We start from the raw sequence: 57,671 nt of genomic DNA, 5'->3' as shown, positions 1-57,671 counted from the left end.
CTCAATCCCGGAACCCGTGTCCGATACTGATATCTCCAGGCAATTGGGCAAGGAATCGGCGTTGCCCAGTCTGGTCGAGATTTGCAGGATGCCATGGTCGGGCATGGCCTGCAAGGCGTTAAGCAGCAGATTCCAGATGACGTGCCTGATGTCGGTCCGATTGGCATAAATCAAGGCGCCTCTCCCAAGATTCTTTTTGATTTCAATGCCTTCATGCCAGTCGGGGACAAATTGCAAGGCCTCCAGGACATCTTCAATAATCTCTCTGACGTCAACCAGCGCAGGGGCGCCCGGTGTCGGCCGAGCCAACAGCAGAAAGTCTTTCATGAAGAATTCCAATTGCTCTTTTCCGCGCAAGATAATGCGCATCAGCTTTTCATCTGTGTCGGGGAGTTGCAAATCCCGGCTCAACATCTGGATAGACCCGCTGATAGAGGCCAGGGGGTTCCTTATTTCATGGGCCAGACGGAAGGCCATCTCACCGATGAGAGCCATGCGCCGGCTTTTTTCGTAGCTTTCCTCAATCTTCTTGATGGAAGTGAGATCCTGAAAAATCATGATGTCGCCGATCTTCTCGCCGGCGTTATTTTTCAACGAGGAGAGTGAACAACCCAGGACTACCGTGCGATTCTTGCTGGTTTGCAAGGTCACCTCGAAACGATTCTCGGCCGGTGCGGGATAGGTATCCCGCTTGGCCAGCATATTGGCGCTGAAGGGAAATATCGCGGTAACATCCTTACCTTCAACCTCGCTGAAGTCATAATCGGTTATATCCTGCGCTGCCCGATTGAATGATTTTATTCTGCCGGCCGGATTAATTGTCAGGATGCCCAGGCTAACCGATTCCACGATGCTTCGGTGCAACATGTCTAACTGCTCAAAGGCGTCTTCTTTTTCTGCCAGTAGGACACGCGCCCTCTTTTCCCGTTCCACGACGAAACTGGCCAGAAAAGCAATCAGGTAAAAGGACAGGATATGCGTAAAAATACGGGAAAAAACATAGCTCGCGAGAAATGGGTATTCCCCCAGGGATGAATAGAGGGGGTCAAGCAACCCGTAATATTCCAGATCCAGGAGGGTCCCGTAAAAAATACTGCATGCCGAAGCGACGATCAGGCTGCCGCTCCTGCCCAGGAACAAGGCGGAATAGATTATGACTAAGGTATAGAAAACGGAATAGATACTGCTCGTCCCGCCCGTGACATAAACCATGTAGGTAATCAACGCTACGTCGCAGGCCGTCTGGATATAGATGTTCACCTTGATGCTTTTGACAAAGGAAAGGAACAAGAGATAGAAAAAGGAAAGCCCGTAGGCCGCAACGATTATGATGTAATAGAAAGTAAGCGAACGTTGCGGGAGAAGTTCCAACTCCCGGAATACGCTCAATGCAGCAATACCCAGCAAAAAGGTGACAATGGCCACCCGCCCCAGCATCAGCCAGTGGATTCTGGCGGTCAGATTTTCCGGTTCCAAACGACGATTATCCATAATGCTTTCCTCTACAAAAAACTGCTTGCATACTATACTACTTACGAAATATTATCTAATGCAAATTATGCCAAGACCTCTCATCTATCCAACCATCGCCCTTAGCGTCGGCATTGCGACAGGATATTTCCTCCCCCTGCCCGACCTGCCCCTGCTGGCCTGCCTGATCGCCACTTTACTGGGTCTGCTCCTGGCAATGCTCAAAAAAGCGTCCGGCGCCATTCTGGCTGTATCCTCGGCTGCTTTCTTAATCCTGGGCATCCTGGACGTCAATTTCTATCTCTATGCCCCCCCCGGCCCCCGTCACATTGTCCATTACATAAGCAACGAGAAGCTGACGGTAGAAGGCGTCATCGCCGCAACGCCTGTAGAAACGCCCGATGGCCAGGTGCTCAGCGTCGCTGTCCGTCAAATTATTGGAACAAATAAAGATCTTCCGGTGGAAGGAATGGTCATGCTGACCGTCCGGGGCGATCAGGCCCGGCAATATGGTGATTTAATCCGCTTTCGGAGCCGCCTGAGGAAACCTCACAACTTCCATAATCCCGGGAGCTTCGACTATGAAAAACAGTTGCGGGTGCAGGGCATTATAGTGCGGGGAGTGATCAATGAGCCCTCCGACATGGTGCTGATGAGAGCAGATTTGGGAAACCTTTTCAAAATGGGCTTGGAAAGGCTCAGAAGCCGATTACGCCAAGTCATCGTGGACAATTCGGCAACTCCGGAAAGAGAGATTATCCAGGCTCTGCTTTTAGGGGAGACGAAGCCGATCCCGCCTCCGATCAGGGAAAACTTCAACAGGACCGGGACCTCGCATATCCTGGCGATTTCCGGTCTCAATGTGGCCCTGGTGGCCTCATTTACCATTTTCCTGACCCTGGTTATCATGAAAAGTTCGCCTTATCTGCTTTTGAGATTCAACGCCCTTCGTGTTGCCACCTGCACAGCCCTGTTGCCTGTAATTATCTATTCGCTTATCGCCGGGCTGGGCATCTCCGTCATTCGGGCGACGATCATGCTGCTTGTTTGCCTCCTGGCTATTCTCCTGCGCAAGGATCGAGACCTCTTCAATACCCTGGCACTGGCGGCCTTGATCATCCTGTTTGTCAGTCCCTATGCCCTTTTTGACGTGTCATTTCAGCTTTCTTTCGTCGCCGTTGCATCCCTTATCTTTGTCTCGCCCATTTTGTCCAAGCTTTTCAGGTCGGGTCAAACAGAAGACGAAGCATTAACCGTCACGATTCCCAGGAAAGTTTTTCATATACTGCTAATGTTCATATGTGTCACCCTAAGCGCCACCCTGGGGACACTGCCCATCATCGCCTCCTCTTTTAACGGCCTTTCCACCATCACCCTCCTGGCCAATTTGATTATCGTACCGCTTTTGGGCATGGTAGCGCTCACCACGGGACTGGCCGTTATTATTAGTCTTCCCCTGTCATCCACGCTCGCCGGCCTGCTGGTCCAGCTTACGTCCCTGCCCGCCGGACTGTCGGTGACAGTGATAAATTATCTCGCCTCGCTGCCCGGGTCCTACGTCAGCATCTCGACACCTAACATGCTGGAAATAATCTGTTATTATATGCTGCTGATCATCATTGTTATTATGATCAGCAATAAAATGGGCGAAAATTATCCCGCGGGTGGGAAAACGGCTAAACAGCCCATTTTTCTCAAATTGGCCCTGCTGGCCCTGATAATTTTCTTTACCGGTGATGCCCTTTACCTGGCGGGCCGTGAGCATTTCCGGCAACATCTTGAAATTACGGCCATTGATGTTGGACAGGGTAGCGCCACGCTAAACCACTTAACTTAATAAATATATCAATCCCTGTAAAAACCAAGTTATATGTCATTGAAAAATTAAGTCTCGCAAGTGGATGGTAATGAGCTACTGATAACGATAACCTACAGCCGGGGCCGCCTGCGCAGGCGGTATAGACAGGGGAGCTGCTTCTTCCCTGTCTTCCCGGCACTTACCGAAGCAGAGGTGAAAAATGGACAGACAAGATGCAGACCCGGACGATGATCAAATAGAGGATGACACAGACGGAGTAATTAGCCGCTTCGCTGCGGCGTTTCCAGAGCAGGACAAAGCTCTTCGGGAGGACTTGGCCCGAAGGGAAGCCCTCGATAACCCGCCGCCACGACAAAAGCCCACCAGAGAAGATACAAAAAGACAACTCATGGAGCGGCTGGAAATAGACGCCAATAAAGAGAAAATGGTTTATGACCAACTCAAAGAAGTATATGAGACAGCGATAGAAGGAGCAGGGAACGAAAAGGATGTTAAGAAAATCAAGAAAGCATTCCATCAGTTTGCAGCCGATCACCCGAACAAATCTAAACCATATTGGACGACACTCACCCCCGCTTGGAAAGAGCGATATGACATTGTTACCCGCCATCTGAAAAGGTATCCTCGACAATGGGACTTCCTGAATGCTATTAAAAATTACGACCAGATTTCTCAGAGTGATCTAAAGGACATTGTGAAAACAGGAGATAAAAGCTACTTGGCCTTCGTTGCAGATGCAAAGTTTTACTCGGAAATGTCAGCAAAGATGAAACTGTCAGAATCTGGTATCCGCAAGTATCTTGCCGGTTCACGAAAGTTAGGAGCATTGAGGAAAATAGGAGCAACAGGGATGTATCATAATCAACCAGTTTACGCATTTGGATATTATACCGGTGCTGTAATAGATAATCACTTGATGTTTGCTTGGTTCCTAACTGAAGAATCCATAAAGAAACTTACCCGTTGAACATCCCAATACCACCAGTAATGATTACTGGTGGTATTTGTATTTGATTACTGGTGGTGGGTTAATATTATTGGGTTTTTTAACATACCACCAGTAATCAAAACAGAGATAATGCGTTAATATTATAAGGAATGTTTGAAGACCTATAATAGTTTTTCTCTTTTAAAGACTACATACAAACAAAGCAACTACCAATCTTACATCTGTAATTTCAGAACTGACCTATCAGGGCTATCGCCCTTCATTGATGTCAGTATCAGAAATTAAGATGGTATCGCTTCGCGATACCCCCTCCACTTTTGATCTCCTTTGATAATCACTTTTCCCTTACAGATGATTACCATTACCCCGCCCCCCGCTGGTAATATCTTATGCCGCCGCCAGTCACCTGCCGCGAAGGGGTGATTATTTGAAACGAGTGTCAACAAGTCGCCCCTACCAAAATAAACGCTGTCATGGCTGGTTGATTATAGATAAAAATCACCAGCTTATCGAAACATGAAAAAATATTGCAGAAATGTGGTCAAGATTTTGAAACATACAGTATAATGGTATTGACAAACATGACTTACAGGGCGGGGGAAAGATGATGAGCAGCACAAATGAATTCAGAAAGAAATTGCGTAATGGTAAAGATGGTTATTATTTTGAGCAAGAAGATATAGACCCGAAGACATTGCTACCATATCAACCCCTTTACGATGTAGCAGTTTCTTTTGAACGGCAGCGGATGTTTGGTATATCAACATTAAGTCCCGAAACACAGCTTGAGATACTCCTAAAAGAGATAAAGATTCGGGTTAAGATTACCAAGAGCGAAATATTCAAAATTGGCGAACTGTTAATCCACGCAAAGAAAATCTGCCAGCAAGAAGGAAAGGGATTTCAGGACTGGATTACCAATAATCTTGATTTCAGTTATGAAACTGCAAACAATTTTATGAATGTTTACAAACATTGTTTGGGAGTACGCGAAATCGCTATGAATGTCAAACCTTCTATCCTCTATCAAATATCAGCCCCCAGCTTTCCTGATGAGTTGAGAGAGTATTTATTTGACGCCGAACAATTGAATGAAATGACCAACGGAAAACTCACTGAAATCACTCGGAAATATAAAGAAGGGGGATTTGAGGCCATAGAAGATGACATAGAGGCGTTGAACAGTGGACGCTTAGCTATAAAACAGTCAACCTACACGCTTGATATGGTCGAAAACGCCTTGAGGACTTTGGAGGCTTTAAAAGATAAGATAGAAGGACATAGTACAGGCCGGGATATTGTACCTTTTGAAAAGCAGATTAAATCTCATGAACCGGAAGCGTTTGATGTAAATTCTAAACTGTTCACGGCATTACAATCCGCAATTGATGTACTGGACGCGGCACAAAAGGAATCTCAGCAAATACTGTCTGATGTCCATACCAGATTATTGAAAAAATGTGGAGTGGTTGAATCGGATGGTCGAATTCAAAAAAGGAAACAGGCCGAGTTTAATGCCGAATTAGAGAAGAAGAAGAAGAAGAAATGTAAAATTTCCAGAAGTGTAAAATTTACAGGAGTGATACACCCACCAGAAAGTAGAGATTAGATGAAAACCTCTTTTTCATAGATATATCTGATAAATTCCTCCCGACGAAAGACAGGGGTGTTCATCTTGACGATTGACTGCGAAAAAGTTCGTTAATACTATCCCGCACCCTGTCTAATCTGACCACCTAAAAAATATTTCGCTTTCCCCCTAAGATTTATCTTTTAATTTGAAAAATCCCTGTTATAACTTCCTAAAGGGAGATTATAAATAATTTTGCATAGTTGGAGGTCATTATGGGAGGACGGCCAAGACATTTTGGAGAAATAAGTCCAGTGGAAAAAGACATTATCGAGGAAATCGTTTTCTATCGTACCACAAAGAAAAAAACCTTTAAGCGCATAGCGGAGGACTTGAATGCACAAGGAAGGTGGCCGCGACGCGCTCTAAAGTGGACGATCATGCTCGTTTACCACGTCTGGAAAGCCGCTAAGGAAAGAACAGAGGTGACAAATGTCAATACCTAAGAAGCTAATGAATTCAGCGGTCAAGTCACAGACAGCCCTTGACCAATATTCCCACCATCTAAACATCAAGGTTCAAGGTTTGTTGAAGGCAGCAGAGGACGAGATAGCCGGGAAGCTCGCACAAATTGACCCGTCAGGCCCGACAATGACCGCTTGGAAGAAAAACAGACTGGTACAGTTAAATGAGGAAATCAAGAAAATCTTGGATAGAATTTTTCAGAAGATAACCAACGACATTAATAATAGATTGACGGAAACGGCCACGACACAGGCCGACTCTATCGTCAAGTCATTCAATAAGGCCGTTGGAGTTGATTTATTCAAAGTGACCCTAACCCCCGATGTTGTCAAAGGGATTGCCGAGAATACAATGATTGACGGGAAAATTATCGGCGATTGGTGGCTTAAACAGTCAACAGACTTACAGAACCGGCTATCCGCATCAATGGCGGAAGGAACAATGAAAATCCAGATCGGGATGTTGCAAGGTGAAACAGTCGGTCAATTGATCGGACGGATAAGAGGAACAGCAACCAGCCCGGGCGTAATGAGTTTGACAAAGCGGCAAGCAACAGCATTGGTAAGAACCAGCGTTATGTCGGTGGCCAATGCAACCAGAATGGAAACCTTCAAGGCCAATGCCGATGTTCTTGATGGATTTGAATGGATAGCTACTTTAGACAAGCGAACCACGCTTGAATGTGCTGCTCTGGATGGAAAACGGTTTGACATGGACATGAAGCCAGTAGGTCATAATAAAGCATACCCGGCAATACCGGCACATTGGGGATGCAGGTGTTGTCTTGTCCCCGTAACAAAATCATGGGCGGAATTAGCTGGCCCAAAATCCCCCCTTACATCAAAACAAATCAAATCTTTGGACAACATCCCAGCAGGAGAGAGGGCAAGCATGAACGGCCCTGTTCCAGCACAGGCTTATGATGCGTGGCTAAAAGATCAACCCGCCACGACACAGGAGGAAATCCTCGGGACGGGTAGATTTGACTTATGGAAACGAGAGAAACTTGACATGGCAGATTTGATCAACAACAAAGGCCGCCCGATACCGCTGGAAGTATTGAAAAGAAGGCTGAACGATTGAGGGAAAACCACCGGGAAATAAAGGAAATGGTGGCATGAATAGAGCGATTAAAATAGTTCGTGGAACGCTGAAAGCCACGACAGACAAGAGGGACGAGGAAAGGCCCCCCGACAAGAAGCGGTATAAGATCACGCTTAAAACAGCAGAGGACGTCCGGCGACTGTTAAGCATTACCCTGAACCAGATAAGGCGGCAGGAGATTGACGTACAGATAGGCAGGGCGATGATTTACGGCAGTCAAATAATGTTGAACTGTTTTGAACAGTGCAGCATTGAGGACAGACTAAAGAAACTGGAAAATCTTACCTATTATGGAGGCAGATAAAATGAGACCAATTGAGCGAATAGCATTATTGGAAAAGTTTACATTGCAACTTTATGAACGGATTAAAGAGCTACAGGAGGTAAATGATGCCAGGAATCAGGGAACGGGTTGCTGCACTGGAAAGTCTGTTACTAAGGCCAGTTGTGTCAATCGAAAAGATTAACGAGGCTATCCGGCAGATTGACATTGCTACCGGAGCTTACCCCGCCGATGAACAGGAGCAAGCCGCCCCATGTATTGATAACGAACCAGCAGAAACAGAAATGAAGGAGGGAATATTACCATGCCATACCAAAGACCAACAGGGCGAAAGCAAGAGAAAGCTCACCCGATACAAGACGAGTTTGGAATCCACGGATTGTTGAACATCCAAGATGATCAACCGTGGATAAGTCCGCACCTTGCCGATCTCCATGATGAGGCAAGGTTTGGCCTGCACCATTTTTCAACAGCCGTTACGCGAGCGCAAGAACTGAATGCAGCTACGAGCGACTATAAAGCGGAAGTGGTCGAGGCCAAAAGGAAGGAGCTTATTTTGGACGCCAAAAGGTCGCTCATGTCCTTCCTGCGGAAACATATCGAGCGATACAAATCAGAGGTTGCCGCTGTTCAAAATGAAATTTTGCGTGTCTCTCAACCAGAGACATTTTCTGACCCGACAAAGGCCATGCTGGCAGAGTTACGCAATCAGGAAATACGGCAAATCATCCGTAATACCGAACCAAAGAAACGCGGTGATATGGTCAAAGGTAATCTGGACTTTATCAAAGCATTGGTAAGCAGTCCCGATGCTCTCCTTAACAGCGAACACCTGACAGAGCTACGGCGGGAATATGCTTTTACTCAAGACCCCTCGCTGATCGCGAAAGAAGCTGACCAGAAGCTGATTTATAAAGCGGTACGGGCGAGAGCGGCAGAGATATCGGCCACAAGCGCAAAAATGTTGATCAACGGCAAGATTGAAGACCCTTTGAGCCCAACAGAATTTTATCAGGTTTTCCCGCCGCAAAGCGAGCATGAGCAAGTGTTAGCGGATAATCGCATTCGCTCATGGAACAAGGAACAAACCAAAATATCACAGGATCAGGAGTGGAAGGAAAAAAATGCAGGTATCAACCTTCAATCCAATGAAAGAGCGACAAGGATTTCACGTGGTATCCAACATTGACACTGAGTCACCACGGTTTACCAACGTTTCCCGTGGTCGGCTTCGAGAGGTGCCGGCAGAGTTAAAAGTGCCATTTGCTCACCGGCACTTCTCTTTTCACAAGGAAGGGGAATAATTTATGAAAACACCAACCGAGGCAATCCAAGAGTTCTGTAAACAATGCGATACAAAACCCTGCAATCCAAGCTGTCATTTACTGGAAAATCACCGGCCAAAAAGAAATATCGCCAAGTATTGTTTAGCTTGCATGTCCAGCAAAGCGATGATGACAGGATATTGCCAACATTATTCCTGTCACCTCCGAGGATACGCACCACAAAAAAGCAAGGGAAGATTACAAAAGGAGTTTGCTATCACATGAGGCACGGCATAATTACCGTCAGACACGGCGGAGAACAGGCTTTCGTTATGGGGGGCGATACTTTCCCCTCTTTATATTTCAATAACGTAGCAGGCTGGTAAAAGGAGAATGAACAATGCTTGAGAACTTTATCGGGAAAAGTCAGATGGCAGCGATATTATCTTACTGTAAGGGCGAAGAAGGCGAGTTTTACAGGGCCATGCTGGAGAAATTGGAAAACCAGATCGCCACCATGCCGAAAACCTATGAGACAGATGGACAGGGCGAGGCTGCCTTTGCAACGCTTCATTATTTCTATGGCGGCTCTGATTGGTGGATTGTTGAAAAGGACGAAGGGAGTCCTGATGACACACTACAAGGCCAACAGTTACAGGCTTTCGGGTTCGCTTGTCTAAACGGGGACAAGGAGAACGCGGAGCTTGGTTATATCAACATCGAGGAACTTATCAGTAATGGCGTCGAGCTCGATCTTTATTACACCCCTCAAACCATCGGGGCAATTATGGAAAGACTTGGAAAACTGTAAGACATGGCCACTGAACGATATAATATTAACGATCATTTAAACTTTAAGTCAACTACCTGAAATAATTAAAGAAAAGGCTTTACTTCTCCTTTTTGGAACCGTAATATAGAAATTAAGAAAAAACGTATTTCATTAAAAGGAGGCACAAAATGGCGAAGAAGGCAAAGGCAGCAGAAGCGGCAACGGTAACAGTCACAGAATTGACAACCAACAAAAAGGAGGATGTGAAAATGGCTACGAAGGCGAAGAAAGAAGCAGCGGCGGTAACAGTAGAAGAAACAAAGGCAGTTCCAGAAGTGACGGCAGAGGTAAAAGCGACACCCAAAAAGACAGCGGCCAAAAAGACTGTCCCCGTTCCAGTTCCAGAAGTGGAGGCCAAGAAGGAAAAGGCCAAGTCCGCGCTTAACGTTATGAAAGAACTTCTGGAAAACAAGGCCACGGACAAGAACATCGAATCGGTGTTTACCAAAATTTACACAGCGAAGGGAAAGGATGCCGACTTTACGGCCAAACGGATTGCGATTTACAAGAAGATTGCCGAGAAGGAGGCCAAAAAATGATAATCACTACCCTTCAATATGAATTCAGTCACGGCACGAAACCAAAGGGCTTCGGGAGCTGGGCGTTTCAGATTAACGGCGAAACGAAGTGGTTTAGTCAAGCGAATTACAGCGAGGCGTTGAAAAAGGCCAAAGCATACGCACGCAGGGAACTGCAAGACCCTTACGCGACAATCGCAGTGCAACCATAAAGGAGGCAGCACATGGCAAAGATTATAAAAGAAGTGGTCAAGACAATTCCCCGGAATGTCGCTTATCTCCGGGTAAGCACGACAGAGCAGGACTGCGAAAAAAACAAGGCCGATATACTCAAGTTCGCTAACGACAGGGCTTTCGGCCATGTTGAGTTTATCGAGGAAAAGGCCAGCGGAAAGATAGGATGGAAGGACAGGAAAATCGCAGCGATCATTGACCAGCTTGGTAAAGACGACAAAATTATTGTCCCCGAGTTATCCCGTATAGGCCGGAGTATGGTTGACATTATGTCTTGCATTGCTGCCGCGAAGGAAAAGGGAATTTCCATTTATGACGTGAAGAATGGATTTGAATTGAATGGCCGATTCGCAGGGGAAGTGCTCGCGATGGTTTTCTCTATCGCGGCCCAGATCGAACGAGACTTGATCTCTGCCCGTACCATCGAAGGACTGAAAGCGGCACGGGCGAAAGGAAAGCTGTTAGGCCGTCCACGTGGGCCGGGGAAAAGCAAGTTAGATGCCTACAGGCCCGAGATCATTGCGTTGCTCAATAATCACGTCCCGAAGAACTTTATCGCAGAGCGGTATCACTGTACCCCGGCAAACCTTCACAACTGGTTAGGTAAGAACGCCATTAAGCGGGCTGAACCAGCGCTTAGGGTATGAGACGCCCCCCATAACGAAGTCCTATTCTGGGCGGGTACAGGCAGGCAAAAGGTAACAAATAGAGAGAGACACGGGACAAGATACGGTATATGATTATAATCAATAGGTGGCCGAGGGGGGAAATATGAAACGTGTCGCTGGTTACGCAAGGGTTTCGACTGTTGGACAAGCCAAGGACGGGACGAGCTTGGAAGATCAGAGGGACATTATCGAGGAAAAATGCAAACAAGAGGGCCTGAAGTTAGAGAAATTCTTTAGCGATGGGGGAGCTTCTGGCGGCTCATTAGAACGCCCAGAACTGCAAGCATTGATAAGTGATGCCGAAAAGGGATTGTTTGATACAATCATGTTTACGAAGCTGGACAGATTAGGCCGAAACATCAGAGATACCCTTAACCTATGGCACAAGCTGCACGAAGAACTCCACCTTGAAATCATCTGCGTCAAAGACCCAATAGTCAATACTGATGGTATTATGGGCAAAGCGATGTTTAGTCTTATCGCTATCTTTGCCGAGCTTGAGCGGGGAATGATTCGCGAGCGGACACAGGCAGGGCGAAAGATAAAATGGGAAAAAGGTGATGCTTATTTCGGGGAGCTACCGTTAGGATACATAAGGAGCGAATCGGGAAAGGTTATCATTGAAGAAGAACACGCTCAAATTTATCACAAAGTAGTTGATCTTTACCTCAATCAACGGCTATCAACAAAAAAAATTGCACTCGAATTAACACGAGCTGGTATCCCGACACCCTCTGCAATAAAGAAGAAGAAAATACAATCATCACGATGGAACGGCATTTCAGTCGTAGATATGCTCAAAAATCCTGCTTATAAAGGTGAGAAGGTTTGCAACAAGGAAATTTATCGGCACAAATTGAATGCCCTTGGTAAGAAGAATTTTGATGATGGAAAAACTACAAAACCTGAAAGCGAGTGGATTACATTCGCTTTCGATCCATTGATAACCCCCGAAAAGTGGCAGCAAATACAGGACAGGATGCAAGCGCAAAAGTTGAAACCCAAGCGGGTTTACAAAGGATATGAAGATCATTTCCTATTTGATGGCTTTCTGTATTGTGGAGAATGCGGGAGCCGGATGCGTAAAAGAGTGAAGGTTGAAAAGGATAATGACGGGAAACAGGGAAAAGTTCGACTGTATTATACCTGTTGTTGGCATGGTGTCAGCGCCGATATTAAGGAGATAGCTGGACGCAAAAGCTGTTATCTGGAGGCTGTTAATGCCGATCAGACTGACGACAAATTGTTTAACCAAATTATTGATTTACTGACACGTCCTACCTACTTTGTCAGCGCGTGGCTTAAGGACTTGAACACGGAGGAATTGGAAAAGAAGGTGGCCCTTTTAGAGCAAAAATCAAAGCAACTTAATAAGAGGCTGCTTGAAGGTTACAACCTGATTGCGTCCACGGAGAACAGCGGTATCAAGAAAATTTACGAAGAGGGACGGCAAAAAGATCAAAAAGAATGGGGAACTGTTCAGGCGGACTTGACGGATGCAAAACGTGAGCTTGACCACAGCACAAACAAAAAAGACCGCTACAAGGCATTCTGTGAAGCAATGAAAAAATCCGACCCCAAAGGGAAATGGAAGCTCCAATTTTCAACAAAGGGAGGTTTCAGCGATTTTATGCACTCCCTCCCCTTCGCAGAAAAGAAGCGGATTGTGGAAACAATCGTCTCACCCGAGCAAGGTGGTAAATGCTTTGTCCAATATGTTCGCCCGATTGATTTTCTGGATAGTGATGAGCTGAAAGAAATTCCAAAAGAAAAATGGAACGCTCCCCTTACTGATAGGGAACCATACCCGCATGGGGACTTTATGTTCGACCTTGACAGGGTGGAGAGTGTTATAAATAGTTTAAAGGACAAATCTTTATTAAGTAAAGTATACGCTGATCCGCCTGCCGGCAGGGGGAAATATGCTCATTGACGGGGGAGGAAGCGCCATGGGGACTTTCGATATTGGTAAATTTGTGCTCGCCCCTTATCTATGGCGGCAAAGAATCAGCAAGTTAGACGTGCTGGTCTTGACGCACGCCCATCCCGACCATTTGCTGGGGCTGCTGCATATTCTGAAGAATTTCCCGGTCCGGGAGGTCTGGACGAACGGCCAAATCCCGGCCACGGAAGATTATGAAAATTTCCTGAAGATTATCAAAGAGAAAGGCGTCATGCACCGGATCGTAAAGGAAAAATTGACGCGTATAGTGATCAACGGCGTCGGCGTCACCGTATTTAATGCCGGCGCATCGCCCCAGTCGTTGAAAAGCCAGGCGGCTCTGTTTCGGGAAACGAACGATTCTTCGCTGGTCATCAGAATGGTTTTCGGGCAAACCGGCTTCCTCTTTCCCGGTGATATCTCCGACGTCATGGAGAACAAAATCATGGCGATTGGGGCTGACATTATAAGCGATGTCCTTTTTGTTCCCCATCATGGCAGCCTTAGTTCCAGCAGCGTGCCTTTCCTCAAGGCGGTTCGGCCCCGCATCGCGATCATCAGTTGCGGCCAGGAGAACGCCTTCAACCTCCCCCACCCCGACGTCCTGAAGCGTTATGCGGCGCTGCCGGCCAGGATATACCGGACCGACCTCCACGGCGCCATTACCTTGACCACGGACGGGCGGGAGATAACGGTAAAAACCGGGCTTGCTCAGAAATAAGTAGAAATATTAAATTGATAACGGCATCCTTAAATTTTATCTGGAGTTTCGTCATGTTTCACCTCCTGCGCCTGGTGAAAAAATTGATTAACGAAGAAAGCCAGCTTTCTTCGAGGATGTTCGCTACAACTGCGGTAATATTATCCCGCCCCCCTGCCTCGTTGGCCATCTCAACAAGCCTTTGACTGGCAACAGCTGGATCTTGCCCGGCAAGCACCACGGAGAGGATCTCTTCATCACGAACCATATTGGTCAAGCCATCGGTACAGAGGACCAGCATGTCATCACCCAGCAAGTTCAGCTCGTTGAGATCCACCGCTACTTCGGCTTCTGTACCGACGGCCCGGGTCAGTATGTTCCTGATTTCAGATTTCTCCGCCTCTTCTCGACTGATGAGTTCACGCTTCACCTGCTCGGCCACGACGGAGTGATCATCCGTGAGCTGTTCTATGTCGCCGGCACGAATCAAGTAAAGCCGGCTGTCGCCCACATGGGCGATGCACAGCTTACGGTTATGCAGCAGGGCGCATACAATGGTCGTTCCCATGCCATGCCATTGAGCGTTACTCCGGGACGCTTCGTAAATGGCCATGTTTGCCAGGCGGATCGCAGAGCCCAAGCGGTTGGTGATATCGGTAAAATCGTCATTATATTTCCCGATAAGGGGAGTCCTGGTGCTTGCCGCCGACTCGTTAAAGTAACTTCTGATCACGTCCACGGCCATACGGCTTGCTATTTCGCCGGAAGCAGCGCCACCCATGCCGTCGGCTACAATCAGCAAGCCTTTATCCAGCGAAAGGGTAAAGGCATCCTCGTTGTTTTTCCGGACTCTGCCCACGTTTGTTTGTCCGACTGCCATTAACTGAAATCTTTTTATCATAACGCCTTCACAAGTTCGCGGAGATCGTCTGCCAGTTCTTTGCCATGCTGATAACGCATTTATGTTCGCAAACGGCGGCGACCTTGTTGAAGTGGCGCACAACCCTCCTGATTTGTCAAGTTTTTAACGCGTTTATCATGACCAGGTCAGCTATGTGGCCGCCGGTAAATCACCCCTGGCCCACTCATTTGCCAATGGAATATAACGCCCGGCCTTTCTTGACCAGTTTACCTTGACTTTACTCGCTTCTCTGATATGATTTGCAAAATTTTTACCGAGGTCAAGGGGCTGAAAGATGAATAACGCACTAAAAAAACTGATTTCCGTTTCACCTTTGAAAATTACCGTTCTGATTATCCTGCTGGCGGTCACGCTATTCTTCTTTGACGCTCCTTTCCTGCGCTTCATGGAACTGAAGGCCCTGGACTTGCGAATCCTTTCCCGGGGGGCGCTTCCCTCTGGTGGAGAAACGGTTATTGCCACGATAGACGAAAAGAGCCTGACGGAGCTGGGCCGCTGGCCATGGCCCAGGACAACGCTCGCGAGGCTGGTCGAGACGCTCCAGAAAAACGGCGTGAAAGCAGTTGGGTTTGATGTTGTTTTTGCCGAACCGGATGAGAACTCCAGTTTGAAAACGATTAACGAATTGGCGCAGGAAGCCCGAAAAATGGGTCTGGCTGACAACCGGCTGCTGGCCCTGATGGGCAAAAAAATGGAATTGGCCGATACGGACGGCGCCTTCGCCAAGGCCATTGAAACGGCCAAGAATGTTACCCTGGGCTATTTTTTCCATACCTCCGCCAAGGAGGTTGGTCATCTTACGGCCAAGGATATTGAAGCTTCCGAGGAGGATATCGTAAGCTCCAAATATGCCATGGTCAAAGCCGCTAAAAATGTTAATGAAGCTGCCATAATCCATGCCTATGCGGCGGTGCCGAATCTGAAACAAATATCCGCCGCGGGAGAAAACAGCGGTTATTTCAATGCCTTTCCCGATAGCGACGGAGCCATCCGCTGGTCGCCGCTCGTCATCAAGTTTCGCGACAGCTATTACTCATCCCTGGCTCTGTCGCTCTTGACCCAGTACATGGACTTCCCCACGGTCCTCCTGCGCCTGGGGGGATTTGGCGTCGAGGGAGTAACCATTGACAAGGTGGAGATCCCTACTGACGACACGGGCCGGGTGCTCGTCAATTACTTAGGCCCTGCCCGGACATTCCCGCACTACTCCATTGCCGACATCATCGCCAACCGCATCCCGCCGGAAAAACTCCGCGGCAAAATCGTAATTGTCGGCGCTACGGCTACGGGCATCTATGACCTGCGGGTAACCCCTTTCAGCGCCGTCTATCCCGGTGTGGAGATCCATGCGACCGTTATTGACAATATTCTGCACAATAATTTCCTGAGACAATCCTGGTGGATAAAGTTTCTCGATATCGTCTCCATCATCGTCTTCGGACTCATCATGGGTACTATCATCCCGAGGGTAAAGGCCATTCAGGGGATGCTCATCGCCATCCTCTTTACGGGCGCTTTTTTCATAGTAAATGTCTTTCTGTTTTCCCGCTACAATATATGGCTCAATCTGGTTTATCCGGTATTGACGATGCTTACCGTCTATCTGGGTATCACCGTTTACCGCTACATGACCGAGGAGAGGGAGAAGAAGAAGGTCCGGAACGCCTTCCAGTATTACCTGACGGCTTCGGTAATCACGGAGATGCTGAAGGATCCGACCAAGCTCAAACTGGGCGGCGACAAGAAGCAACTGACGGCCCTGTTCTCCGATATCCGGGGATTTACGACCATATCGGAACAACTGACGCCGGAAGAGCTCGTGCATCTCTTGAACGAATACCTTACCGCCATGACGGATATCGTATTCAAGTACGACGGCCTGCTGGATAAATACATGGGCGATGCGATCATGGCAGTCTATGGCGCACCCCTTGACCAGCCGGATCACGCTTTGCGCGCCTGCAAGACTGCCCTGGAAATGATGGCGGCGTTGAAGAAGCTCCAGGTCAAATGGAGCGCCGAGGGCAAGCCGCCCATGAATATCGGCGTGGGCATCAATACGGGCGATATGGTGGTGGGTAATATGGGTTCCCAGATGCGTTTTGACTATACCGTCATGGGCGACAGCGTGAACCTGGCCTCGCGGCTGGAGGGCATCAACAAGGAATATGGCACCAATATCGTCACCAGCGAATTCACCTACGCCATTGTGAAAGACGATCTGTGCTGCCGGGAATTGGACGCCGTGCGGGTCAAAGGGAAAAAGCTGCCCGTGAAAATCTATGAGATCCTCTGTGAAAAGAAGGATGCCGCCACGGTGCAGCCCCTCGTGCAGCATTTTGAAGCAGGGATTTCGCTGTACAAGCAAGCCCGCTGGGATGACGCGATTGCCACTTTCCAAAAGGTTATGGAAATCAGACCTGACGACCCGCCCGCCAAGCTCTACCTGACGCGCTGCCAGGAATTGAAGGAAAATCCGCCTCCTCAACCATGGGATGGCGTTTTCACCATGACGAGGAAATGATGGCGGAACCGCAATACCGGAGCTGGGTGGAAGTCGAGCTTGATAATTTTACCAGTAATCTTACTGAAGTCAGAAGATTAGTGGGCCCGCTGGTCAAGATTCTCCAGGTGGTCAAGGCAGATGCCTATGGTCATGGAGCCATCGAAATCTCTCATGTCGCGCTGCAGAGTGGCGCCTCAGCACTGGGCGTCGCCAACGCCGATGAAGGGGTGCAACTGCGAGTCGGAGGCATCTCGGCCCCCATAATCATCCTCAGTCCCTCAACAAACCAGGATATTCAGGAGATTATCAAGTATAATCTCATCCCTTCCGTCTCGGACCTCCATTTTGCCCGGAATCTACAAGAAAAATATCATCAGGCAGGCAGGCAGGCCCGTATTCATATCGAGGTTGATACCGGGATGGGCCGGGGAGGAACGATGTATCAGAACTCCCTCGCGATGATTCAGGAAATCATGGGGTTTTCCAATGTTCATATCGAGGGTATTTTCACCCACCTGGCCCAGAGCGAGACAACGACGGCTTATAACGATGACCAGTGGCGCTTGTTCCAGGAATTGCTCCGGGAGCTGCAAGAACATAATATTACCATCCCCCTACGGCATATAGCCAATAGCGGGGCCATCCTTAATTATCCCGATTTTCATCTGGATATGGTGCGTCCCGGCCTGATGACCTATGGGGTTCATCCCTCCCCGGAAACCACGACCAAGGCCAGTCTGACGCCGGTTATGAGCTTTAAAACCAGAGTCCTGCTGATAAAAGATTTCCCCTCTAATTCCAGAATCGGTTACGGCAGTACTTTTATTACCTCCGGACCAACGAAAATTGCCACTATCCCGGTAGGATACGGCGACGGATACGGGCTGCTCCTTTCCAATCGGGGGGCAGTCCTGATCAGAGGAAGACGGGCGCCCGTGGTGGGACGCGTTTCCATGGACATGTGTACGCTGGATGTCAGTCATATACCGGACGTGCTGATCGGCGACGAAGTTGTCCTGCTGGGATGCCAAGGCGGAGAGGAGATTACTGCCGACGAACTTGCCGCCAAGGCCCGGACGATCAGTTACGAAATCCTTTGCGCCCTGGGAAAACGCGCCCCCCGGGTTTTTCTGCAGAAGGGCAAGGCTGATTCTGTAGAACCGCGCCTGAAGAGGATATTTATCCCTGATGAGGAAAAATCCGTTTCCCGTCTGGACAATGTCATCCGTCGCTGCCTGCACACGAGGGTAAACGATGCGGAATTCGGCGACGCTATCTATTTCGCCATGCTGGAAACTTTTTTCGGCAAGGAAGACAGGCAATTAGAGCTGCGCAGCAATTTTCGCTATGACATTCGCCTGGAAGAATTTTCGGCAGCCGAGGTTGCCGCTGATCCGACGTGCCGGAAATATTTTAAAGTCATCACGAAAGTGGCATATCGCAAGACATTGACCGCCGATATATTCATGATCGGTTGCGCTGAAAATAACGAACAGTTGGCGGCCCTTTTAGAGGACCCCCGCTGCGAGTACCGCTGGCTTTTAAACAGCGAGGACGAACTGCAGGCCGCCCGCGACTTCCGGATCCAGCGGGTGCGCATTGATGATGCCGACATCCCCCTGTTCAAAACGGAAATGACGGTTCGGGGCTACGAGACTTGGTGCGGCGGAGAAGACCTTGCAGAAAAAACAGGCCGCGAAGTTAAAGTAGAAATTGAGATTATGACCAAAAAATCCAGGAAGAACCGCGATTTTTCTGTCTACCTCATCTACCCCATCCGGGGTCTGGACATTACCTTTAACTGGCAGGGAACTAATCTTGCTAATGTCAGAGAGATACCATTCTTCGCCGGCAAACACCCCTATCCGACCCTGATCAGGGGGAGAGAAAGTATCAATTTGCGCGTCCATAAAAACGATTGGGTGTTTCCGACGAGCGGGGTGACGTTTTGTTGGGATTATTAGTAAGTTAAAATTTGCTTTCGGGTAGAAGGCAAATTCGTAAACTTACTTATCCCGTTTAGCGGGGTTAGTAAGTTAGCGCACATAAAGTAAAGAAAGAATAGGAAACGGGGGAGGATAGGCACCATCATGAAAAAATTACATTTATTGCTCATCATTTTGTTATTTGCTCATCCTGTGTGGGCGGTCGAACCGATTAAAATTGGTTTTATCGGGCCACTGACAGGAGACTACATGGCAGAGGGTATGGAAGCGAGGCAAGTTGTGGAGCTGCTGGCCCAAAATACCAATGACCACGGCGGTATCTTAGGGAAAAAAATTGAGATGATCTATGAAGACGATCAGGGAAATCCTCAGACAGCCGGAGCAGCAGCCAAACGGCTTGTCCAGCAGCGCGTCATAGCTGTCATCGGCTCCTACACCTCTGCGGTCACCGAAGCCACGCAACAGGTTTTCCATCAAAACAGGATCATGCAGATAACCTATGGCGCCACCGCAGTTCCCCTGACAGAAAGAGGCTTGGGGCGTTTCTTCAGAATCTGTCCGCGTGATGATAATCAGGCCAAAGCCGCCGTCCGGGTCATGCAGAAGATGAAAATGAAAAGGATAGCGATTGTGCATGACGGCAGCCTTTATGGAAAAGGATTAGCCGAAACTATCAAAGAGTTTCTGGATGACAGCAAGGCCGCCCCTGTTTTTTACGATGCCTTGATTCCCGGCAAAGGGGATTATTCCGACATTCTTGCCAAAGCCAAAGATACGCGTCCGGATTTCGTCTTTTTTGCCGGTTTTTATCCCGAGGCCGCTCAACTCCTCAAAGGTCGTCAGCAAATGGACTGGCATGAGGTTATCTTTATGGGAGGGGATGCGGTAGACAGCAGCAGGCTGACTGAAATTTCAGGCGTAAAGGCGGCAGAGGGATTCTATTTTTTGAGCATGCCACGGGTAAAAGACATAGATGCTCCGCGGACCAGGCAATTCATCAATAGTTATGAGAAAGCATACAAGTCCAGACCTGCTTCCGCTTACGCCCTGCTTGCGGGTGATGCCTTCGCCGCTATCACGGAAAGCGTGAAAAGACTGAAGACAACCGACTCAAAATTGCTATCTGAATACTTGCACACCAAATATAACAAGAAGGATGGGTTGACCGGTAACATCCGCTTCGATCTAAAAGGCGACGTGGTCAATGACCTGCATGCCGTTTACCGTGTAGATAATCAGGGCCGGTATATCCTGCAGCGCAAATTGCAATACGGGATTTTCACGAAATAAACAACATTGTTTATCTTGCTATTTTGCGAATATTTTGTCATCAGTAGCGCCAACAACAACACGGGGAAATTAATTAACTACGGAGGTATTTATGAAAAGGTTTTTTGAGATATTGCTTTCACTCACGGCAGGCGTTGTCATGGTCATCGCTTTTTCCAACACGGCATCGGCCTTTGAGATCGGCGCAAGGGGCTATTACTGGTTCCCGACATTGAAAACAGATATGAAAGTAGACGCCAGCGGCACGCCGGGAACGGAGTTCAATGTAAAAGACGATCTTGGCATGGGCACCAAAGCCTACCCGGCAATTGAGGTCTTTGGCGGATTGGGAAAGCAGCATGTGAGCCTGTTGTATACTCAGGCTGATTATTCCGGTTCCTCTACACTTTCCAGTCCAATCAATTTCGACGGCACTTCTTTTGCCACAGGGGTTGCGGTAGAATCCAGCTTGAAAATAAGGATGCTCGATGTGGCCTATAAATACGATGTCATTGACACGGGCAACATCCTGGCCGGTTTTTCCATCAGTGCCATCGGCAAGGTAAAATATATTGAGGCCGATGCAAGCTTATCTGGTGGCGGAAAACAGGCAGAAAACACATTGAAGGCCCCCATCCCTATGATCGGCGCTGCCGCTCATATCGGCATTCTCGCTAATATCCTGGAAGCCAGGGCGGAGGTCACGGGCATCGCCTACTCGGGAAATCATCTGTACGAGGCTTTAGCCGATCTTTCGCTTACGCCATTCCCTTTCCTCGACATTCACGCCGGATATAAAATCATCGCTTTACGCATAGATCAGAGCGACACGTATTTTAACGGGAACATTGCCGGGCCCTACCTTGCCTTGACGGTCAGCTTCTAAGCAAAGGAAGCCCGGTAGAATAGTTGGAAAACTTGGTTCAACAAATTCAAGGGGTACGCCCGGATTGACTCCCTCCACCTTCCTTTTCCACCAGGCGGCCGCGGTGGGCATAACGCAAGCCGACCTGACAGAACGGATCATTGACTATGCGCTTTTGGCCCATGCCGATAAAAGGGGTCCGCTGTAAATGAAGATAATATCCGCACTGATAGATCATCTGGGCAAGTCAACCCTGGCATCTGTAGAAGAGCTTGGAAAAATCATCGTCCTGTTACTGTCCGTTTTGACGTGGATGGTGCGCCCCCCCTTGAAAGCCAAAAACATCTTCAAACAAATGGAATTTGTCGGAGTGAAATCCATCTTTGTCGTCGTCTTGACGGGAACTTTTACGGGGATGGTTCTGGCCCTGCAATCATATCACGGCTTCCGGCTCTTCAGTGCCGAGAGCATGGTGGGTACGGCTGTGGCGCTCAGTATGACGCGGGAGCTTGGTCCCGTGCTGACCGCCCTGATGGTCACCGCCCGCGCCGGCTCGGCTATGGCGGCCGAACTCGGGACCATGCGGGTCACGGAGCAGATAGACGCACTTTACGTAATGGCCGCCAACCCCGTCAAGCACCTGATTGTACCCAGAGTTATAGCGGGCGTGATTATGCTTCCCTTTCTGACCGTCGTTTCCGATTTCGTCGGCATTGCAGGAGGTTATCTGGTGGGTGTGGAGCTGCTGGAAATCAATTCCGGCAGCTTCGTAAGAAATATTATCCGACATTTGGATATGGAGGACATTTACAACGGCCTCATCAAGGCCGCCGTTTTTGGCCTTATTCTCTCCCTGATCGGCTGCTACAAAGGATTTAACACCCGGGGCGGCGCGGAAGGCGTCGGCCGGGCGACTACGGAAGCTGTCGTGCTGGCTTCCGTCTCGATTCTCGTGAGCGACTATTTTCTGACGGCCATTATGTTTTAATATACGGAAATCATGATCAAACTAATAGATGTCCATAAATCATTCGGCAAACAACATGTCCTGAGAGGCGTCCATCTGGACATCGAGGATGGCAAAACCACTGTTATCATCGGCAAAAGCGGCGGCGGCAAAAGTGTCCTCCTGAAGCATATCATCGGACTATTGCAGCCGGACAGCGGTGAAGTGCTGATTGATGGCGTTGATATCACCAAGCTGAACGACAAAGGATTAAACGAAATCAGAAAGAAATTCGGGATGCTCTTTCAGGAGGCCGCCCTGTTCGACTCAATGACGGTCGGCGAAAATGTGGCTTTCCCCCTGCGTGAACATACGAAATTGAAAGAGGGAGAAATCAGGGAGATTGTAGCCGACCGACTCAAGGCCGTGGGACTGAAGGGTATTGAGCAAAAGTTGCCTTCGGAACTAAGCGGCGGCATGAGAAAACGGGTCGGCCTGGCGAGAGCCATCGCCCTGCATCCGCAGATTGTGCTCTTTGACGAACCCACGACAGGTCTGGACCCCGTCATGACGGAGGCGATCAATCAACTGATTATGGAGACCCAGAACAAGCTCCACTTAACTTGCGTTGTCATCAGTCACGACCTGGGTTCGATATTTAAAATCAGCGACAAAATAGCGATGCTCTACGAAGGGGAAATAATCGCCTACGGCGGCCCGGACGAGATAAAATCGTCCCCAAACCCGGTGATCGTGCAATTTCTTTCCGGCAGCACGGTCGGACCGATAAAGATAATTTAGGAAGTAAACGGAGGCAAGCATGTTTTCCATCAGCTCAGAGGCCAAAGTAGGCTTATTTGTTTTAGTCGGTTTTATTATCCTGGGCTACATGTCCGTCCAGGTTGGCAAAGGCGGCTTAGGTCTGAAGAAGGGATACACGGTAGACGTTTTTTTTGACAACGTGGCCGGCCTGGGCCGGGACGCCTCCGTCCAGATCGCCGGGGTGGAAGTAGGACGGGTCGAATCCATCAGGCTCAAAGATGGCAGAGCCCTCGTAACCCTGCGCATCGCTCCGGAAGTCCAGTTAGAAAAAGACGTTACCGCCGCCATTAAGACACATGGTGTTTTGGGAGATAAATATGTAGATATTATTCCTGGTTCCAAAGGCCAGGCTTTTCTGGAGCCGGGAAGTATGATCAGCCTGACGGAGCGGAGCGCGGATATAGACAAGCTCCTTACACAGGCAGCCTTGATCGCCGAGGATATCAAGTTGCTGACGGGATCTCTGAGCAAGGTTTTGGCCGGTGAACAGGGACAGCAGTCGCTCAGCGCAATTATCGAAAACACGCGCCTGTTAACGCAGAATCTTAATGCCCTCGTCATGAATAATGAGGCGGCGCTCCGCGCCACGCTGGATAACAGCCGCGAGTTAACGGGCAACCTGAATCAGGTGGTCGCAAATAACAGCGATAAAATTACGCAGGTTCTGGATGGATTGAAGGGCGCTTCCCAGCAGATGCAGAACACCTTCGCCTCCCTCAACGATATTTCTGAAGGCATGAAGAAGGGGGAGGGCACGGTGGGTCAACTGCTGAAAGAAAGCACCACGGTGGACCGTCTGAATAAGACCCTCGCCTCTCTCCAGGAGGTAACCGACAAGATTAATCAGGGCAAGGGTACGATAGGCAAATTAGTCAACGAAGAAGATACGGTCAACAATATTAACCAGGGGCTGGCCGGTATCAACCGTTATGTGAATAAGGCCGAGCAATTCCGTACTTTTTTAAGCTACCGGGGGGAATATCTTACCAGCAAGAGTAACATGAAGAGTTATCTGGATATAAGGCTGCAACCCACTCTGGACAAATTTTACATTCTGGGCATTACTGCCGATCCGCGAGGAAAAAGGACCATCCAAGACGTAACCACCGCCGGCGTAACCACGCGCCAGGAAACATGGGACAAAAATAGTTTCCTTTTTAATGCCCAAATCGGCAAGCGCTTCAGGGATGTGGTGCTGCGAGGCGGTCTTTTTGAATCTACCGGCGGTTTCGGCATGGACTACATGGCCTTGAATGACAACCTGAAGTTATCTTTTGAAGCCTTTGATTTTGCTGAAGATCGCCGTGCCCACCTGAAAGCCGCGGCCGAGTATCGTTTTTTCAAACACCTCTATTTCACGGCCGGATGGGATGATTTCATCAGCAATCAGGAGAACGGCTCCCCTTATGTCGGGCTTTCCATCCGCTTTGAGGATGACGATCTCAAATACCTGCTGACCACCACGCCGATACCGAAATGAAACGCCCCAACAAAGTCGTCACACCGGTGAAAACTGGTGTCCAACGTTCTTGTAACCTATATTTCGCACTTTTTGAAACATTTTTTGACCATTTTCTCAGTTCCTTGTCACTGGTATCCTGACCGGATGATTCTCCTGCGTGGCAGGGAAGATTGCCTTCCACGCATAGCAAAGATAAAATGAACTGCTTGAGATCCGGCCGCTTGTCCTTGCTGAACCCATGCGTGACCAAGACGGGATCGCAGGGCGCCGCCTTGTCCTCTCCCAGAAGCAACGCCACGTCACGGGTGCGAAAAAACTCCTCCACCCGACGCATAAGCCAGCCTAAAGTGATCATTGCCAGTTCTCTATTCTACCCAGATCACCCCGGAAAAGAACACCGTGCTTGACCGTGCGTAATGTATTGAGTAATTTGTAAATCGCGGTTTTCATTGCACCCAACCTGGCCGGAAAATTAGCTTGTCTTTTTGTGACTTATCGCTATAATCCACGGCAGATGCAGAGCAAATGTTAGTAGAATAAGTAGGACTCATTATCATGGAAGCTATCTACGCACCCTGGCGCAGCGCCTATATCAGAGGTAAAAAGCCCGACGGCTGTATTTTTTGCAAGAACTCATTGCGGGAAGATGATTTTGTGTTGTGGGAAGGAAAGGCCGCCTATGTGTTGATGAACCGTTATCCTTACAGCAGTGGACATTTAATGGTCATCCCGTTCCGTCATCTGGGGCAAATCCATGACCTTACTGCCGAGGAAAAGGTGGAGATTTTTGATCTTGTTGATCTTTGTCTGGCGGTGCTTACAGAAACCATGAAACCCGATGGGTTCAACCTGGGTATGAACCTGGGAAAGGTTGCCGGCGCCGGCGTGGATGATCACCTCCATACCCATATAGTGCCGCGCTGGAGCGGCGACCATAATTTTATAACCGTTACAGGCGCAACGCGCGTTGTTTCGGAAGATCTTATGGAAACGCGCAATAAACTTTTAACATGTTTTGGGAGAATATCTCTTCAGGAGGGCTGAAATGAAGGTTTTTTTTACCGTTGTCGTTGTTTGCGTCGTTATGTTTATTATTTCTTTTTCTCTCCAGAATGCCTCCCCAGTGCCACTCAAATACTATGACATTCTCGATGTGAACTTGCCGACCTATATGCTGATGTTTATTGCTTTTCTGGCGGGAGTTATTTTTACCGGCCTGATGGGACTCGTGGAGAGGCTAAAACTGACGAAAACGAACCGGCAGTTGAGTAAAACAGTGCGCGACCTGAGAAGAGAAATGCGCACCCAGGAGACAGGCACCGAAGACGTTGAAAAAGCGGAGCAATTGATGCCTTAAAGCCTTTGCTACCCTGATCCGCAATCGCTGTCATCACCTTTGATTTTTTCCACGGCATGCCGCAACGCGGGCAGGACAACGGCCAGGTTTTCCCGCACTCCTCGGGGACTGCCGGGGAGATTGATGATGAGCGAACGCCCCCTTATTCCCGCTACAGCCCTTGATATCATGGCATGCGGCGTGAGCGCCGCACTTTCCCGCCGCATTGCTTCCGCCATCCCCGGCACTTCTTTATCAATCACCTGCAGGGTCGCATCGGGCGTCACATCACGCGGGCTTACCCCCGTGCCGCCTGTAGTCAGGATCAAGTCTAATTGTTTAGTGTCGGCGTATTCAATTAGCGCCAGACGAATCAAATCTTCTTCGTCAGGGATGATCCTGGTATGACTCACCTGAATACCCTGGCTTTCCAGGATCTTGACTATTTCCACGCCGCTTTTGTCTTCCCGTTCACCGCGGGAACCCTTGTCGCTAACAGTTATAACGCCGGCCCTGATCGTCATTTACTCCTCGCTCTTTTTGGCTTCGGCGATAATTTTTTCGGCAATGTACGGCGGCACTTCATCATAGTGGGAATGTTCGTAGGTGAAGGTTCCCCGGCCGCTGGTCATGGATCGCAAATCAGGAGCATATTTAAGGATTTCTGCCAAAGGAACCAGCCCCTTGACAATCTGGTGCGACCCCTTGCTGTCCATGCCCAGCACGCGGCCCCGCCTGCCGTTCAGGTCGCCCATGACATCGCCCATGTATTCTTCGGGAATTTCAATGTTGATATTAACCATCGGCTCCAATAATGTCGGCTGACAGGACAAAACACCCTTTTTGAATCCCATGGAACCGGCGATCTTAAATGCCATTTCCGATGAATCAACGGTATGATAAGATCCATCTATCAAGGAAACCTTTAAGTCTACCATCGGGTAGCCCGCCAGAATTCCTTCCAGCATGGCCTCGACGATGCCCTTTTCTACAGCCGGGCGATATTGCCCCGGAATAACGCCGCCCACGATTTTATCGGCAAATTCAAAGCCCGCACCACGCGGAAGCGGTTCAATCTCCAGCCAGGCATCGCCAAATTGACCGCGCCCGCCTGATTGTTTTTTGTATTTTCCCTGAATGGTTGTCTTGCCTTTTATCGTTTCCTTATAAGGCACCCGGGGTGTGTTAAGGACAACTTCCACGCCGAACTTCCGTTTCATTTTTTCAATCGTGACTTCGATATGAACCTGCCCCATACCGGAGAGGATCATCTCTTTCGTTTGCCTGTCTATAGTGAAGGTCAGCGTGGGATCCTCTTCAATCAGCCGGTGGATTGACGAAACAATCTTTTCTTCGTCGCCTCTCGATTTAGCCTCAATAGCAAAGGACATGATGGCCGGGGTGGGGGTAATTTTATCAAAAATGACCGGCGCTTTTTCGTTGCAAAGGGTATCGCCCGTGACGGTTTCCTTCAATTTGGCCACTGCGGCAATATCGCCCGCGACGAGCGCTTCAGCCGGTTTTTGCACCTTGCCATCCAGGTAGAAGATATTGCCGATACGCTCGTTAACCTTGCGGGTGCTGTTCAAGACACTCGTATCGTGAGTTAAGGTGCCCGAATAGATCCGGAAAAGCGTCAGCCGACCGGCATAGGGATCGGCGATAGTCTTGAAAACTCGCGCCGAAAATGGCGCTGCAGCATCGGGCGGTCTTTCCGCCAAAGTGTCAGTGCCGGGCAGTTTGCCCGATAGCGGCCCTCGATCAACGGGGGAAGGGAGGTGATTGATGATCATGTTTATCAACGAGACGACTCCGATATGTTTGGTAGCCGACCCGCAGATGACCGGTATAAAAGACCCGGAGGAAATGCCCATTTTGAGGCCGATTTTTAAATCCTCGAGGCTCAGTTCACCGTCGCTGAGATACTTATCCATCAGTTGCTCGTCACACTCGGCAATGTCTTCCGTCATGTTGTTGCGGTATTCTTCAACAATGTCCTTCATATCGGGCGGGATATCTCCCGCCTTGGCGGCGCCCTTCGGGTCATCAAAGAAAAGGGCTTTATTTTCGAGCAGGTCCACTATGCCCTGGAAGGTATCGGCTACACCGATGGGCAGAAATATCGGTGTCACCTTGTCTCCAAGACGCGCCTTGATACTTTCTAAAACCTTGAAAAAATCCGCTCTTTCTCTGTCCATCCGGTTTATGAAGACAACTTTGGGCAGTTTGAATTCTTTCGCGTACTCCCAGACCATTTCTGTCTGAAATTCCACGCCGCCGACGGCATCTATAACAACGAGCGCATTGTCAACATTCTGGAGGCAATTTTTGGTGTCATAGGCAAAGTTGGAATCGCCGGGGGTGTCAACGATGGTAATCTTTTGTTTGTCACATTCCAGAAAGCTTGTTGCCGCGCTGATGGAAATGCGTCGCCTCTGTTCCTCCGGTTCATAATCCAGGGAAGACGTTCCGTCATCAACGCGACCCAGGCGATCCGATTTGCCGACAACATAAATCAGCGATTCACACAGTGAGGTTTTACCCGTACCGCCATGTCCGATAACGGCTATACTTTTAAGCGATTTTGATTCATATTTTGCCATGAAAGCCCCTTTCAAATCCACAACATTAATGGTTCAAGATGCAGGCGCTTTTTAGCCTACAAGCAATTTTAATGTCAAGATAATTTTCATCAGCATTCACGCTTATTAGTCACTACGCTCCGCCAGAGTGAACGTTTGTGGCCATGCCCAAAAGGATTCTTCACCTTGACTTATAACATTATTATGTTACTATTCCCCGGCTTTACTATTGGTAAACTGGTGACATTACCGGTTATTTTAAGAGGAGGAGATGTGTTCAGCAGGATCTTGACAAAAATCGTAGGCAGCAAAAATGATCGGGAGTTAAAACGCTTCGGATTGCTCCTGAAAGAAGTTAATGACCTGGAACCTCAGATGCTGGCTTGTAGTGATGCCGAATTGAAGGCCAAAACGCCTTACTTCCGGGAGAAACTTGATAGCGGTGGTGAACTGGACGACATTTTTGCGGAGGCTTTTGCCGTCGCCCGGGAGGTATCCCGCCGGACGTTGTTGATGCGGCCGTTTGATGTTCAAGTCATCGGTGGTTTGGCCCTGCATGAAGGTATGATCGCGGAGATGAAAACAGGGGAAGGCAAGACCCTGGCGGCGACCATGCCCATCTATTTGAATGCCTTGAAGGGCAAAGGCGTCCACGTAGTTACAGTCAACGATTACCTGGCCAAAAGGGACTCCGAATGGATGGGACCGATTTATCGTTTCCTCGGTCTTAGCGTCGGTGTGATCGTGCACGGGATGGATGATGATGAGCGGCGGCAGGCCTATAGCGCCGATATTACCTACGGCACCAATAATGAGTTCGGGTTTGATTATCTGCGCGACAATATGAAGTTCAATCTCGATGACTACGTCCAGCGCGAGTTTTATTATGCCATCGTGGATGAGGTGGACAGCATTCTCATAGATGAAGCCCGGACACCGCTGATTATTTCTGGTCCTTCCGAGGAATCAACGGACAAGTATTACCGGATCAATAATATCATCCCGAGACTAAAGATTGAAAGGGATTATACTATTGATGAAAAGAGCCGCGTCGTCGTGCTTACGGAAGACGGCGTACTCCATGTTGAAGATCTACTTAAGGTCAGCAATCTCTACGAACCCAAGAATATCGAGGTATTGCATCATGTGAACCAGGCCCTCAAGGCCCATACGCTCTTCAAGCGTGATGTAGATTATCTCGTCAAGGATGGTCAGGTAATCATCGTGGATGAGTTTACTGGCAGAGTTATGCCCGGCAGGCGTTACAGCGATGGTCTGCATCAGGCTCTCGAGGCCAAGGAAAAGGTCAAGATCGAGAATGAAAATCAAACGATGGCGTCCATCACCTTCCAGAATTATTTCCGCATGTACAAAAAACTGGCCGGCATGACCGGTACGGCCGATACGGAGGCCCCGGAATTCAAAAAGATCTATAATCTCGACGTCATCGTCATGCCCACGAACATGCCCATGATCAGAACCGACCACACCGATGTTATCTACAAATCAGAGGTGGAAAAATTCAATGCCGTCATTGAGGAAATCAAGGAACTGCACAAAAAGAAGCGGCCGGTCCTGGTGGGTACGATATCCATCGAAAAGTCCGAATTATTGAGTAAATATCTGAGCCGTACCGGTATCAAGCATCACGTCCTGAATGCCAAGAACCATGAGCGGGAGGCCGAGATTGTCGCCCAGGCCGGGCAGGAGGGCATGGTCACCATATCTACCAACATGGCGGGCCGCGGCACTGACATCAAACTGGGCGAGGGGGTGGCGGAACTCGGCGGTCTGCATATTCTGGGGACAGAAAGGCATGAAAGCCGGCGCATTGACAACCAGTTGCGCGGCCGCTCCGGGCGGCAGGGGGACATGGGGTCTTCACGATTTTACCTTTCTCTGGAAGACGATCTTTTGCGCATCTTCGGTGCGGAAAGGATTTCCTCCATAATGGACCGGATCGGCATTGAAGAGAATCAGCCCATTGAGCACAATCTGATCTCCAGGGCGATCGAAAACGCCCAGAAACGCGTCGAGGGTCAGAACTTTGAGATACGCAAGCACCTGCTGGAATATGACGATGTCATGAACAGACAAAGACAGGTAATCTATGAACAGCGCAAAAAAGTCCTGAAGGGTGAAGAGCTGGCATCGGATAATGAAGAAATGATCGCGGAAATTACCGGTAATCTCGTGGACGAATATGTGGACGAAAGCGCTAATCCTGATGACTGGAATCTTAAAGCCTTGGAAGATGCCGTTTTTAAACAGTTTTCCTTGAAGGTTGACCTGGCTGCCCATCCTGATGATCTGAAACCGAACGCCGCCGTGATTGAAGAGACGATAGTGACGGCCGCGAAATCTCTGCTTGTTCATAAGGAAAATGCCTTCGGCCAACCCATCATGGATTATTTGCGCAAGGTTATCATGCTCCAGTCCATTGACAGCCAGTGGAAGGATCATCTTTTGGCGATGGACCACTTGAAGGAGGGCATCGGGCTCAGGGGCTATGGTCAGAAGGACCCCATCCGTGAATACCAGAAAGAGGGTTACGAAATGTTTATGGAGATGGTGCAGCGGGTCAAGGATGACACCATTAACAAGCTCTGCATGGTGCAGATTCAGAAGGAAGAAGAAATCGAAGAAATGCGGGAGAAATCCCAGCGCGATTATATTATGAGCCGGGGTGAAGATATCAAAGCGCCCGAGACAATCAAGCGGGAAGGGGAAAAGGTCGGCAGAAATGACCCCTGCCCCTGTGGCAGCGGGAAAAAATATAAAAAATGTTGCGGGAAATAATCATATGAGCATGATCACTGAACCAATCACGGTGCCGGGATTTTTAGCCAACGGCATACATGTGGGCCTTAAGGCGGATGGGCGCAGGGATCTGTCGCTGCTCTTTTCCACTGTGCCGGCGAAGGCCGCGGGAATGTTTACCACCAACAGCTTTAAGGCGGCGCCGGTGCTGTTGGACCGGGAAAGAATAAAATCCGGCCGGGCGCAGGCAATTATAACCAACAGCGGCAATGCCAATGCCGCCACCGGTGAGCAAGGCTACCGGGACGCACTGAACATGTCCAAGTCGGCTGCCGAAAGCTTGTCCATCCCGGATAAGCTTGTCCTGGTAGCGTCAACCGGTGTTATTGGTCAGCGCCTGCCAGTAGAAAAGATTACCCTGGGCATGCCCGGATTGACGGCCGGACTTTGTCCGGAAGGTATCGCTGCCGCAGAAGAGGCGATTATGACGACGGACAAATTTCCGAAGGTATCACTGCGTAAAGCCCTGATCGGAAATAAAGAGGTCACCCTTTGCGGACTCGCCAAAGGGGCCGGGATGATTTCACCCACCATGGCGACCATGCTGGCGTTTTTCATCACCGATGCCGAAATCGAAGCTACGGCGTTACAGAGTATTTTCCGGCAGGTAGTCAACAGGACATTTAACGCCATTACCGTTGACGGCTGCATGAGCACCAACGATACCGCGATCATCATGGCCAACGGTGTGGCCCGCAACAGCCCGATCAAGCTGCGGACGAGAGATTCATCCATATTCAGGGAGATGCTGTTCTCGGCGATGGATGAATTATCGCAGGCTATTGTCCGTGACGGAGAAGGCGCCACCAAGGTAATTGAGGTCAATATTGAAGGTGCTTTATCCACCGCCGAAGCAAAGAAAGCCGCCTATGCCATTGCCAATTCCAACCTGGTGAAAACGGCCTTTTTTGGCTGCGATCCTAATTGGGGACGGATTATTTCCGCCGTCGGTTCTATCGGGATCAATGTGGACGTCGAAGCAATGGAGGTAAAATTTGAAGACATTGCCGTCTTTGCAGACGGCGCCGGCGTGACCGGCTCCGAGGATAGACTGGTTGAGATCATGGCCCAGCCCCACATAAATCTCCGCGTAAACCTGGCCGCAGGCAACAAAAAATTCCGCATCCTCACCTCTGATCTTGGTTTTGATTACGTTAAATTAAACGCCCATTATCACACGTAAATATAATTGGGGACAGCCGCCAATTGTTTTCCAAATATTTAAGTGTATGCAAGACCTTGAATTTCTACCGAATATGTCATTCCGGTGGAAACCGGAATCCAGGAAGTTATTGATAATACTGGATCCCGGCTTCCACCGGAATGACGACGGGGGCCGTGATATGGTAAAATTCAAAGTCTCTATGCAAGTTAATTCACATCTATTGAGTTTACCTGATGGTCAGCCCGACGGCCTCCATGCCGCATTCCCGCTCAAATGATATCCTTGCCCGTGGTTGTCAGGCTGAGGCGACCGTGTTTTACCCCCCGGGCGCTGGTCATTTGGTCGCTGATTTTTTTTATGTCCTGGCCTCGGCCCCGGACAATCAGCACCTCCAGACAATTTTCTTCATCGAGATGGATATGGGTAGTAGAAATGATGGCCTGGTAATGCCCATGCTGCAGGCGCGTGAGAAGATCGGAAAGCTCATGGGTGTGACTATTATAGACGAGGGTGATCGTGCCGATGGTTTCCTGGGTCGCCGATTCCCATTCCGTCTGTACCAGGCTGTCGCGTATCAGGTCGCGGATGGCTTCGGAACGGTTTGTATAGCCCTTGTTGGTGATGAGCTGGTCAAATTGGCTTAAAAGTCCATCATCAATGGATACGCCAAAACGGGTAAGCTCCATTTTCCCTCCTGTTCAATAAAAAGACTATTAGACAATGCTTGTCCCCGCGAAGGCGGGTATCGCTGTTGTAACGACTAAATAATTGTCATAGACGATTAAAAAAATAAAGCTTATTTTTTGTTTGGTTTCTCCCGCCCCGGAATAATAGTTTTCTTGACAGAAAATCAATCTCGTGTTACGAATCCTTAAAAGGTGGCACAGAGGAACAACTATGCACATGGCAGATGCCTTACTTTCCCCCGCCGTGGGGTCAACATTTTGGGCCGGTACAGTTGCGGTTAGCGGCTATGCAGCGCAGAAACTGAAAAAACAGATTGATGACAAGATGATCCCCTTGATGGGTGTTCTCGGTGCCTTTATTTTTGCGGCCCAGATGATCAATTTCACGATCCCCGGCACAGGATCGTGCGGGCACCTGGGGGGAGGGATGATACTGGCTATTATTCTGGGGCCTTATGCGGCCTTTCTCGTCATGGCCTCGGTGCTTACGGTCCAGGCGCTCTTCTTTGCCGATGGCGGTCTGCTTGCCCTGGGATGCAATATCTGGAACTTGGGCTTCTATCCCTGTTTTCTGGTCTATCCGCTCATCTACAAGCCGTGGATTGGGGAAAGTAAAAGTCCGGGGCGTATTGTGGCTGTATCCATCGTGAGCGCCATCATGGCCCTGCAGCTCGGCGCTTTTTCCGTCGTTATGGAGACGCTTATGTCCGGTAAAAGTGAACTGCCGTTCGGCGCCTTTGTGCTGATGATGCAACCTATCCACCTGGCCATCGGTATTGTGGAAGGTTTTGTGACCGCTGGTGTAATCAATTATGTGCTAAGTGCCAGACCCGAGCTCCTCGACAGCATCGCCTTATCCCGCCCTCTGGGGGCTGAAGTTTCGTTGCAGAAGGTCATGGTAACGTTTGCAGTATTGGTAGTCATAACGGGTGGGGCGCTTTCATGGTTTGCTTCCACCCATCCCGACGGCCTGGAATGGTCCATTGAGAAGGTTACGGGCAAGGGCGAGTTGGCGGAACAGGGGCACGGAATTATCGCGGCCCTCAAGGGCTTCCAGGAAAAGACGGCCTTCCTGCCCGATTACGGTTTCAAGCCGGCCGGAAAGGAATCGAAAAAGCCGGAAGCGCCTCCTTCCTGGCCGGGAATCGAGGCCGGGACCTCTGTAGCTGGTATCCTCGGCGCGGCCATTGTCCTCGGCACGATCATGCTCATCGGTCTGGGAATCAGGGTTGTCCGGCGCAGGCAGGGCTAACGGCGAGGCAGGAGCTTTGGAACAGACCCATGACCTTTGACGAGAAATACTTCAATATCGGCCGCCTGGACCGGCTCTCCTATCAGAACACCTGCGTTCACCGCCTTGATCCGCGGGCCAAGGTAATCGCTACGATGCTCTTTCTGTTTACCGTCGTTTCCTTTCCCAAATACGAGGTCGTGGCGCTGTTCCCTTTCTTTCTGTTTCCCGTGCTGCTTATGACTATCGGTGAAATCCCGATTCTGTTCATTTTCAAGAAGATACTCCTCGTATCGCCCTTTGCCATCTTCATCGGTATATTCAACCCCCTGCTGGACACCAGGACGGCCGCCGTCATCGCCGGAATCCCCATATCGGCCGGGTGGATCTCTTTTACCGCGATTATGCTGAAATTTTCACTCACGGTCAGCGCGGCAATCCTGCTTATCGCGACAACCTCCTTCCCTGGTGTCTGCCATGCCCTCCGACAACTTGGTTTCCCATCGCTCTTTACTGCGCAGCTTCTCTTTCTGTACCGCTACATCTTTGTACTCATGGAGGAGGCAATGCGGATCACCCGCGCCCGGGACATGCGGTCTTTCGGCAAGCGCGGAACGAAGATGAAGGTTTTCGTGCGCCTCATCGGCATCCTCTTTCTCAGAACAGTAGATCGTGCCGAAAGAATCTATTACGCCATGCTCTCCCGGGGGTTTCACGGCGACATTCTGAGTCTCAATCAATCCCACATCAAGGCGGGCGATTTGGCGTTTCTGACGGCGACGATCGCCTTGCTGGCAGTCTTCCGTTTTTTCCGCGTCACCGAGCAAATCGGCCGCTTTGCCCAGGAGCTTTTGCGATGAGCCATCATATTGTGGAGTTCAAAAACGTTTGTTTTCGCTATCCAGATGGGACGGAAGCGCTCAAAGGAATCAGTTTCCGGATCACCCACGGTGAATCGGTCGGCATCGTCGGCGCCAACGGAGCCGGTAAATCCACCCTTCTTCTGCACATGAACGGCTACCTGCTGCCGACGTCGGGCACGGTGAACATCGGCGATCTTTCTGTTACCAAAAAGTCTCGGCAGGACATCCGGCGGAAGGTGGGGATAGTTTTTCAGAATCCCGATGACCAGTTGTTCATGCCCACGGTTTTTGACGATGTCGCTTTCGGTCCCCTGAACTTGGGAATGGACGAAACATCGGTACGGGAACGGGTCAACGAAGCCCTGCGCTTGGTGAATAGTCTTGATCTGTGCGATAAACCGCCGCATCACCTTTCGTGTGGACAGAAGAGCGCGGTTGCCATTGCCGCGGTCATGTCCATGGAACCGGACATCCTCGTAATGGATGAGCCGGCGGCAAACCTTGACCCCAAGTCGCGACGCTCGCTCATCACCTTGCTCAAGACCTTCGCGCATTCCAAGATCATAGCCTCGCACGACCTGGACCTTATCCTCGATGTCTGCAAGCGCTGTATCGTGATCAAAGACGGCGCCGTAGTTGCGGACGGCCCGTCAACAGAGATCCTTGCCAACCAGACGTTGCTGGAAGAAAACAACCTGGAGCTGCCCCTGTCACGACAAAATAGACGTGCCTGATAACCCTTACATCATTTCCCCGTATCTGACAGCGGTGTTTCTTTTTTTCTTTTTTTTCTTTTTTTTCACTTTTCTTACTTTTTCTTATTTTTTTCTTAATTTTTTTACTTGACAGAGAAATCGCTTTCGATTATGGTCCTCATGGGGGGATATATCTCCTGTCAAAAACTTACAGATTCTTACAAAAACTTACAGATTTTTAAGGAGGGGGGAGAATGAAAAAGAGAATCGGGAAAAGTGTTGGGATCATTGTTGCCGTCATTTTTTTTCTGGTCAGCTTTACGAGCATCGCACCTGCGGCTGAAAAACCGATCGTCATTGGCGCGCCGCTGTCCACGGCGTTCCTCTATGGATGGGATGCGGAACGGGGCATCAGGCTGGCGGTCGAGGAAATTAATGCCGCCGGCGGTGTAAATGTGGGTGGTAAGAAACGTCCTTTCAGCGCCGAGGTGATTGATACCCGTGACCTGGAACCCAGCGTGCCCGTCAGCGATGCCCTGCTCGGTCTGGAGAAGCTCATCCTCGACAAGAACGCCGATTTTATCATCGGCGGCCCAGTCCGGTCGGAAGCTGCCCTGGCGGCCATGGACCTGCTGAATAAATATAAGAAAATCAGCATCCTGACTACCGGTTCCCTGACCCCTGCCTACCATAAGAAGGTTGCGGAAAATTACGAGAAGTACAGGTATTGCTTTCGGATATCGAGCCATGTCGGCGTAATGGCAACGGAGTTTATCACGCTGCTTTCGGACATCAAAAAAAATTACGGCTTCAACAAAGCCTATATCATGGTTCAGGATGTTGCCCATGCGCGGGGCGGCGGCGAGGCCATGAAAAAGATGATGACCGATACGGGCTGGGATGTGGTTGACATGAAGATCTTTCCCACGGGTACAACTGATTATTCCATGGCCTTAAACGATGTGGCGAAGTCGCAGGCGGACATCATCTTCTTGTGGATGGACATGCCGGAAAGCGCCATTCTGCTGAAGCAGTGGAGCGGCATGAAACTCAAAGCCCTGCCCGTAGGATTCGTCAATGCCGCTGAACAGCCCGGATTCTGGAAGGCCACCGAAGGTAAAGGAGAATTCCTCATCGTAAACCTGGTCAACGGTGGCAATGCGCCGGCAAAAATTACCCCCTGGACCATGAAATTTGTGAATGCCTACAAAAAGAGATGGGGATTGGAGCCCGAGGGGTACGGGACGTCGTCGAGCTACATGGCGGTCTACACTCTGAAGGAAGCCATTGAGAAGGCCGGCACAACTGACACCGATGCGGTCATCAAGGCGTTGGAAAACGTCAACCTCATGGGTGTCTACGGCAAGATCAGTTTTGACAAGGCGAACCACCAGGTTATCCCTTCCGACGATCCGAACCTGGGAGCGGTAACGGGAATTATCCAGTGGCAGAAGGGCAAGCGCGTGCAGATATTCCCTCCCAAAGTAGCAGAGGGGAAAGTGTTGCTGCCGCCCTGGATGAGGAAAGAAGTTGAAACAACAAAACAAAAAAGTAAGACAAAAAAATAAGACAAAAAGACAGGCGACCTTACGATGGATATAATTGTCTACGGTATCATCAACAGCGTTACCCTTTCCCTCATGTCTCTCGGGTTTACGCTGGTGTACAGTATCAGCAGGCTGCCTAATTTTGCTCACGGCGCCCTGTACATCACGGCGGGTTATGTCATCTGGCTGTTGCTGAACGGCTTGGGGTTAGGCTATGTGCCGTCCATTATTCTTGGCATAGGGTTTGCCAGCCTCATCGGCGTCCTGATGTATCGTCTGATCCTCATCCGCATCAGAGGGATGGAGATATCAGAAATCATTGCCACCTATGCCATCGGTCTGGCTATCATTGAAGGATTGCGGTGGGGCGGATTGCGAGGCACCACGTTCACGCTGCCGTCCTTCGCTTCCGGTTCTCGCGATATTCTGGGAGTGAGTGTGGATGATCAGCGAATCCTCGTGGTGGTGGTCGGTTTTGCCGTCTTTGCCTTTTTGTATCTCTTTGTCCATTTCACGAGAAATGGTTTGGCGCTGCGCGGCATAGCCCAGGATGAACGGGCCGCCATGATGCTGGGGATAGATTCGGACCGGATGGCGATCATGTCTTTTGCCATTGGCTCGGCATTAGCGGGTCTATCGGCGGCTCTTATCCTCCCGCTGGGAAATATCGTGGTGGAGGCGGGATACAGCGTGCTGGTATTTGCCATCGCCGTGAGCGTCATCGGTGGCCTGGGCAGCTGGGCAGGCGCCATTATCGCCTCTTTTCTGATCGGATTTGCCCAGATCCTGACGGAAAAATTCCTTTCTGCGCACTTCCAGATGGTGATTGCCCTCTTGGCCATCATCGTCACACTCCTGATCAAGCCATCAGGCATTCTGGGAAGGCAAAAGGAACTGGAGGAAAGGGTATAGCGTGGAAGCCCGCAGAAAAGAACGGATAGACAGGGGCATCAAGGTAAGGAGCGAGGGTATCTATGTCGTTTCTTCCCTCAAGGACATGCTCTATGTCGTCGGTCCCAGATTATTCCTGATCGTAGGGATCCTTTTACTACCCCTGATCCTCGAAATGGCGCCCTACTGGAAGCGGGTCGTCAATATCATGCTCGTCTATGGTATTCTTGCCATATCCTTTGACTTTCTGGCAAATATTGTCGGGCTGGTATGCCTCGGCGGAGCAATGTTCATTGGGGTGGGCGGTTATATGACTGCTATTTTCAATGTCTATTTGCATTTTCCGATTTACCTCGCCATCCCTTTGGCGGGTTTAACCGGAGCGTTGGTTTGCACATTCCTCCTGTTACCCTGCCTTTCCTTGCGAGGGGTATATTTTGCAATCGTCACCTTGATGTATCCATTGCTATTCACGAGAATCATCGAGGCCCTGAATATCCTTGGAGGAACCAATGGTATCACCGGGCTTGATAGCTTTCCCAATCAATATGTTGAAAATTACGTAATCGTTTTTCTGCTGCTGATTTTTGTGTTTGGCCTGAGAAGATTAATGGATGAGGATGTCGGACTGGTGTTGCAGGGAGTTAAGGACAATGACCAGTCCGTGCGGGCCTCGGGTATAAATGTAACCCATATGAAGGCGTTTGCGGTCTTTATCGCGTCGTTCATGGGGTGCCTGGCAGGCGCCTATCTGGCGCATCTGTATATGTGGGCGGGACTTTCGCTTTTTGCCCTGGATTTTTCCATCATTCCCATCGCAGCCGTGACGATTGGCGGCGGGGGATCGATGATCGGGGCGGTTATCGGCACGTTCATCCTTGTGCCGCTCTCCGAATTTTTACGCTTTTTCGGTACCTTCCGGATTGTTATCTACTGTCTGGTGTTAACGGGCTTCATTGTTTTCAAAAGTGAGGGGCTGTTGACGTATTTTGCCAGAAAATATTATCAATTCGAAAGATGGGCGAAGATATGAGCATCCTCTCGGTTGAAAATATCAGCAAGACATTCGGTGGGGTGAAGGCACTCATGTCCGTGAGCTTCAGCGTGAAAAAGGGTGAAATATATGGCATTATTGGCCCCAACGGTTCCGGCAAGACCACGCTCATCAACTGCATCACTGGCTTCATAAAACCGGAAACAGGAATAGTGAATTTTCAGGGAGTAAACATCAAGGGCTGGCCTGCCCATAAAATAGCGCGCAGCGGTATCGCACGGACCTTTCAGGTCATGCGCCCCTATTATTCTTTGCCCGCTTACAAGAACCTTATCATTCCGTTGTGGTCGCCGCGCGCCCGGATTTCAGGAGGATGGAGAGGCGGCGGCAAGCATGGCGACCGGGACACGGTTGCGGTAGATATTCTCGAAGAAATCGGTTTCGAGCGGGATTCCCGCGTTCCCTATAAATTGGCGTCCACCTTGCCGACGGGCTATCTGAAAAGGCTCGAACTGGCCAGGTGCATCGCACTCCGGCCGGAAATAATATTCTGCGACGAGGTTTTTTCCGGCCTGAGCGCCAGCGAGATTGCCGGTCTGATGCCTCTCATAGAAAAAATGAAGACGGAAGGCATGACCTTGATCATGGTGGAACACCGGTTGAAAGAGCTCTTTAGGGTAGCGGATCGCGTTATGGCCCTGCAATTCGGTGAAAAGATTGCTGAGGGTCATTACAAGGAGGTCATCGCCGATCCCCGTGTGAAAGAAGCTTACTTAGGCAGTGAAGAGGTTTAGGAATGCTGGAAGCTAAAGAGCTAATGGTGTTTTATGAAAACATGCTGGCTTTGAACAATGTCAGCATTACCGCTGAGACCGGATCGGTCATCGGTGTTTTCGGCTCCAATAGCGCAGGCAAAAGCACCCTCATGTATAACCTGTCCGGCATCATGCTGGATATTAAGAAAAAGGAGCAGATGCGGGGCGGAGAAAGGATTACGCTCTTTGGCAGTATTACCTTTGACGGGAAGGATATATCGAGTCTCCCCGCCCATAAGAGAGCAAAAGCAGGTATCGTGCTATGTCCGGAACGACGGCGGATATTCGCAGAGAGCAGCGTGCTGGAGAATTTAAAAATCGGCTCTTATCTTACCAGCGTCAAGGAACGGAAAAACAATCTCGAATACGTGTTGAGCGTCTTTCCGCGGCTTCATGAATTTCTGGGCAGGCAGGGAGGTTTTTTAAGCGGCGGCGAGCAGCAAATGCTCGCCATCGGCAGGGCACTCATGGCCAACCCGAAGGTGTTACTGCTCGATGAACCACTGCTGGGGTTGAGCCCGGTCTATCAGAAGATCGTCATCGAAGCGATCCGGGAGATCAGAAAAACCAAAGGTATAACGATTATCGTATCTGAACAATATTCGCGGCCCGTAATCCCGATAATTGATAGAGGGTATATAATCGAAAACGGTTCCAGTGTCCTGGAGGGCACAAAAGAAGAGCTTATGGACAATCCCGATGTCAAATCGGCCTATTTTGGAATTGATGAATAACATTTATGGAACTCTATCGTAACGAATGCACCTACACTCAGTTTGACGAAGCGTGCAGTAAATATCCCAACAACACCGCAATCATTTATCTTGGAGAGCGTTTCAGTTATTCCTATTTGCACGAACTGGTGGACAGATTTGCCGCCGGTCTCTTGAATGCCGGGGTGAAAACCAGAGAGAAGGTCATGCTCTTTATCCCCAACTGCCCCCAGTGGATCATCGCCAATTTTGCCATCACAAAGATCGGCGGTGCCGTGGTGCCGGTTTCACCGATTTATACTTCCTTTGAAATTGAATATATTATTAACGATGCCGAGGTGGAAACCGTCATCTGTCTCGATACGAACTACATGTACGTAAATGAGGTTCTCAGAAAGACAAACCTGAAACGCATAATCGTCACCAATCTGGTGGACCTGATTCCCTTCTGGAAAAGATATGTCGGCCACATGCTGGATCAACTTCCCAAAGGCAAGATCAAGAAGGGCAAGGAGGTTCTGTATTTTAAGGATATCCTGAAAAAAAATTGCAGTAAAGCACCCACGATTGATGTTGATCCGTGGCAGGATCTTGCCTATATCATGTATACGGGCGGTACGACCGGTTTTCCGAAGGGAGTGGCCGGCAACCACATGGGTGAGGTTTCGTATATAAAAGATATCGTGGAGAACGTTATAAAAGGGTATGTCTTTACCGGTGCAGACACCATGATCATGGTCAATCCCCTTTTTCATATCATGGCCAAGGGATTCGCCCTGGCGACTGCGCTGAACCAAGGGAATACCATGATCCTGATGCCGGTTCCGGAGGTGGATCCGATCCTGGAGGCCATCCAGAAATACAAGGTCCGCTGGATGCTCGGTGTGCCGATGTTATACCGGATGATCCTGGAAAATGACCGGATAGACCAGTATGACATCAGTTCCCTGAAATACTGCTACTGCGGCGGCGATGTTCTTCCGGGTGAAGTTTACAAAAAATGGCAGGAAAAATACCACAACGTTATTTACCAGGTCTATGGCTCCACGGAGGTGGGACATGTGGCCTACAGCCCGCTGGATAAAACGCCCAGCCCGAAGACCGTAGGATTGCCCTTAAAATCGCGAAAATGCCTGATTATTGATTCGGAAACGCTGGAACCCGTTGCTCCCGGTGAAGTCGGGGAATTGGCCGTTACCTCGGACTATACTGTCAAGAGCTACTGGAAAAAACCCGACGAAACGGCCCATGCCTATATAACGATCGGCGATGAAACCTACTACCGGATGGGCGATTTTATGCGGCTTAATGAAGATGGCGAGCTGGAATTCATGGAGCGGACCGCCGACGTCATAAAATGTAAAGGTTACCGGGTTTCCGCTTCCGAGGTCGAGGCTATCCTCCAGGATCATCCCATGGTAATTGGGTCGTGCGTCATCGGTATTCCCGACAAAAAAGTAGGGGAACGCATAAAGGCAATTGTCGTGCTGAAGCAGGATGCCAAGGGGGTCAGCAGCACTGACCTCTTGCGGTGGTGCCGTGACCGGCTCGCTTCCTACAAGGTGCCGGGCTATATCGAGTTTAGAGACATGCTGCCGAAGTCGAAGGTCGGCAAGCTGCTGCGCCGCGAAATCCGCGATGAAGAGCGCAGAAAACTCGGTGGCAGTTAGAGCGATACCCCCCTTCTGCCGCTACGTCAGAATTGCCAGAGTACTCTTTTCTTATCAGGCGGATCGTAAGATCATCTTTTCGCATGACTTCAAGTGGAACCAAATAGCACTTGACTTAATCCGTCAATGGCGGATAATAAGAGCGTCATGGAATTTATCGAAACCTCGGTGTTTACCAAACTGATTACTGAACTGTTACCTGATGACAGCTATCGCCTGTTGCAAGATTATTTGGCAAAGAATCCGCAAGCGGGCGATCTGATACCGGCAGGCGGCGGAATTCGGAAACTCCGTTTTGCTCTGCCAGGCAAGGGGAAGCGAGGCGGTGCACGACTGATATACTACTGGCAGACGTCGAAGGATAAAATATACCTGCTGCTGGCTTACGCCAAGGCAAAGAAAGAAAACCTTGAGCCGGCGCAGATAACGATACTCAAGACATTGGTAAAGGAGTTGGAACGTCATGGATGAAGAGCTTTTTGAACAACTGCATAAGAGCATGAAAGAGGCGGTTGCCATTGCCAGAGGCGATATGCAACCGTCCCGCGTATTCACTGTCAAGCCGCCGGACGTGAAAGCGGTACGGGAGAAAACCGGGCTGTCGCAGGCCATGTTTGCAACCATGATTGGTGTAAAGGTAAAGACCTTGCAGAACTGGGAGCAACACCGCCGCAATCCTACCGGCGCAGCAGCGGCCCTCCTGACAATTTTCGACCGGGAGCCGGAAACGGCAAAGAAGGCACTGCACGGAGATTCGTAATTAACAATCGGGGACGGGTTCCAATTTTATAGGATGGATGGCGATGAGTCCGCACGATAAATCATTGGTGTGGTTGCCATAATACATCCCTTTCACGATCATCGGCGCGCGCCCCACATTTTGTGGCCAAGATTTTCTGCTTATACGCCCTTCGTCAAATACAATATCTTATCAAAAAATATCAAAATCATAAAATAATCAGATATATATCATCTCCGTCAAAGACAATGCAATATCAAGCGTTTTGCAAATACCCCGTAAGTTTGGAGTGTTATTTATGCAACTTTTTGGAACAGTAGTGAATTGACGGGTTCCCGCTATGGACATTATTTGTATAGTTTCGTTAATACTATGCTCGACTGGTCAGTTTATGGGATCAAGATATTGCTTATTGGAAACACGAGTATATGCGGGTACTTACATGGGGGGCGTAATAGTATGAGTGGCGGTAGCGTGCAATTTTCTATTATATTGCCCCTACAAAAAATCGTATGAATGTCTGTGTATAAAATACGATAATAAATAAAAAATGACGGATTTCTGCTATTGATTAGATCCTATTGTGATTGTAGATAATAAATCAGACGATCATAAGTTTTTAGATAAATCATGTTTTTTTGTTGAAGGGGGGAGCAAAGATGCAGGGGGTTTCTAAGAGTCATTACAAAACATTGCCCCGGAAATTCGCTAACAATCAAAGACGGAGCAGCGTTCTAAGCGCTATTGTGCTCATCTGTATTTTTCTCTTTTTTGCTGCTCTCCGCAGTGAGTCGGCTACTCCTGCAGCTAACCAGAAAAAACTGCAACAAGACCTCTTTTCCGTTACGTTTCCGACTGAGAATGATGGGTGGGCATGTGGACGGTGGGGCAGTGTCGTTCATACTGCAGATGGCGGTAAGACATGGAGTCGCCAGGACACGGGAACAGATTATACGCTCAGTTCGATACATTTTGTGGACGAAAAAAACGGGTGGGCAGTAGGGGACGAGGGGATAATTATCAACACGAAAGACGGGGGGAAAACTTGGGCTAAGCAGAAAAGCCCTATCAGTTACTTCCTGATGGGAGTCCATTTTGCCAATGTACAGAAAGGCTGGATAGTTACTGAAAGAACGACTATCCTGCACACGAAAGACGGGGGAAAGACCTGGGTGAAGCAGTTCAGCGACCTTGACTATATCCTGAAAAGCGTTCGCTTCTGTGATGATAAAAACGGCTGGGCGGTCGGTGAGTATGGTTTTGTATATCACACAGACGATGGCGGTACATCATGGAAGAAACAAGCCGGTGAGTTCGGTATTTCGGAAGAGACGGGCGAGATAGTGGCCGGGAATTTCCTGTTTGGTGTTTTTGCTGTAAACCCGCAGACAGCATGGGCAGTTGGTATAGACGGCTATGTGACCAGAACCGTAGATGGCGGGAGAACCTGGAGCAAGGTGAATGTACCTGTGCCAAAGGTTCATCTTTACTCAGTGGTGTCGAATAAGACAGGCGCCATTGCCATTGGCGGCGATGGAGTTTTCGTATGGTCTTACAACGGAGGTAACACCTGGAAGAGCCCTGAGTTCAAACCACCTATCACGTACGGATGGCTGTATGGACTCGTACCACGCGGTGCAGCAAGTTTTGTTGCTGTGGGTTTGGACGGGGCTATCTATGTGAGCAATGGCAGCACAACACTACCGGCCTGGTCACGGGTTATGTACTGATCTATCGGGGCGTAGAAGTTTGCAACGAAGAATCATACTACATTAAGACACTGAGAGGGGCAAGAAAAATGCAGCAAGGCAATAATATGACACTGTTAGATCAATTCTGTTGGTTTTTGACACGCCACAGACTAAAGGTCTTTGTCCTTATCTTGGTCCTTACCGCTGTTTTTCTTTTTGGTGCCTTTAAGATTCGCGGGGAAGTCATCTTGTCAGATATGCTCCCCTATGATCATCCTTATCTTAAGCTTCATGCAACGTTTTCCAGAATTTTCGGCAGTGGAGGCTCAGGAGCGGTTATTGCAGTGAAGGCCAAGAGCGGCGATATCTTTAATGAAGCCACGCTGACAAAGGTGAAGAAGATGACCCAGGAGATCGAACTCTGGGACGAAGTCTACCGGGCCCTCACCGTATCCATCGCGAGCCATTCCACAAAGGTCGTTAGCACCAAGGCCAAGGGAGAGATCAGCGTTACCCCCCTCATGTTCCCCAGCGTACCGCAAACTCCCAAAGAGATGGAGCTGTTGAAGAGGAACATCTTCTCCAACCCTGCCTACAACGGGACCCTGGTGGCAAAAGATGGTACAGGAACCCTCATCTTGACTGAGTTCAAAGAAAACATCTCTTACGAAAGAGCCTTTAGGCTCCTTGATAAACTAAAAAAAGATTACAGCGACGGACAGACCACGCTCCACATCGTCGGTTATCCCGTGCTGATGGGGTGGATTTTCAATTTGAAGCCCCAGATGTACATGGTTTTCGGGATTAGCATCTTCGCTGTTGCGCTCGTGCTCATTTTAATCTTCCGCAATTTCAGCGGCATGATCTCGCCCCTCGCGAATACAGGTATACTCACTATATGGGGTCTCGGATTTATCGGATTCACCGGGATAAACTTCAACCCCCTTCTATATGTCCTTGCCTTCCTTGTCGGTTCCCGAATGATAGGGAACTCGCATCAGATCGCCTACCGCTATTTTGAGGAGCTTAACAGCAGCGGTGGTGACCGGTCCCGTGCTTGCTATGAGACCATGCGGACCATGTGGGTTCCTAACTTTGCAGCAGTGGCAGCGGATGTAGCAGGTTTTGCGGTCCTCTTTATTGCTAAAATTACCCTCATGCAACACCTCGCCGTCATTATGAGCTTCTGGATGGGCACCATCCTCTTAACTGGTTTCCTGATACCGGCAGTCTGCAGCCTCATACCCTTCAAGGTGGATAGCAGTGAATGGGCAAAGGAGACCTGCCAGATTGACTGGAAGGCGAGAATCATGATGAATATCACCAGTTTCTCCATTGCCCCCCGGACCAGGTATGTGGTGGGTACCATCATCATTGTTTTAACCGTCTTTTGTATATGGGAAATGGGTAAGCTCAAGATTGGCGATTCCACGCCTGGCTCCCCCATTTTTTATGAGAATCATACGTACAACAAAGACCAGGAGATATTGAACAAAACATTCGATGTCTCATCGGAGAACCTCATGCTCTTCTACGAAGGCCAAAAGGATTCCGTCTATGACCCGGCGGTACTCAATACCTTTGAAGGGTTCTCCCAGCACATGAAGGAAAAACTGCCGGACATCTACAAATCCGCTACCTCGATTCTTGATGTGGTGAAAATGACGAATGTCACGTATCATGATGGGGATAAGCTTTGGTACCAACTCCCCCGGAATCAGACCATGTCCACGGGTCTTATGAACATGGTGAAGCAGAATACCCCCCGGAGCTCCTTCGAGCGTTTTCTGGACACTACCGGTGAGCGTGCGCAAATCACGCTCTTCTTCGCCGATCACACGTCAGAAAACCTCCTTCGCATCCGTGACGCTGCATACGACTTTTTCAAGACGCGGCCGATGAAGATTGAAAAAGGGGAATTCAAGCTTGCCGGCGGGAGGATCGGTATGGAGATTGCGGTAAACGAGGAGATGAAGCGGTCCCATATCATAATAGACATCGCTGTCTATATGGGAATTTTTCTCCTCTGCGCATTATCCTACAGGTCTATTGTAGCCGGCCTCATGCTCACCCTTCCCTTGATCCTCGCGAACGCCATGTCCTTCACCTATATGTCCATGAGGAATATCGGTCTTTCCATCAATACCCTCCCTATCGCTGCAATAGGCGCCGGGGTTGGTGTTGATTTCGCGATTTACCTTTATAGTCGCTGTATCGAGGAGTTTCCTCTCCAGAAAGGGGATTGGGTGGGAACCATTACCCAGTCCATCTGTACCTGTGGCAAGGCTGTCGTCTACACGGGGATAACGGTTATATTGCCGATCCTTACCTGGTACTTCTTTTCGGACATGAAGTTTCAGGCAGAGGTAGGCTTTTTCCTCTCGCTCATCATGGCAGCCAACGTGTTGCTCAGTCTCACGTTACATCCTTTGATGATCTGGATAATAAAGCCAAAGTTTATTAGCAGAAATTTTGTCGAACAGGTAGTTGTACAGGCAACGGAAAGGGTAGCAAACAAAGGTTAGTTGGAGATGTTCGCTTGAAGGAATAACAAAACTTGTAGTTAAAAAGGGAGGCGTATTATGAGAAAATGGTTTTGTATTCAAGGAAAAGATTGGGGCATTTACGGGCTGGTTGCTGCTGTCTTGTTTACGATTGCGTTATGTTTTACCAGCCCGGCTTCTGCAATAGATACCGAACTGGGGGGCAAGCGCTTAAGCTTTCAGGGTATTATCAAACAGGGCGTAGCTTATGGGATTACCGAAGATCAGTACGACACGAAAAAGGGTATTCAATCGTTGCTTACACAAATAATATTGGAGACAAAATATGATCCGCACCCGGATATAAGCTTATTCGTGAGCGGTAAATTCAATGCCGACCAGGCATACCCGGTCTTCTCCAATAATGATGAATGGCAGGCGAAGGGATTCGACAAGTCCCGGGATCGCCTCTACGTTTTGGATAATTGGCAGGATGTACTCGGTGAGGCCCATGTTACTGTGAAAAAAGGAGACTTTTACGTACGGGCAGGGAAACAGATAGTGGGCTGGGGAGAAACTGACGGGTTCCGGCTCATGGATCAGATTAACCCCACTGATGCGAGGCGGGGAATAACGGATGTCGAGTATGAGAACTCAATCGTCCCGATATTCCTTCTCAGGACAGAGTACCGCCCGCCAACAAGACCAGATTGGCTGCAGGACCTGAACTTTCAGTTTGTCTTTAACCCTAATGCGCAGTTTCGCGGAAATCAAGGGCCCGTACCTGGCAATGATACAGCAGGCATCTGGGCGCCAAGGGTAGACATTCCGCTTGGCGGTCCCTACCCGGCCGATTATGCACATCTCGGTTCTTTAGCGTCCAACATTGAGAAGCCGGGCAATTTTAGCCAGGACGGATTTGCCTATGCAGGAAGAATAACGGCGAACCTATTCGATGCGCGAGTTTCTTTGAATGGCTATTACGGGCGCAGTTTTGACGCTGTTACCACGAATGTTGCCGCCCCCCCGGGCATGGCTACTTCGGCTTGGGACAACCGGATGATCATGTCTCCGGCAGTCGAGGGTTACTACCCATTATTCAAATTTGTGGGCGCCACATTCACAAGGGATATCACCCCTTTGAAGGCGAGTTTCCTGGGTGGTGTATCCCCGGTCCTGCGGCTCGAAACGTTCTATGCCTTCAAAAGCACATTCACGACAAACAGCAACACGTTTGAGACGTTTGATGAAACCCGTGCTGCTGTAGGCCTGGACTGGAAAGTGAAGATACCTCTCCTCAACGATAAGTCAGGTTTTGCATTATCCGGGCAAGTCTATGACCAGAGGATTATGGACTATCCAACGGGAGGTCTGGTTGGTGTGGACGAAAACAACTGGAAAACTACTCTCAGTATAAGCACTGCGTATTTTAATGCCAAGCTGCAGCCTTCGGTTTTCTGGTTGCGGGACTATACGAATAAGTCGGAATTTTTCAGGTATCAGTTGGTATGGAGTCACAGCGACGCGTGGAAATACACCCTGGGGGTCCTCAACGTGAAATGGAATAAAGAAGGTGTGGGATTCGAGCCCCTCAAGGATAAAGACCATATATACTTCAATGTTGCATACAAATTCTAAGTAGTTATGAAAGGGGGTCTAAGTATGAAATACTTTCTAAGATTTATCCAACGATACATGGCATTATTGGCGTTAGCTTTTCTTGCCGGGTTATTTGTCCCAGCGGCTGCACCGGCTTGGGAACCACCGGATCCGAAGACGTATCTGATGAATTATGCTGAACTTGAAAAGACGAAGGCGTATTACGACGATCCGAGGTCGCTCATGGAGGGCAAGTATTCTTTAAAAAGCATCCTGCCCAAAGAACTATACGAGAAACTCGTATTTCCTATGGACGAGATGAAGAAAGAATGGGCTGGGATAGTAGGGTTCAAGGCTCCGGATGTGGTAGGTAAAAAGGCGCCGGAGGTCAAGCCAGGAAAATATACCTATAAAGATCTGGAAAAGTATCCCGGTTTCAAGGAACTGTTCGGGACGGTATTGGGGAGCCGGCTCAAGCCAGGCGGACCACCGTTTGCCGGTAACGTAGCAGAGTTCGAGATTGTTCCTACGGTACAGTGGTACCATTCCCTGCCAGTCTCTAAGGCAACCAAAGAGAACAGTTCCAAAATAAAGGTTGATAGCAAGGGCTATCTAACGCCCACGAGCTGGGAGGGGGGATATCCCTTTCCAAGACCATCGGGGCCGCATAAAGCGCTGCAAATTATGTACAACGTTGAAAAAAGATATTTGAGTTGGGACGGAAGTTTTGTTCTTTTTAACCGATACAAAGGCTATCGAAAGGACTTGTCAGAGGATTATGACGGCGGTGGCCAAGTCCGTCACCTGAAGCTGGGAGGGCGGCTTGCACTGGAACCATATGGCTGGCTCGATGAACGGGCAAAAAAGCGGGGAGAGATAAAAACGTTCGTAATGGATTTTCTCAAACCAAGGGATTCTGTGGGCACCGCGATGTCAGCCCTTTACTATTTAGACTCCAATAAAGCAGATCAGCTCATGGCGTATGTGCCACAGCTCAGACGTGTCCGCATGTTGAGTTCCTCCGATAGCCAGGATCCGGTCCAAGGTCAGGATCTGATATACGATGATAGCGAGGGGTTCCTGCAGAAACTTTCCCCCACCATCTACCCCTATGAGTGGAAGGTTCTTGAGGAAACGGAGCTCCTGTTACAGGTTTTTGACGGTACGGAATATGTTACAAAAAAAGGACTGGAAATGCGGAATGTCAAATTTATGCGACGGCCCGTATATGTCATAGAGGGCAGGCAGTTGGACAAAAATTATGTATACAGCAAGCGCGTCTTCATCGTGGATAGAGAAAATTTCCTGTTTTACGAAATCTCGAATTACGACCAAAAAGGCAGACTTTATAGGACCTTTCAGGGCGGCTATGAGTTTGAGCCTGACATGGGTGTCTTCCATCTTGGCGGTGTCTTAAATCTCATGAAAGATCATGTTGATCTTCACAGCAACATAGTATGGCAATACCAGATCCCAGCCTTCTGGGGCAGAAAAGGCGTTTCGCTGGAGCAGTACATGGGTGCAAAGTAAAGGACGCAAAGAGCATAATTAGTAGAAGTGGTTGGTAAAGATTGATAGGGACCTAAGGCGCTTGTGGTGATAGAATTTCTCGCAAGTTGATAATCGAAATAGATTAAAGGATGGAGGCAGGATATGTCAGGAATGTTTGAAGAAAAAGTAGCATTGGTGACAGGAAGTGCTTCAGGTATTGGCAGGGCAACCGCGATAGCCTTTGCCCGCGAAGGAGCCAAGGTCTGTGTTGCCGATGTGGATATCCAGGGCGGCGAGGAAACGGCCCAGCTTATTAAAAGAGCAGGTGGGAACGCCATCTTCATAAAGTGCGATGTTTCAAAAGCGTCGGACGTTGAGGCGATGGTGCAAAAGACGGTTGATACCTATGCCCGTCTGGATTGTGCGTTCAATAATGCAGGCGTTGGAGTGGTGGTACCTACTGTAGAGTGCACGGAAGAACAATGGGACTTAACCATGAACGTTAACCTGAAGGGCGTGTGGCTCTGCATGAAGTACGAAATCCCGTGGATTGCTAAGCAGGGAGGGGGTGCGATCGTAAACACTGCCTCCGCTGCCGGCCTCATTTGCATACAGGGTCACAGCCCCTACACAGCGAGCAAGACGGGTGTGATCGCACTCACGAAGGTTGCTGCCCTGGATTGCGCGTCTGCAAAGATACGAGTAAATGCCGTTTGCCCCGGGGCGGTTCTTACCCCGATGCTCGAACCCCTTAAGGACATTGACCCCATCGCATGGAATTTCCTTCAGAAGACAACACCCTTGGGGCGGTTTGCGATGCCGGAAGAAATCGCGGAGGCCGTCGTCTGGCTTTGTTCGGATAAGGCTTCCTATATTACGGGCGTAGCATTGCCTGTTGATGGAGGCGTTGTGTCGGGCCTATTGAAGCAGGTACCGGGGTAGAAGAGGACTGTAGAATTTCCAGCGCAGTAGGAGAGGCGCGTGCCATGTAGAAGCAACAGATAAAGGACTGGAGGTGTTTTCTGTGAAACCAATCGTAGATGTCCATTGCCATGTAGTCGGTCATGAAGGGATGATGTCGGAAGCGATACGTGATGCTTTCGCAAGACTTCTGCCCGTCAGTTTCGGTCTCCCCACCCCTGACGTGCTGCTTGAACAGATGGACAAGGCCGGGGTCCAATATGCTGTTCTTCAGGCCTATGACCTGCAGGCGGCAGGCCTCAACATCCCTAACGAGTTTGTTGCCGAGACCATAAAAAAATATCCCGACCGGTTCATCTGCGGCTACGCAAGTATTGATCCCATTAAGAGGGGCGTTAAGAACGCAGTCGCCATGCTTGACGAGGCTTACGCCATGGGGCTGCGAGGCCTCAAGCTTCATCCTGTCTGCATGGAGCTCTTCCCGAACGACAAGAGAATCTATCCCCTTTACGAGAAGTGCATCGAGTACAACATCCCCGTTGGATACCACATACAGCCGGCTCCGATTCCCGGTTTGCGGCTTCAGTTCTGTAACATTGTGCCGATTGACGAATTAGCCCATGATCTACCTGAGCTGAAAATCCAAATCTGCCATTTTGGGAGATATCCCTATCCGCCTGATGTATTTGACCTCATGTGTTGTATGCAATCACATGCCAATGTTTGGACGGACACATCCGCTCCCTTCCCCATGACGAAAGAGGGGATTCTCAACACGCTTAGATGGGTAAAACAGCTTGGCCTTACCAATAAGACAATGTTCGGGACGGATTTCCCTGTCCAGCCACAGAGTTGGTGGGTAGAGTGCGTTGAGCAGGTTGGTTTCACAGAAGAAGAGAAATCCCACGTAATGGGCGAGAATGCATTGAGATTTGTAGGGAGAGCGGACTTGCTTGCCGGCAGTTAGCGGCTTGTTACAGAGAAACTTAAGAAGGAGGATTTCAAAATGCAGGTAGGATACGAGACCGTCGTCGGTCTTTGGCCGGAGAAGGTATTGAAGAGGCGTGATTTTGCATACCTCGAAAAAGTGATCCCGGCAGAGCAAAGGAATGTACTGGGAATGCCTGACGAAGTACGAAGGGTTGAACATAGAGATGGCTCAGAAATCTTGGGCGAGAGAGCAGCTCGAAAAGCGCTGGAGTCTGCCGGACTAAAGCCAAACGATATTGACTGCATTATAGCTGAGAACTGTGGGGGAAAATATGCCTTACCGGGCGTCGGTTGTTCGATTCACCAGAGGTTGGGTTTTCCAAGTGAGGTGCCCGTATTCGATGTTAGACAGGGAGGGGCAAGCTTCCCAGAGTCCAGCCACCTTGCGTGGTGCCTGGTTCTGAGCGGACAATATAGGCGGGTCCTCGTTGTGATGGTGGCTGCAGTGAGCATTGGCGGCCTTGACAAAACGAGCCCAACCGCTATGTCAATAAGCGATGGTGCTGCGGCCGCAGTCGTGTCGTCGCAAAACTTGAAGTGCGAGTTTCTCGCACACGGTGCACGGACTGAAAGCATCATATACGATGATTGTGTCGTAATCATGCGGGCTGCCGAACATCCTGAATTACTTAAGGAAGGTGAAAGAAAATTTGGTCTGTATGTTACTCTCACTTCTCAGTTTATCGAACACCAAATGAAGATAGCAAAGGACTATGTGCGCGACACCCTGGAAAGGGCCGCCAAAAAGATAAACATGGAGCTTTCGGATCTGGATTTCGTTATTGCCCATCAAGCGAGTCTGCCGCTCATGCGCATGTGGATGGTGGGAATGGAAGAGGCTGGCGTAAGTCGTACAAAGTGGAAGGAGACCTATCAGAGGTTTGGGGGCGCCCTTAACGTGGATGTGGGGGCAAATCTGGCAGAACTTTGGCAGGAAGGCGGACTGAAGAAGGGTTCGCTGGTTGGTCTCTTCGGGCCCGGGGCTGGAGGGCACACATCCGGCCTGATTCTGAGATGGTTGGTTTAGAGTCTGACACAAAAAGGAGGCTATATGATATTTCCGCTCTTAAGAGGGAAATGCATGGCAAATAATAAGGCAGACAAACCAGTAGTGCCCACGCTCATATTACTTGTTTTATCCTTGTTCTTGCTCCTAATCAATGGATCCCTTCTGCGGGCATCCGACGAGGGCACCGGAAAGGTAAGCACACCCTTCGAATATAAGGGGTATTCGTTTCCGGTCTATAGGAATTACACAAGATCATCCCAGTATGTGTCTATGTTTGATGGCACCAAGATTGCCACGGATGTCTATCTGCCGAAGGAAGGACCAGGCAATGCCTCGTTTCCCGTGTTGTTAGCGTACCACCCGTATTATCGGATGAACATTGATCCCGAAAATGGTCAACTCAAGAATCAAGTGATGGCTCCGGAGGGGTTCATCAAGTATTTTACGTCCCATGGATATGGAATAGTTGTTGCCGATATGCGCGGGAGCGGTGCCTCATTTGGCTCCCGTCTTGACATGAGCCCACAGCTCGGGATGGACGGCAAACAGATCATAGACTGGATCGAGACGCAACCATGGTGCAATGGGAATGTGGGTATGTACGGGGCATCCTATGGAGGGTGGTCCCAATTTGCCGTCGCTGCACAAAAGCCGAGAGCCCTTAAGGCTATCATGCCGGAAATAATCGGCTTTGATTCCTTTGAGTGTGGCCTGTATTACTGTGGAGGTATATTCAGCAGCAGGTTCCTTGAAATGCTGGGCGGGGTGTTTCACCTTTACGACATGGCAGTATACCTTCCAGAGACCAGGGGAACCCCGCAACCAAAGTTGCCACCCGCACCGGTGGTTGATGAAGACGGGGACGGTGACCTTGCCGACGAGATACCTCTCTATAATTCCGAAAAGTCTTTCTTGAATAGCCCCCCAGTGTACCGTGACGGAAAGAAACGCCAGGGTATTTACTACAACGCCATAAAAGAACATCTCAGCAATCTTGATATAAGAAAATGGGTTCCAGCCTCGCCATATAGGAATTCCCGCATCGCGGGCACTAGGTACGCCTGGACGGACATCGGGCCAAATGATTGGCCTATGAAGATTGCCGAGTCCGGCATCGCAATATACAACATGGGCGGCTGGTTTGATTTTTTTACCAAGGGGACTACACAGTGGCATGCCACATTGAATGCAACAAATCCCTCGCGGATGATGATGCAACCGCTCACTCATAATGCCGTAGACATCGGTACAGATCCAGGACCCGTGCCATACCCAAAATATTTCGGAGATGATGTAGAAGCCTTCATTAGCGGGAAAATGAAGGAACGGCTTCGGTTTTTCGACCGGTACCTGAAGGGAATCAGGAATGGGATTGATGATGATCAACGGGTGCTTATCTATGTAATGAACGGAGGCGGCTGGCGATCTGAGAAGGAGTGGCCTCTTGCAAGGCAGGTGGTGATCCCCTACTATTTTGAAAAAGGAAATAGTCTTGTCAGAACAACAATGAGCGATGGGTTAGACCTGTTCAGGGCTGATTTGACTCATGATACACGGTCAGGCCCCCAAGGAAACAGCAGGTGGATGGCAGGGTGGCAGGGTGATGAAATACTGAAAGGAGTGTGCAAAGAACCACAGTGCCTGTCCTATACATCGGAGTTTCTGAAAGTTGATACAGAGGTAACGGGCCATCCGATTGTCCGATTATGGGTATCCTCAACAGCGAATGACGGCGATTTCTACGTGTACCTCGAGGATATAGACGAGAAGGGAGAATCCTCCTATATTACCGAGGGCAAGCTGCGCGCCGGGTTTGCCAAACTCGTTCCCCAGGAAGAGATGCTACCTCCTGGCAAACGGTTGCCGGTGCTTCCCGAGCTACCCTATCACGGTTTCCGTGATACAGACTACAATGGAGGAATTTTCGCAGGCGGCAAGAAGGTAGAACTCGTCCTTGATCTGCAACCCACCTCCTGGGTATTCAAGAAGGGTCACAGAATGCGGGTCTCTATCGCATGTGCGGACTGGCCCACGTATGATCTGCACCCCGCGCTATCTCCAAAGAACGACCCGAAAGACCCGGAAAACATCATACCGGCCATAACCGTTTACCATGATGCCCAGCATCCTTCCCGTATTGAACTTCCTATAATACCGCCGGAAAGATGAGTTCGACTATCACCGCGATAACAGAGGATTGGGGCCCTCACAAATGAATTTAGGAATTACTTACTCTGCAACCAGAACAGAGATCAACAGGGGCAAACTTATATTATGAGGATTATCGCTCTCATGGATGCTGGTAAGGGATTTCAAAACCAGGAGTACAGGAGATATCTCAGAAAATGGAGGAGGTATGTATGACGGATAAACAAGAGCTTAAAGAAACATTAAAACTCGGAACAGTGGCCCAGGTCGGCTGTGTAGTCCGGAACGTTTCCGAGACTATCAGGAACTATGAAGAGATTATCGGTATCGGACCTTTTATGACCTTAGACTTTAAGCCGGAAAAGGGCTTTATCAAGGGGCGCAGAAGCGATGATATGGTCTTGAAGATCGGTATCGCCCAATTAACGCCGGAGTTATCTCTGGAACTCATAGAGGTTGTAACGGGCGATCCCTACCATAAAGACTTTCTTGAAAAACACGGTGAAGGCGTTCAGCATCTCGGTTTCATCACTTATGACTACGATGGTGTCTTAGCAAGAGCAGAGAAACTAAATATTCCTGTGCTCATGTGGGCAGAGACGGATGTCCCCGGAATGGGTCATGTCCGTGCAGCATATCTCGATACATACGAAAAAGTGGGCGTCCTCTTCGAAGTCATAGAAGTTACGCCACCATAAAAGGAACAAATTTATTTCACAAAATAGTCATCAGTTTAGGATTCCAAATAGCCATTGACAAGCAAAAAAGGGCACCCTATACCCACGGTGGATTTGTTCTCCGCACAAGTGCCTGATTTTACTTGTGTGACTAAATTAGCGAATTTGCTATTTTCCGCCCTATCAATCGGGTATTCATCAATGGCGAAAGGGAGATTGGGTGGGAAGGATGCCGAGGGACGTGTAAAGAACAATGAGGATACGTGTGCGGCTGTTCGGTCTATTGGCTATCCACTCCGGAGACGACGACAAAAGCATATTGGAACTCGAAGTAAGCCAAGGAACAGCATATCAGGATGTGGCAGCCAAGCTCAACCTCCCTGCGGGGGGGGCTTTTATGTTCGGTGTGGATATTGAAGAGACCTGCCGAGTTCGTGCAGGATGGCGACGAGGTACAGATATTTACGCCTCTGGCAGGGGGATGAATCAAAAATAGTAAGGAGGAGACGATGAGAAAAATACTTCGGGTTGATTTGGCGCACCAGCAGTATCGGTATGAGGACATACCACCGCTCTATGCGAACCTTGGCGGGCGGGCTCTTATATCGAAGATTATCAGCGAAGAGGTGGCTGGCACCGCTGATGCCTTGGGAAAAGATAATAAGCTTGTCTTTGCCGCAGGCATCCTTGCCGGCACCGTTGCACCTAATAACGGTCGTCTCTCTGTCGGGGCAAAGAGCCCACTGACCAACGGTATAAAGGAAGCCAACGCAGGAGGGGCTGCTGCCCAGATGCTTGCGAGGCTTGGTATCCAAGGAATTGTCGTCGAAGGGGTTTCGAATGACCTAATAATGCTGAAGGTCACCAAGGATGGCGTGATCTTCATGCCCGCTGTGAGCTTCAAGGGTATGGGGAATTACGCCTTGATCGAAAAGCTAAAAACCGACTATGGCGACGGAGTAACTGTTATCAGTATCGGCCCCGGTGGTGAGAGCCTCATGAAGGCTGCCTCCGTAGCGGTCACATCATCCGACTTCAAGATCAGGATGGCTGCACGCGGTGGACTCGGGGCAGTTATGGGCTCCAAGAATCTGAAAGTCCTTATCATCGATGATACTGGCGCAGCGGGTGTCGAGGTAGCTGATGCGGCGAAACTGAAAGAAGCAGCCGGTAACCTCTCGAAAGGCATCCTCACCCATCCACTCATGGAAGGACTGAAGCAGTTGGGCACCCCGCTGCTGGTCAATATGATTAATGGGGCTGGCGCACTTCCGACAAAAAATTACTCCCTGGGCCAA

Annotated in this window: 54 protein-coding genes (1 of these 54 running past the window's edge); 48 read left to right on the top strand and 6 right to left on the bottom strand. The window is 49.4% G+C overall.

Annotation, left to right across the window (positions count from 1 at the left end; genetic code table 11):
- Positions 1-1,491, bottom strand: partial view of an ATP-binding protein gene (locus tag NT140_09000; protein ID MCX5832009.1) — the 5' portion only. 177 nt of this gene lie to the left of the window's left edge; the window shows 1,491 of its 1,668 coding nt (coding positions 1-1,491); it begins with the start codon at positions 1,489-1,491; its stop codon lies off the left edge, out of view.
- Between the two features lie 58 nt (positions 1,492-1,549).
- Between NT140_09000 and NT140_08995 the strand changes: the two genes are divergently transcribed.
- The 14 genes from NT140_08995 to NT140_08930 all read left to right on the top strand — a co-directional run bounded on the left by NT140_08995 (position 1,550) and on the right by NT140_08930 (position 13,900).
- Positions 1,550-3,307 carry a ComEC/Rec2 family competence protein gene (locus NT140_08995; protein MCX5832008.1) on the top strand — a complete coding sequence of 586 codons (1,758 nt, stop codon included), beginning with the start codon at positions 1,550-1,552 and terminating at the stop codon, positions 3,305-3,307.
- Positions 3,308-3,488: 181 nt separating this feature from the next.
- A complete protein-coding gene (locus NT140_08990; protein ID MCX5832007.1) occupies positions 3,489-4,256 on the top strand; it encodes a hypothetical protein in 768 nt (255 codons plus the stop codon).
- 586 nt (positions 4,257-4,842) lie between these two features.
- Positions 4,843-5,847 carry a hypothetical protein gene (locus tag NT140_08985; GenBank protein ID MCX5832006.1) on the top strand — a complete coding sequence of 335 codons (1,005 nt, stop codon included), beginning with the start codon at positions 4,843-4,845 and terminating at the stop codon, positions 5,845-5,847.
- Positions 5,848-6,083: 236 nt separating this feature from the next.
- Entirely contained in the window at positions 6,084-6,314 is a 231-nt protein-coding gene (locus tag NT140_08980) for a hypothetical protein (GenBank protein ID MCX5832005.1), read from the top strand.
- A complete protein-coding gene (locus tag NT140_08975) occupies positions 6,301-7,416 on the top strand; it encodes a minor capsid protein (protein MCX5832004.1) in 1,116 nt (371 codons plus the stop codon). The genes NT140_08980 and NT140_08975 overlap by 14 nt, the downstream gene beginning before the upstream one ends.
- Positions 7,417-7,450: 34 nt before the next feature.
- Complete coding sequence (locus NT140_08970; GenBank protein ID MCX5832003.1) at positions 7,451-7,741, top strand: hypothetical protein; 291 nt, start codon at positions 7,451-7,453, stop codon at positions 7,739-7,741.
- 83 nt (positions 7,742-7,824) lie between these two features.
- Positions 7,825-8,106: a hypothetical protein gene (locus tag NT140_08965; GenBank protein ID MCX5832002.1), complete on the top strand. Its 282-nt coding sequence runs from the start codon at positions 7,825-7,827 to the stop codon at positions 8,104-8,106.
- A complete protein-coding gene (locus NT140_08960; GenBank protein ID MCX5832001.1) occupies positions 8,025-8,909 on the top strand; it encodes a hypothetical protein in 885 nt (294 codons plus the stop codon). The genes NT140_08965 and NT140_08960 overlap by 82 nt, the downstream gene beginning before the upstream one ends.
- A gap of 476 nt (positions 8,910-9,385) precedes the next feature.
- Positions 9,386-9,796 (top strand): hypothetical protein, encoded by a 411-nt coding sequence (locus NT140_08955; GenBank protein ID MCX5832000.1) that lies wholly within the window; start codon positions 9,386-9,388, stop codon positions 9,794-9,796.
- A 149-nt stretch (positions 9,797-9,945) separates the two neighbouring features.
- Positions 9,946-10,356: a hypothetical protein gene (locus tag NT140_08950; protein ID MCX5831999.1), complete on the top strand. Its 411-nt coding sequence runs from the start codon at positions 9,946-9,948 to the stop codon at positions 10,354-10,356.
- A complete protein-coding gene (locus NT140_08945; GenBank protein MCX5831998.1) occupies positions 10,353-10,547 on the top strand; it encodes a hypothetical protein in 195 nt (64 codons plus the stop codon). The genes NT140_08950 and NT140_08945 overlap by 4 nt, the downstream gene beginning before the upstream one ends.
- 12 nt (positions 10,548-10,559) lie before the next feature.
- Positions 10,560-11,216: a recombinase family protein gene (locus tag NT140_08940; protein ID MCX5831997.1), complete on the top strand. Its 657-nt coding sequence runs from the start codon at positions 10,560-10,562 to the stop codon at positions 11,214-11,216.
- 124 nt (positions 11,217-11,340) lie between these two features.
- Positions 11,341-13,170 (top strand): recombinase family protein, encoded by a 1,830-nt coding sequence (locus NT140_08935; protein MCX5831996.1) that lies wholly within the window; start codon positions 11,341-11,343, stop codon positions 13,168-13,170.
- Complete coding sequence (locus NT140_08930) at positions 13,160-13,900, top strand: MBL fold metallo-hydrolase (protein MCX5831995.1); 741 nt, start codon at positions 13,160-13,162, stop codon at positions 13,898-13,900. Before NT140_08935 ends, NT140_08930 begins: the two co-directional genes overlap by 11 nt.
- A gap of 58 nt (positions 13,901-13,958) precedes the next feature.
- On the opposite strand, the gene NT140_08925 is transcribed toward NT140_08930, so the two are convergent.
- Positions 13,959-14,780 carry a Stp1/IreP family PP2C-type Ser/Thr phosphatase gene (locus NT140_08925; GenBank protein ID MCX5831994.1) on the bottom strand — a complete coding sequence of 274 codons (822 nt, stop codon included), beginning with the start codon at positions 14,778-14,780 and terminating at the stop codon, positions 13,959-13,961.
- Positions 14,781-15,075: 295 nt separating this feature from the next.
- Between NT140_08925 and NT140_08920 the strand changes: the two genes are divergently transcribed.
- The 8 genes from NT140_08920 to NT140_08885 all read left to right on the top strand — a co-directional run bounded on the left by NT140_08920 (position 15,076) and on the right by NT140_08885 (position 24,635).
- Complete coding sequence (locus NT140_08920) at positions 15,076-17,325, top strand: adenylate/guanylate cyclase domain-containing protein (GenBank protein ID MCX5831993.1); 2,250 nt, start codon at positions 15,076-15,078, stop codon at positions 17,323-17,325.
- Complete coding sequence (gene alr / locus NT140_08915; GenBank protein ID MCX5831992.1) at positions 17,322-19,271, top strand: alanine racemase; 1,950 nt, start codon at positions 17,322-17,324, stop codon at positions 19,269-19,271. The genes NT140_08920 and alr overlap by 4 nt, the downstream gene beginning before the upstream one ends.
- Positions 19,272-19,397: 126 nt before the next feature.
- Positions 19,398-20,543, top strand: a complete 1,146-nt coding sequence (locus NT140_08910; protein MCX5831991.1) for a branched-chain amino acid ABC transporter substrate-binding protein — start codon at positions 19,398-19,400, stop codon at positions 20,541-20,543.
- 91 nt (positions 20,544-20,634) lie between these two features.
- Positions 20,635-21,408: a hypothetical protein gene (locus NT140_08905; GenBank protein ID MCX5831990.1), complete on the top strand. Its 774-nt coding sequence runs from the start codon at positions 20,635-20,637 to the stop codon at positions 21,406-21,408.
- Between the two features lie 64 nt (positions 21,409-21,472).
- A complete protein-coding gene (locus tag NT140_08900) occupies positions 21,473-21,595 on the top strand; it encodes a hypothetical protein (protein ID MCX5831989.1) in 123 nt (40 codons plus the stop codon).
- On the top strand, positions 21,596-22,375 hold the full coding sequence (locus tag NT140_08895) for an ABC transporter permease (protein MCX5831988.1): 780 nt from the start codon (positions 21,596-21,598) through the stop codon (positions 22,373-22,375).
- A 12-nt stretch (positions 22,376-22,387) separates the two neighbouring features.
- Entirely contained in the window at positions 22,388-23,134 is a 747-nt protein-coding gene (locus tag NT140_08890) for an ABC transporter ATP-binding protein (protein ID MCX5831987.1), read from the top strand.
- Positions 23,135-23,153: 19 nt separating this feature from the next.
- Positions 23,154-24,635, top strand: a complete 1,482-nt coding sequence (locus NT140_08885) for an MlaD family protein (protein ID MCX5831986.1) — start codon at positions 23,154-23,156, stop codon at positions 24,633-24,635.
- Here NT140_08885 and NT140_08880 read toward each other — a convergent pair.
- Entirely contained in the window at positions 24,598-24,972 is a 375-nt protein-coding gene (locus NT140_08880) for a hypothetical protein (protein MCX5831985.1), read from the bottom strand. The two genes, NT140_08885 and NT140_08880, sit on opposite strands and share 38 nt — an antisense overlap.
- Positions 24,973-25,172: 200 nt before the next feature.
- Between NT140_08880 and NT140_08875 the strand changes: the two genes are divergently transcribed.
- Entirely contained in the window at positions 25,173-25,661 is a 489-nt protein-coding gene (locus NT140_08875; GenBank protein MCX5831984.1) for an HIT domain-containing protein, read from the top strand.
- 1 nt (position 25,662) lies between these two features.
- Positions 25,663-25,974 carry a LapA family protein gene (locus NT140_08870; GenBank protein MCX5831983.1) on the top strand — a complete coding sequence of 104 codons (312 nt, stop codon included), beginning with the start codon at positions 25,663-25,665 and terminating at the stop codon, positions 25,972-25,974.
- A gap of 8 nt (positions 25,975-25,982) precedes the next feature.
- Here the strand turns inward: NT140_08870 and NT140_08865 are convergent, their stop codons facing one another.
- Together NT140_08865 and fusA are read right to left on the bottom strand one after the other, a co-directional pair.
- The gene (locus NT140_08865) at positions 25,983-26,471 is read right to left on the bottom strand and encodes a MogA/MoaB family molybdenum cofactor biosynthesis protein (protein MCX5831982.1); all 489 of its coding nucleotides are present in this window, start codon (positions 26,469-26,471) and stop codon (positions 25,983-25,985) included.
- A gap of 6 nt (positions 26,472-26,477) precedes the next feature.
- On the bottom strand, positions 26,478-28,556 hold the full coding sequence (fusA, locus tag NT140_08860) for an elongation factor G (GenBank protein ID MCX5831981.1): 2,079 nt from the start codon (positions 28,554-28,556) through the stop codon (positions 26,478-26,480).
- A gap of 252 nt (positions 28,557-28,808) precedes the next feature.
- On the opposite strand from fusA, the gene secA reads away from it, so the two are divergent.
- Together secA and argJ are read left to right on the top strand one after the other, a co-directional pair.
- On the top strand, positions 28,809-31,334 hold the full coding sequence (secA, locus tag NT140_08855) for a preprotein translocase subunit SecA (protein MCX5831980.1): 2,526 nt from the start codon (positions 28,809-28,811) through the stop codon (positions 31,332-31,334).
- A 4-nt stretch (positions 31,335-31,338) separates the two neighbouring features.
- Entirely contained in the window at positions 31,339-32,538 is a 1,200-nt protein-coding gene (gene argJ, locus NT140_08850; protein MCX5831979.1) for a bifunctional glutamate N-acetyltransferase/amino-acid acetyltransferase ArgJ, read from the top strand.
- Between the two features lie 251 nt (positions 32,539-32,789).
- Here the strand turns inward: argJ and nikR are convergent, their stop codons facing one another.
- Positions 32,790-33,206 carry a nickel-responsive transcriptional regulator NikR gene (gene nikR / locus NT140_08845; protein ID MCX5831978.1) on the bottom strand — a complete coding sequence of 139 codons (417 nt, stop codon included), beginning with the start codon at positions 33,204-33,206 and terminating at the stop codon, positions 32,790-32,792.
- A 211-nt stretch (positions 33,207-33,417) separates the two neighbouring features.
- Between nikR and NT140_08840 the strand changes: the two genes are divergently transcribed.
- From NT140_08840 to NT140_08735, 22 genes are all read left to right on the top strand, one after another.
- Complete coding sequence (locus NT140_08840) at positions 33,418-34,458, top strand: energy-coupling factor ABC transporter permease (GenBank protein ID MCX5831977.1); 1,041 nt, start codon at positions 33,418-33,420, stop codon at positions 34,456-34,458.
- Positions 34,459-34,487: 29 nt separating this feature from the next.
- A complete protein-coding gene (cbiQ, locus tag NT140_08835) occupies positions 34,488-35,297 on the top strand; it encodes a cobalt ECF transporter T component CbiQ (GenBank protein ID MCX5831976.1) in 810 nt (269 codons plus the stop codon).
- The gene (locus tag NT140_08830) at positions 35,294-36,034 is read left to right on the top strand and encodes an ABC transporter ATP-binding protein (GenBank protein ID MCX5831975.1); all 741 of its coding nucleotides are present in this window, start codon (positions 35,294-35,296) and stop codon (positions 36,032-36,034) included. Before cbiQ ends, NT140_08830 begins: the two co-directional genes overlap by 4 nt.
- Positions 36,035-36,249: 215 nt before the next feature.
- The gene (locus NT140_08825; protein MCX5831974.1) at positions 36,250-37,563 is read left to right on the top strand and encodes an ABC transporter substrate-binding protein; all 1,314 of its coding nucleotides are present in this window, start codon (positions 36,250-36,252) and stop codon (positions 37,561-37,563) included.
- 24 nt (positions 37,564-37,587) lie between these two features.
- Positions 37,588-38,454, top strand: coding sequence for a branched-chain amino acid ABC transporter permease (locus tag NT140_08820; protein MCX5831973.1), 867 nt, complete (start codon positions 37,588-37,590; stop codon positions 38,452-38,454).
- 1 nt (position 38,455) lies between these two features.
- Complete coding sequence (locus tag NT140_08815) at positions 38,456-39,466, top strand: branched-chain amino acid ABC transporter permease (GenBank protein MCX5831972.1); 1,011 nt, start codon at positions 38,456-38,458, stop codon at positions 39,464-39,466.
- A complete protein-coding gene (locus NT140_08810) occupies positions 39,463-40,221 on the top strand; it encodes an ABC transporter ATP-binding protein (protein MCX5831971.1) in 759 nt (252 codons plus the stop codon). The genes NT140_08815 and NT140_08810 overlap by 4 nt, the downstream gene beginning before the upstream one ends.
- Before the next feature lie 2 nt (positions 40,222-40,223).
- Positions 40,224-40,976, top strand: a complete 753-nt coding sequence (locus tag NT140_08805) for an ABC transporter ATP-binding protein (GenBank protein MCX5831970.1) — start codon at positions 40,224-40,226, stop codon at positions 40,974-40,976.
- A 5-nt stretch (positions 40,977-40,981) separates the two neighbouring features.
- A complete protein-coding gene (locus NT140_08800; protein MCX5831969.1) occupies positions 40,982-42,625 on the top strand; it encodes a class I adenylate-forming enzyme family protein in 1,644 nt (547 codons plus the stop codon).
- Positions 42,626-42,772: 147 nt separating this feature from the next.
- Positions 42,773-43,096, top strand: coding sequence for a type II toxin-antitoxin system RelE/ParE family toxin (locus tag NT140_08795; GenBank protein ID MCX5831968.1), 324 nt, complete (start codon positions 42,773-42,775; stop codon positions 43,094-43,096).
- A complete protein-coding gene (gene nadS, locus NT140_08790) occupies positions 43,089-43,385 on the top strand; it encodes a NadS family protein (protein MCX5831967.1) in 297 nt (98 codons plus the stop codon). The genes NT140_08795 and nadS overlap by 8 nt, the downstream gene beginning before the upstream one ends.
- A 638-nt stretch (positions 43,386-44,023) precedes the next feature.
- On the top strand, positions 44,024-45,094 hold the full coding sequence (locus tag NT140_08785) for a YCF48-related protein (GenBank protein MCX5831966.1): 1,071 nt from the start codon (positions 44,024-44,026) through the stop codon (positions 45,092-45,094).
- 218 nt (positions 45,095-45,312) lie between these two features.
- Positions 45,313-47,580: an MMPL family transporter gene (locus NT140_08780; GenBank protein MCX5831965.1), complete on the top strand. Its 2,268-nt coding sequence runs from the start codon at positions 45,313-45,315 to the stop codon at positions 47,578-47,580.
- A gap of 57 nt (positions 47,581-47,637) precedes the next feature.
- Positions 47,638-49,176, top strand: coding sequence for a hypothetical protein (locus NT140_08775; GenBank protein MCX5831964.1), 1,539 nt, complete (start codon positions 47,638-47,640; stop codon positions 49,174-49,176).
- A 24-nt stretch (positions 49,177-49,200) separates the two neighbouring features.
- On the top strand, positions 49,201-50,667 hold the full coding sequence (locus NT140_08770; protein ID MCX5831963.1) for a DUF1329 domain-containing protein: 1,467 nt from the start codon (positions 49,201-49,203) through the stop codon (positions 50,665-50,667).
- Positions 50,668-50,790: 123 nt separating this feature from the next.
- Entirely contained in the window at positions 50,791-51,570 is a 780-nt protein-coding gene (locus NT140_08765; protein ID MCX5831962.1) for an SDR family oxidoreductase, read from the top strand.
- Between the two features lie 82 nt (positions 51,571-51,652).
- Positions 51,653-52,516, top strand: coding sequence for an amidohydrolase family protein (locus NT140_08760; protein ID MCX5831961.1), 864 nt, complete (start codon positions 51,653-51,655; stop codon positions 52,514-52,516).
- A gap of 39 nt (positions 52,517-52,555) precedes the next feature.
- Complete coding sequence (locus NT140_08755) at positions 52,556-53,566, top strand: hypothetical protein (GenBank protein MCX5831960.1); 1,011 nt, start codon at positions 52,556-52,558, stop codon at positions 53,564-53,566.
- Positions 53,567-53,620: 54 nt separating this feature from the next.
- Complete coding sequence (locus NT140_08750; protein ID MCX5831959.1) at positions 53,621-55,717, top strand: CocE/NonD family hydrolase; 2,097 nt, start codon at positions 53,621-53,623, stop codon at positions 55,715-55,717.
- A 191-nt stretch (positions 55,718-55,908) separates the two neighbouring features.
- Complete coding sequence (locus NT140_08745) at positions 55,909-56,394, top strand: VOC family protein (protein ID MCX5831958.1); 486 nt, start codon at positions 55,909-55,911, stop codon at positions 56,392-56,394.
- Positions 56,395-56,626: 232 nt separating this feature from the next.
- Positions 56,627-56,869, top strand: a complete 243-nt coding sequence (locus NT140_08740; protein MCX5831957.1) for a hypothetical protein — start codon at positions 56,627-56,629, stop codon at positions 56,867-56,869.
- A gap of 13 nt (positions 56,870-56,882) precedes the next feature.
- A partial coding sequence (locus NT140_08735) for an aldehyde ferredoxin oxidoreductase (GenBank protein ID MCX5831956.1) occupies positions 56,883-57,671 on the top strand: 789 nt, incomplete at its 3' end.

Source organism: Deltaproteobacteria bacterium, from assembly GCA_026388415.1.
Taxonomy (GTDB): Bacteria; Desulfobacterota; Syntrophia; order Syntrophales; family JACQWR01; genus JAPLJV01.
Note: the sequence above shows the minus strand (reverse complement) of the source record. Positions and strands in the feature narration are given on the sequence as shown.

Bases quoted from the DNA above. Each gene is read 5' to 3' on its own strand.
- NT140_08995 (MCX5832008.1), top strand. From the start codon at position 1,550: ATGCAAATTATGCCAAGACCTCTCATCTATCCAACCATCGCCCTTAGC.
- NT140_08990 (MCX5832007.1), top strand. From the start codon at position 3,489: ATGGACAGACAAGATGCAGACCCGGACGATGATCAAATAGAGGATGAC.
- NT140_08985 (MCX5832006.1), top strand. From the start codon at position 4,843: ATGATGAGCAGCACAAATGAATTCAGAAAGAAATTGCGTAATGGTAAA.
- NT140_08980 (MCX5832005.1), top strand. From the start codon at position 6,084: ATGGGAGGACGGCCAAGACATTTTGGAGAAATAAGTCCAGTGGAAAAA.
- NT140_08975 (MCX5832004.1), top strand. From the start codon at position 6,301: ATGTCAATACCTAAGAAGCTAATGAATTCAGCGGTCAAGTCACAGACA.
- NT140_08970 (MCX5832003.1), top strand. From the start codon at position 7,451: ATGAATAGAGCGATTAAAATAGTTCGTGGAACGCTGAAAGCCACGACA.
- NT140_08965 (MCX5832002.1), top strand. From the start codon at position 7,825: ATGATGCCAGGAATCAGGGAACGGGTTGCTGCACTGGAAAGTCTGTTA.
- NT140_08960 (MCX5832001.1), top strand. From the start codon at position 8,025: ATGCCATACCAAAGACCAACAGGGCGAAAGCAAGAGAAAGCTCACCCG.
- NT140_08955 (MCX5832000.1), top strand. From the start codon at position 9,386: ATGCTTGAGAACTTTATCGGGAAAAGTCAGATGGCAGCGATATTATCT.
- NT140_08950 (MCX5831999.1), top strand. From the start codon at position 9,946: ATGGCGAAGAAGGCAAAGGCAGCAGAAGCGGCAACGGTAACAGTCACA.
- NT140_08945 (MCX5831998.1), top strand. From the start codon at position 10,353: ATGATAATCACTACCCTTCAATATGAATTCAGTCACGGCACGAAACCA.
- NT140_08940 (MCX5831997.1), top strand. From the start codon at position 10,560: ATGGCAAAGATTATAAAAGAAGTGGTCAAGACAATTCCCCGGAATGTC.
- NT140_08935 (MCX5831996.1), top strand. From the start codon at position 11,341: ATGAAACGTGTCGCTGGTTACGCAAGGGTTTCGACTGTTGGACAAGCC.
- NT140_08930 (MCX5831995.1), top strand. From the start codon at position 13,160: ATGCTCATTGACGGGGGAGGAAGCGCCATGGGGACTTTCGATATTGGT.
- NT140_08925 (MCX5831994.1), bottom strand. From the start codon at position 14,780: ATGATAAAAAGATTTCAGTTAATGGCAGTCGGACAAACAAACGTGGGC.
- NT140_08920 (MCX5831993.1), top strand. From the start codon at position 15,076: ATGAATAACGCACTAAAAAAACTGATTTCCGTTTCACCTTTGAAAATT.
- alr (MCX5831992.1), top strand. From the start codon at position 17,322: ATGATGGCGGAACCGCAATACCGGAGCTGGGTGGAAGTCGAGCTTGAT.
- NT140_08910 (MCX5831991.1), top strand. From the start codon at position 19,398: ATGAAAAAATTACATTTATTGCTCATCATTTTGTTATTTGCTCATCCT.
- NT140_08905 (MCX5831990.1), top strand. From the start codon at position 20,635: ATGAAAAGGTTTTTTGAGATATTGCTTTCACTCACGGCAGGCGTTGTC.
- NT140_08895 (MCX5831988.1), top strand. From the start codon at position 21,596: ATGAAGATAATATCCGCACTGATAGATCATCTGGGCAAGTCAACCCTG.
- NT140_08890 (MCX5831987.1), top strand. From the start codon at position 22,388: ATGATCAAACTAATAGATGTCCATAAATCATTCGGCAAACAACATGTC.
- NT140_08885 (MCX5831986.1), top strand. From the start codon at position 23,154: ATGTTTTCCATCAGCTCAGAGGCCAAAGTAGGCTTATTTGTTTTAGTC.
- NT140_08880 (MCX5831985.1), bottom strand. From the start codon at position 24,972: ATGATCACTTTAGGCTGGCTTATGCGTCGGGTGGAGGAGTTTTTTCGC.
- NT140_08875 (MCX5831984.1), top strand. From the start codon at position 25,173: ATGGAAGCTATCTACGCACCCTGGCGCAGCGCCTATATCAGAGGTAAA.
- NT140_08870 (MCX5831983.1), top strand. From the start codon at position 25,663: ATGAAGGTTTTTTTTACCGTTGTCGTTGTTTGCGTCGTTATGTTTATT.
- fusA (MCX5831981.1), bottom strand. From the start codon at position 28,556: ATGGCAAAATATGAATCAAAATCGCTTAAAAGTATAGCCGTTATCGGA.
- argJ (MCX5831979.1), top strand. From the start codon at position 31,339: ATGAGCATGATCACTGAACCAATCACGGTGCCGGGATTTTTAGCCAAC.
- nikR (MCX5831978.1), bottom strand. From the start codon at position 33,206: ATGGAGCTTACCCGTTTTGGCGTATCCATTGATGATGGACTTTTAAGC.
- NT140_08840 (MCX5831977.1), top strand. From the start codon at position 33,418: ATGCACATGGCAGATGCCTTACTTTCCCCCGCCGTGGGGTCAACATTT.
- cbiQ (MCX5831976.1), top strand. From the start codon at position 34,488: ATGACCTTTGACGAGAAATACTTCAATATCGGCCGCCTGGACCGGCTC.
- NT140_08830 (MCX5831975.1), top strand. From the start codon at position 35,294: ATGAGCCATCATATTGTGGAGTTCAAAAACGTTTGTTTTCGCTATCCA.
- NT140_08825 (MCX5831974.1), top strand. From the start codon at position 36,250: ATGAAAAAGAGAATCGGGAAAAGTGTTGGGATCATTGTTGCCGTCATT.
- NT140_08820 (MCX5831973.1), top strand. From the start codon at position 37,588: ATGGATATAATTGTCTACGGTATCATCAACAGCGTTACCCTTTCCCTC.
- NT140_08810 (MCX5831971.1), top strand. From the start codon at position 39,463: ATGAGCATCCTCTCGGTTGAAAATATCAGCAAGACATTCGGTGGGGTG.
- NT140_08805 (MCX5831970.1), top strand. From the start codon at position 40,224: ATGCTGGAAGCTAAAGAGCTAATGGTGTTTTATGAAAACATGCTGGCT.
- NT140_08800 (MCX5831969.1), top strand. From the start codon at position 40,982: ATGGAACTCTATCGTAACGAATGCACCTACACTCAGTTTGACGAAGCG.
- NT140_08795 (MCX5831968.1), top strand. From the start codon at position 42,773: ATGGAATTTATCGAAACCTCGGTGTTTACCAAACTGATTACTGAACTG.
- nadS (MCX5831967.1), top strand. From the start codon at position 43,089: ATGGATGAAGAGCTTTTTGAACAACTGCATAAGAGCATGAAAGAGGCG.
- NT140_08785 (MCX5831966.1), top strand. From the start codon at position 44,024: ATGCAGGGGGTTTCTAAGAGTCATTACAAAACATTGCCCCGGAAATTC.
- NT140_08780 (MCX5831965.1), top strand. From the start codon at position 45,313: ATGCTCCCCTATGATCATCCTTATCTTAAGCTTCATGCAACGTTTTCC.
- NT140_08775 (MCX5831964.1), top strand. From the start codon at position 47,638: ATGAGAAAATGGTTTTGTATTCAAGGAAAAGATTGGGGCATTTACGGG.
- NT140_08770 (MCX5831963.1), top strand. From the start codon at position 49,201: ATGAAATACTTTCTAAGATTTATCCAACGATACATGGCATTATTGGCG.
- NT140_08765 (MCX5831962.1), top strand. From the start codon at position 50,791: ATGTCAGGAATGTTTGAAGAAAAAGTAGCATTGGTGACAGGAAGTGCT.
- NT140_08755 (MCX5831960.1), top strand. From the start codon at position 52,556: ATGCAGGTAGGATACGAGACCGTCGTCGGTCTTTGGCCGGAGAAGGTA.
- NT140_08750 (MCX5831959.1), top strand. From the start codon at position 53,621: ATGGCAAATAATAAGGCAGACAAACCAGTAGTGCCCACGCTCATATTA.
- NT140_08745 (MCX5831958.1), top strand. From the start codon at position 55,909: ATGACGGATAAACAAGAGCTTAAAGAAACATTAAAACTCGGAACAGTG.
- NT140_08740 (MCX5831957.1), top strand. From the start codon at position 56,627: ATGAGGATACGTGTGCGGCTGTTCGGTCTATTGGCTATCCACTCCGGA.